Raw genomic sequence first — 56,996 nt, forward strand, 5'->3', positions numbered from 1 at the left:
TCGACCGAACCAGCTACAAAGCCACCATCAGCATCGACATCCTGACCACCCGCACCCCTTGACACTCGACAGCGAGCGCTAACTACACGGCATTGGGTCTAGATGCTCGCCCACGCTTCCCCCTGGTACGTCCACGCCCTCCAACGCACCACGGCCAGCCCAGCCGAGCCGCTGACCGTGCCCGCACGGATGGAGTGGACCACACGTCCGGGCAGCGGGCCCGGTGCCGAGATCCTCGGCCCGGACCTGCGCCGCAAGCGCGTGGCGGAACTCGGCTGCGGCCCGGGCCACAACGCTGCCTACCTCGCCACGCGATACGGCGCCCAGGTCACCGGCGTCGACCTTGTCGGCCTCCAGGTCCGCCGAGCCCGCTCGCACTACGGCCGACTGACCAACCTGACCTTCGTCGCCGGCCACGCCCTGCATTACCTGCAAGCCTCCGACGAACACTTCGACGCCTTCTACTCCGTCTTCGGAGCCATCGGACTCGTCGCCCCGGAGCTCCTACTCCCGGCCATCGCCCACCATCTCAAACCCGGGTGCACCCTCGCCTTCTCCGTCCCTCACCCTCAACGCGGCGACCTACGCCCCGCTGCCGACGACCGGCCCCGCCGCGACTACGTCACCCTGCCCGACCGCACCCGACTCCCCATCGCCCGCTGGGACTTCGACGCCGCCCGCTGGGAGAAACACCTCGACCGCGCCGGCCTCTGGCTCACCTCGGCCCAGGAGTTCCACGACGTCCGCCATGGCCGCTGGCCCACCACCCTGCTGATCACCGCGCGCAAGCTCTGACCCCCACCCCTGCTCCCCTGGGAGAAACCCATGCGCCTGCCCTACCTGCTCCTCGACGTCGACGGCGTCCTAATCCCCTTCCCGGACACGGTGGGGGCTGGCCCGGCCACCCACGCCCGCCACGACGTCGTGCCCACTGGCCGCGCCGCCGACGACCCGGTCGCCATCTGGCTCAACCCTGCGCACGGCCACTTGCTCATGCAGGTGATGCAGACCGGTCTGGTGACCCCCGTCTGGTGCACCAGCTGGCGTCAGGACGCCAGCACGATCATCGGCCCACTCCTCAGCCTCCTGCCCATGCCGTACGTCGACCTGCCACGTCCGCAGATCACGACCAGCCACCCCAACGGCTACCTCTGGAAACGCGACCACGTCGACGTCTGGCTCGGCGACGCGCCCGTCATCTGGATCGACGACGACTTCACCAACCTCGACCACGAATGGGCTGCAGAACGCACCGGCCGCGGCCAGGCGACCGCGCTTGTCCAGCCTGATCCCCACGTTGGGCTGCTGGCCGAGCACCTGGTCGAGGTCCTGGCGTGGGCCGCGCTGCTGCCGGTCGCGCAGGCTGATGTCCCAGGAGTTCCACTTGAAGCCGAAGCCGCGTAGTGGAGACAAGCCCCAGGGCGCGCTGATGCCCTCGCCACCGCAAACGGCGAGGGCATCAGCCTGACTTGGCAGTACCAGCTGGGCGCATCGGGCGCTTGGCTTCTACCGCCGCTGTCGGTGCTGCTGTTCAGCAGGTGTCGTCGCCGCTGCGGGCTGGGGGGTATGAATCTGCGGGGTGGGGACCGCGCCTGAAATGGTCGAGCGTCGGCGAGCTGCCTCGGCACGGCGGTTGGGGGCCGGGTTTCGGCCAGTGTGCTGGATGCGGGTGATCAGGACGCGGGCGGGCTGACGGGCGGTGTTCAGTTCGCGTTGCGCGGCGGCCTCCTTGAGGAGCTGGTGGGGTTGGTGGCCGCGTGCTTCGGCGTCGGCGAGGACGGTGGCCAGGGCGGGCCAGCTGGGGTCGGCGAGGATGCGCGCGGCGTGGTTGGGGACGGCGGCGCGCACGTCGCGGGTCAGGGTGAGGCGGGCCTGTTCCTTGGGCTGTCGGTGTTCCAGTTCGGCGAGCACGGGGCTCATGGCGCGGTCGGCGGCGGTCTGGAGGTGGTGGAGGGCCTGACGGGCGGCATCGGCCTGGTGGGCGTGCTGCTTGGCCTCGTGCCAGCGCCTGGAGAGGATCGCGGACCAGACGAGGGCTGCGATCAGGACGGCGAGGGCGCTGCCGTCCGGTCCGGTGGCGGTGTTGATGATGTCGCGGGCTGCGATGCGTACGGCGTCGGCGGCCCGGTCTTGTGTGCGGATCTGGGATCGCTGGGCGCGGGCGAACGCCTTTGCTGCGGCGTCGAGTTCGGCACGCAGGTTGACCGGCGCCTGCTGGGCGGTGGCTTCGATGAGTTCGCCGAGGGCGGCGACGTGGGCCTGGGAGCGTTCGTCGCCGCTGTCGGCGCCGGTGGTGTCGGTGAGTTGGGTGTGGAAGGTGTCGAGGGCGTCGGTGGCCTGCTGCCAGGGGGTGGTGGGCTTGTTGCGGCGGGCTGTGGGGTGCTCTTCGGGTACGACGGCTTCCAGGCGGGCCCGCAGTTTGGGCAGGGTGAGGTCCGGGGCGATCCTTTTGCCTGGGTGGAAGATCTGTTCCCCCTTCTCGTTGAGGTCGCCGGGGCGTCCGGCGACGTAGCCGAGGAGATCTCCAGAGGGCCCGCGCCTGGGCTTGATCGCGACGCCGTCGGCTTCGAGGTAAGCGAGGAGTTCTTCGGCCGTGCGAGCGTGAGGAATGGCTGCGCGGATGCGATCTTCGAGCCACTGCGGGCTGGTCTGCTCCCAACCGAGGCGCTGCGCCTTGTGCATCTCGGCTTGGGTGGGGCGGCGGGTGCCGGTGCGGTCACCCTTCTTCAACTTCCTGAGCCCGTAGTCCTTTTCGATCTCGCGGCAGGCGTCACCGACGCGGATGCCACTGTCGTGGAGTTTGGGGCGCCGGCCGTCCTCGCGGACGGTGGTGGCCAGGACGTGGATGTGGTCGTCAGCGTGGCGTACGGCGATCCAGCGGCAGGCCAGGTCGTCGCCTGGCGGAGCGATGCCGGCGGCCTCGACGATGCGCTGGGCTATCTCGCCCCATTCGGCGTCGGAGAGGCAGCGGTCTTCGGGTGCGGCGCGCACGGGGCAGTGCCACACGTGGTCGGTGACCTTGCGTCCGAACTCGCTGTTGCGCAGCCGTACGGGCTCGTCGAGGTAGCGGGCGAGTTCGGTGAGGGTGGCGCTCTCGTCGCGGCCCGGGTCAGGCATGCCGAGCATCGCGAAGCCCGCGACGATGTGCGGGTCAAGGTGCTCGTCCTGGCGGCCGGGGCCGTAGAGGTAGGCGAGCAGGCCACGGGTGTTGGACCCGGCCGGTTTGATGGCGGCGATCACGCGGACACCTCCTCTGCTTCCGGCTCGGCCAGCTCAGCGGGCTGGCGCAGGGCCTCGGCGATCAGCTCCAGGAGCTGCTGGAGCTCGGTCAGGTGCTGGCGGATGTCGGTTGGCGTGTAGTCGCTGTTGAGGGCGCGGGCGATCTGGTTGACGTTGACGCCGATGCGGTTGAGCTGGCGCAGCACCTGCGCGCGGAAGTGGTGGGTGCGGCGGCGGTCCGCGGACAGCGGCAGGTTCGCGGTGAAGCGGCCGGTGACGAAGGCGAGGACCACGTCGGCGGCGAAGCCGGAGTCGCCCTTGTAACCGTGCTCGGCGGCGACGTCCCGGAGGCGGGCACGCTCCTCGTCGAGGAACCGTAGAGGGCCGACGCGTGCATCGCGTTTTTCGCCGGTGAAGCGGCGGATCGTGGGCTGCACGCTCTTCACGGTGGGCTCGCCGGCGGCGGGAACGTCTTCACGTACGGGGCGGAGGATCTCGCGCTGGACGGCGTGGAGCGTGTCCGGGTCGGGGCCGCCCTCCGCCCCGACCCCCTGGCCTGGCGCCCCCTGGCGCTGGGCCTCCTCCGCCACCCCCGGGGCGGAGATCCCCGAAGACCGGCCTTCAGTCGGACTCGGGGTACTACTGGCTCCGCCAGGGGCAGCCCACCCGAACGCCTGCCGCAAACGCCCCATCAGCGTAGGGGACTTCGCCAGCGGCAGCGGCTCATCGGGAGTGTGGTCGGAGCGGTGCGGGTCGTGCGTCACGGGCGGTTCTCCGAAAGGGGCGGGAAAGACTGGCGGAGTGCTGGTGGCCAGCGCGCCATCCACAGGTGTGGAGAGGCGGGCGGCGAGTGTGGCGTACTGGGCTCGCCGGGGTGACCGGAAGGGGTTCCGGTCACCCCGTAGGAATTCCGGTCAGCTGCTGTCTGGACCGGTCCCGGCAGCGGCTTCGATTTCAGGCCGGAGGATCTTCATCACCTCGGTCTGCCGCTCACTTCCGATCGTCAAGTCCCTGTCCTTGATGGCCTTCCGGAGCAGGTCCCGGCTGAGCGTGCCGTGCTCAGCAAGGGCGGTCCGGCCGATCTCCACGAGCTCCTCGACCGTGGCTTTCGGTGGACGGCCGCCGCGCGGCCTGCTCTCCGCAACCCCGGGAGGGGGTTCCGGCAGCTGGACGGATACGGCAGCCGGAACCTCAGTGGGCTGGACAGGCTCGGCGGGCTTCGCGGACGCGGTGACTCGTAGTTCCGGCGCCTGGACGGAAGCGGTGTCCGGATGGACTGCGGGTTGGCCCACGAGTTGGTGGATCTGCCGCATCAGGACACCGAAGGCCAGCAGTGCGGCGGTCGGGGGAACCGCGGCGACCACGTAGTCGAGCCGTGGCACGGTGCCAGCACTGCCTGTGCCGTTGACCCCGGCTACGTTGAGCGCGATGGAACCGACCGATCCGGTGGCGGTGAGAACGATGGCCCACCAGTCGGTCACCTGGCGCAGGCCCGCGCGGAGCATGAGCAGCTCGCCCGCGACGATGAAGGCGTCCAGGGTGGCGGGCCAGGCCCACTGGCGGACCGGGGAGCTACGGAGCCCGTGCTGTCCGGCGACCTCGGCGAGGTGGGCGTACGAGAGCCAGAACCCGCCGGCGGTGAGGGCCACGATGACAACGCCTGCTGCAAAGAGCGCGTATCGCTCGGCATCCTCCTTGGTCATCATCGGTTGTCCTTCGTCGGGCCGGTGGTCCCGGGGGGTGGGTGTGGAGGGGTGGGTCAAGCGGGGTGCTCCTGGGGTTGGGCGGGGTGATCCGTCTTGGCCGTCTTGGCCGTTGCAAGCGCAGGTCAGGGCCGGTACGGCAGGGCCTCGATCTGCCGTACCGGAGGCGTTGACGGTGTCTTCCGCCGTGTGGCGACTCGGCGTGCCCTTGTCGGTCAGGACGGCGCAGTTGCCTCGTGCCGTCCCGACCTACAGGGGCTTGACCTGCGTTGATACGGCGGGGACGCGCGGGACGGCACAAGACGGATCCGGGCAGCGTCCTGACGGCGGCAGCGCGGTCATCATGATCGCGTTTCCGTCTTGGCCCCGGCTTCCGTCCCGGCCGCATGCCGTGTGACCTGCGAGATCACGGCAGGGACGGCAGGGACGGCCACCGGGGGATGCGGGGCTCAGCCCGAGGCGGGGGCGGTGGGCTCGGCGTTCACTGAGTGAACGGTGGGGCAGTAGCGCCGCCATGCGTCGAGGAACTTGTGGCGCATGTAGCCCTTGCGCTGGGTTCCGTCGGCGAGGCGGACGTTGCCGGGCTTGATGTCGTACCGGCGCAGCATCGCCGCCAGTTCGCGGGAGCTCAGCCCGTGGCGCCCCCATTCCGCCCACGGGCTCTCGGCGTTCTGCCGCAGGTGGTGCAGCAGCTCGTCCGTGGAGAGGCTGTCGACCTCGCGCTGGGCGACGAAGACCCTGCGGATGTCGGCGAGGATCCGGGCCTCGCCGGGCTGGTCCTCCTCGGCCTCGATCTCCGCAGCCACCATGCGCGCACACGCCTCGCGGGCACGGCGGGGCCAGGACCCGGCAGCAAGGTCGGCGACGATCACCAGGGGCTCCCAGGTGTCGGCAGCGCGGTCCTCCACCGGCATCGCCGGTTCCAGATCCGCCGCCTCGTCCAGCAGCGGCCTGGCCCAGGCGGCGATACGGTCCCGCAGATCGTGAAGGGCCGGGATGTCGCGGCGGGAGCGGAAGGGCTTGACGCTCTCGCCCTCCGCCCGGCGGCGCATGCGGATGACGACCGACCGGTCCATGATCGTGTCGGGCAGGTCACCGATCCCGGCCAGGGCCGCCATGGCGAAGGTGGCGAACCGGTGCGGGGTGTGGTCGTTGCCAACGACGCGGGTGACGTAGCGGTTGCGCTGGTGACCGGCGTTGAGCAGGCCGCGCATCTCCTCGTTCTTCTCCGCCTGCTTCGGGGTGCCGAAGATGGTATCCGCCTCGTCCACCAGGAGCGTGGGCGGCTCGTCGGTGATGGAGCGGAAGATTGCCGCGGGCGTGGTGTTGATGGTGAGCATCGGCTCGTGGACCGTCTCGGTCAGCACGTCCAGGAGCCGTGACTTGCCGCACCGCTTCGCCGGCCCGACCACCGCCAGGCGCGGGGCGTGCTGCCACGCGGGCTGCAGGTGCGTCGCCGCGACCCACAGCGTGACCGCGTCCAGTGCCTGCTGGGAGGGCAGGATCACGAACTGGGCTATCTGGGCACGCAGTTCGTTCAGCAGCTCGGAGCCGTACGTCGGCTCTGGATCCGGCACCGCTTCCTCAGCGGGCTGATCCACCGGAACCGTATCCGGCGCCCGCTCATCGGCCGCCGGGGCGGCTTCGGGCGCATGGCCGGCCCGGCCGGGCACCGCGACCGTCGGCCATACCGCCTTGCCGGGTGCGGAATAGGGCTCGGGTGTCGTAGGTTGCACAGGGCAGCTCCTTATCCGGTGACGTCGGGCATGCAGGCCCGACTCACGCAGGTCGTTCGTTGGAATGCGGGCAGTGGAGTGTGCTGAGCCTCCGGCGTTGGCCCGCCGGGGGCTTTCTCGCTTCCTTGGCCAGGGCGAGGGAACACGGACAGTACGTCCACCCCCGGCGACAGTCCAGCGTTTCTGTGTCAGCTCAGCGCAGAAGCGTCTGCTATGGGCAGGGCTGGTCATGCGGCCAGGCCGAGCAGGTTCAACAGGTCGGAGGTCACGACGCGGTACGCCTTGCCCAGCCGCAGGACCTTGCAGGGGTACTGACCGCGCTTGGCCAGCTCATAGCCCTTGCTCCGCCCCAGCCCGAGCGCCCGATTGCCGGTGTCCAGGTCAACGGCGGCGGGCAGGGCCAGCAGCTCCGCTCGCGTCATGCCCTTGGCCTGCTCGGCGGTCTCGTTGTCGCGCATCCAGCGCTCCGTTCATGAGTGAGCCCTCGGCGAACGCGGCATCACGTCCGGCTCCAGGCGATCACTAACCATCATCGGGAAGCTAATGTGTCTCCATGACACAACGCCGTTTTGATCCTAGAGATGACGAGGACGACGTCCCGGAGTGGGTGGATCAGGTGATGGCCACGGTGGCCGCCGAGGTCCGCAGACGCAGGAAGGAGCTACGCATGAGCGCCCAGGACCTGGCTGACCGCTGCGAGGAGATCGGTCATCCGATCCCGCGCAACGTGATCGCCAACATGGAGTCCGGCCGCCGCGCCGGCCTGCCCTTGGTCGACGTCCTCGTCCTCGCCGAAGCCCTGCGGACCTACCCGATCCGCCTGCTCTACCCCGTCGGCTACGTCGACCGAGTCCAGCGCCTTCCCCTGCAGCACTCCGATCCGACCTGGGACGCCATGCGCTGGTTCACCGGCGACAGCGAGGACTTCGGCATGGAAGACGACATGCTCCGCTCCTTCCGCGCCCACGTCCGCTATCAGCGCGCCGCCCTGGCCGCCCTGAAGGGCGAGAAGCACGAGCGTTGGAAGGCCGAGACGGCACCCAACCAGACCGAACGCGAGGAAGCCGTACTCGCCCAAGCCGACTACGCCGAAAGGGCGTTGGAAGCCAAGTACCGGCTCCGCAGCGCCCGCGCCTTCATCCGCGAAGACGGCGGCACACCACCGCACCTGCCACCAGAACTCGCCGACGTCGACCCACCCGTCGGCGACACCCCAGAGGAGAACGATCTTTGAAGGGTTCCACCCACCGCCGCTGCTACTGCCGCGACGCCCACACCGGTAAGCCGCTCGGTAAGCAGTGCCCGAAGCTCTCCAGCCGCAAGCACGGCTCGTACTCCATACGCCAGGAGCTCCCGCCCCGCGAAGACGGCACCCGCCGCTCCTTCAGCCGCGCCGGCTACGACTCCCTGAAGGCGGCCCAGGCCGACCTCGACCACATACGCGCCCTGCTCGGCCTCGCCGACACCGACGACCCCGAGGGCATGGCGCTGATCGCCGCCATGCTGGAGGAGGTCGGCGATGAGAAGTCGCCACTGCCGGATGTCGAGGAGACCCGGCGGCGCCTGAAGTCCGGTCAGGACCTGATCGGCCGTCTGACCGTCGGCGAGTGGCTCGATCGGTGGCTCGACGGCAAGCGCATCCGCAAGTCGGGGCTCACCCGCTACGAGACCGATATCCGGTTCCATTTGAAGCCTCGGATCGGCCACCACCGTCTCGACCGCCTGCGTGTGAGCCATCTCAGCGACATGTTCACGGCCATAGCCGACGGTAATGCCGAGATCCTGGAGCAGAACGCCCAGCGCCGGGCCGCGGTGGAGGAGTTGGCCACCGTGCCGTGGAAGGGCGCGGGCAACCGCGCCCGCCGCAAGGTGATGAAGACGGCGATCGATGCCATGCCTCCGTTCCGGCGTGTGACCGGTCCGGCTACCCGGCTGCGCATCAAGGCGACGCTGCGGTCTGCGTTGAACGACGCGATCGGCCAGCAGATCCTCACCTTCAACCCGGCGGCGCACGTCGAGCTCGATCCTGTGCGCAAGCCGAAGGCTCTGGTGTGGACGGACGCGCGGGTCGCCAGGTGGGAGCAGACGGGCGAGAAGCCCTCGCCCGTCATGGTCTGGACGCCCGAACAGACAGGCGCGTTCCTCGACTTCCTCGCGGAGGACCGGCTGTACGCGATGTGGCACCTGATCGCTTTCCGCGGCCTGCGGAGGGGCGAGGCATGCGCGCAGCCCTGGTCGGAGACCAACCTCGATGACCACTCCCTGACCGTCTCCGCCCAGCTCGTCCAGGACGGGTGGGAGGTCGAGACCTCCGAGCCCAAGACGGACAGCGGCTTCCGCGTGGTCGCGCTCGACGACGACACCGTCAACGTCCTGAAGCGGCACCGCGAACAGCAGGACGCGGACCGCGAGGAGTGGGGACCGGCCTGGGTCGAGACCGGCATGGTCTTCACGCAGGAAGACGGCTCCTGGCTCCATCCCGGGAAGGTGACCGACCTCTTCGAGCGCCTCGTCGCCGCCTCCGGCCTCCCGCCGATCCGGCTGCACGACCTCCGGCACGGAGCGGCCACGCTCATGCTCGCCGCCGGCATCGACGTGAAGATCGTGTCGGACACTCTCGGGCACAGCGACACCCGCATCACGCGGGACATTTACCAGAGCGTCCTGCCGCAGGTCGGCAAGAACGCGGCCGAGGCCACCGCCAGGCTGGTCCCGCTTCAGCGCAAGACCGAGGCGGAAGAGGCCCGTAAGGCCGTCCAGAAGGCGGCGGCCAAGGCGAAAGCCGAGGCCAGGGCCAAGAAGAAGGGCAAGCGGAAGAAGCCGAAGAAGTAGGGCACCTGACCGCTCCGCTCACGCATCGCTCACGCAAGCCATCTCGCGGCACCCCGGCCGTGTGACGCGTCATGCCCCGAGCAACACAAAAGCCCAGGTCACGGGCTATGTGACCTGGGCTTTTTCAGAGCCGCCTTCGGGATTCGAACCCGAGACCTACGCATTACGAGTGCGTTGCTCTGGCCATCTGAGCTAAGGCGGCGCGCTGTCCGCACTATGGTGCGATCAGCAACGTCGGTAAGTCTACACAGTTTCGGGGGGTGCTCCGCACCGGCCTCGGGGGCAGGGTGCGCGGCGTCGGCGGCGGGGCTATGAGCAGCGTTTTCCCTTCGTCGGAGGGGTTCCGCGGAGCAGGTAGGCGTCGATCGCCGAGTCGATGCAGTCGCTGCCCCGGCCGTAGGCCGTGTGGCCGTCGCCCTCGTAGGTGAGGAGGCGGGCCGAGGCGAGCTGGACGGCGAGGGAGCGGGCCCAGCGGTACGGGGTCGCCGGGTCGCGGGTGGTGCCGACGACGACGATCGGGGCGGCGCCCCTCGCCTCGATGCGGTGCGGTTCACCCGTGGCCCTGACCGGCCAGTACGCGCAGTTCAGGGAGGCCCAGGCGAGGCCCTCGCCGAAGACCGGGGACGCCTTCTCGAAGGACGGCAGCGCCTTCTCCACCTGGTCGGGGGTGGTGAAGGCCGCAGGGAGGTCGAGGCAGTTCACGGCCGCGTTGGCGGCCATCAGGTTGGCGTAGCGGCCCTCGGCGTCCCGCTCGTAGTAGCTGTCGGAGAGGACGAGCAGGCCGGAGCCGTCGTTCTCCTTCATCGCCGAGTTCAGCGCCTCGCGCAACTGCTCCCACGTGCTCTCGTCGTACATCGCCGCGATCACCCCGGTGGTGGCGAGGGCCTCGCCGAGCTTGCGGCCGTCGGGGTCGCCGGCCGGGATCGGACGCCGGTCGAGTTTCGCGAAGAAGGCCTTGAGGTTCTCGCCGACCTTGGCGGGGGCGGCGCCCTTGCGGCCGAGCGGGCAGTCGGGCTGCCGTACGCAGTCCTTCGCGAAGGACTGGAACGCCGTCTCGAAGCCGGCCGTCTGGTCCAGGTTCAGTCGGCGGGCGGGCAGCGACGGGTCCATCGCCCCGTCCAGGACGAGGCGGCCCACCCGGTCCGGGAACAGCCCCGCGTACGTCGCCCCGAGGAACGTCCCGTAGGACGCGCCGACGTACGTCAGCTTCCCCTCGCCCAGGAGCGCCCGCAGGATGTCCATGTCACGGGCCGCCTCCACGGTGGACACGTGCCGCAGCAGCCGCGCCGAACGCGCCCCGCAGCCCTCCGCGAACTCCTGGTACGCGTCGACGAGTTCGCCAGTCTCCCGCTGGTCGTCGGGCGTGGTGTCCGTCTGCGTGTACGCGTCCATCGCGCGCCCGTCGAGGCACTCCACGGCCTCGCTGGAGGCCACGCCGCGCGGGTCGACGGCGACCATGTCGTAGCGGGCGCGGACCGCGGCGGGGTAGCCGATGCCTGCGTACTGCTGGAGGTAGGCGACCGCCGAGCCGCCCGGGCCGCCCGGGTTGACCAGCAGGGAGCCGAGCCGCTTGCCCGGGCCTGTCGCCTTCCTGCGCTCGACCGCGAGCCGGACATCGCCCGCGTCCGGCTCTGCGTAGTCGAGCGGCGCCTTCATCGTGGCGCACTCGAAGCCGGGGACACCGCAGTCGCGCCAGTTCAGCTTCTGCCCGTAGTACGGCGCGAGCGCCGACGGCGTGGCCTGCGGCAGCGCGGCGAGCGCCGCCATCGCCGTCGAACCGGTGGAAGTCGACGACGCCTCGGCGGAGCAGCCGGAGACGGCGGACACGAGCAGCGCGGCGAGCGACAGGAAGGCGACGCCGGTACGCGACCTGCGGGACCTGTGGGACCTGCGGAGAGAGCGCCTGATGTGCATCAAGCGAGCGTAACTCTGCGCAACGACATAAACGCCGTCCGTACGTGAAGTGCCACGGACGAGCGACCCCGTCAACCCACGGGCGTCGCTGTCACCCCGCTCTCAGCGCCATCGTCATCGCCTCGACGGCCAGCAGCGGCGCCACATTGCGGTCGAGGGCCTGTCTGCACGCGGCGATGGCCTCGATGCGGCGGAGGGTGGCCTCGGGGCTGCCGCCGCGGGCGAGCCGCTCCAGGGCGTCCTCGGCGTCCGCGTTGGCGATCGCGATGCGGGAGCCGAGCTGGAGGGCGAGGACGTCACGGTAGAAGGCGGTCAGGTCGGTCAGCGCGACGTCGAGACTGTCGCGCTGCGTCCGCGTCCGCCGGCGCTTCTGCTTGTCCTCCAGGTCCTTCATCACGCCCGCCGTGCCGCGCGGCATCCGGCCGCCCTGGACCGCGCCCAGCGCCGCCTTCAGCTCATCGGTCTCCTTGCCGTCCCGTTCCTCCGCGAGCTGTCTGGCGTCCTCGGTGGCCGCGTCGACCAGTTCCTGGGCCGCCCTGAGGCAGCCGCCGACGTCGTCGACGCGCAGGGGCAGCTTCAGCACCGCCGCGCGGCGCTCGCGCGCGGCGGGGTCGGTGGCCAGACGCCGGGCCCGGTCGACGTGCCCCTGCGTGGCCCGGGCGGCGGCCGCGGCGACGGCCGGCTCGATGCCCTCGCGCCGTACGAGCATGTCGGCGACGGCGTCCACGGAGGGCGTGCGCAGGTTCAGGTGCCGGCAGCGGGAGCGGATGGTCGGCAGCACGTCCTCCAGGGAGGGCGCGCAGATCAGCCAGACCGTCCGCGGGGCGGGCTCCTCGACCGCCTTCAGGACGGCGTTGGCCGACTTCTCGTTCAGCCGCTCGGCGTCCTCCACGAGGATGATCTGCCAACGGCCCGTGGCGGGCGAGGTGTAGGACTTGCGGACCGTGTCGCGCATGTCCTCGGCGAGGATCTGCGAACCGACGGCGGCGACGGTGCTGACGTCGGCGTGAGTGCCGACGAGCGCCGTATGGCATCCGTCGCAGAAGCCGCAGCCCGGGACGCCGCCGAGCGCCCGGTCCGGGCTCACGCACTGCAACGCGGCGGCGAAGGCCCGCGCCGCCTGGCTGCGGCCTGCGCCGGGCGGGCCGGTGAACAGCCAGGCGTGCGTCATCTTCGACGTCTCCGGCGGCGGGGCGGCGGCGTGGGCCGCGGTGACGAGCGCGTCGGCGTCCCGAGCGGCAGCGGCCAGCTGCTCACTCACCTTCTCCTGCCCGACGAGGTCGTCCCACACGGTCATGCGTCACGCCGCCCTTTCGTCACGTTTCGCGCTGCCGGTTCCATTGTGCGGGCAGCCACTGACAATCGGGCCACTGCCGGTCGGCCCACAGGGCCCTCAGCGGCGCCTGCCCCGCCCGTGGCCCTCGTCGTTCCCGTCCTCGTCCCCGCGCGGGCCCAGGAGTTCGTCCGCCAGCGACGGCAGATCGTCCAGCGGGGTCTCCTCGGCCCAGTCCGGCCGCGGCCGCTGCCGGGGTGCGCCCGCGTCGTCGACCTGCGGCAGCTCGCGCGTACGGTCCTCGCCGTCCTGCTCGTCGCGGAAGTAACCCGGCGGCACCCGGTCCGAAGGGTTCTCGTCCCGGACCGGAGGCAGCACGGCCGTCTCCTCCTCGGGGCTCTGTGCGCGCACCGGCGGCAGTACCGCCGTCTCGTCCGCTGCGCCCGCCGGCATCGGAGGCTGGGGCAGCTCCGCCGTCACCTCGGCGTCGGCCGAAGGCTGCTCGGGCTTCTTGTCCATGCGGATCGGCGGCAGCACAGCCGTCTCGTCCACCGGCCCGACCGGCGCTTTCGGCGGAGTCACGACCGGCGTCGGCACGGTGGTCGCCTCCGGGGGCGCGGCCACGGGCGCGGAAGCCGCCGTGGGGCGCGCCGGCCTCGGGCCGACCTGCGCCGCGGCAGCGGCCTGCTCCGCCGCGCGCCGGGCCTGCTCGGCCCGCACCAGCGCCTCCTCGGCCTTCTGCTGCTTCTCCAGCCGCCGGGCCTCGGCCTCGGCGCGCAGCCGGGCCTCCTCCTCGGCCTGCCTGCGACGCCGCTCCTCCTCCGCCTTGCGGCGGACCTCCTCCTCGGCGCGGGCCTTCTCCTCCGCGAGGAGCCGGACCCGCTCCTCCTCGGCACGCCTGCGTGCCTCCTCGGCGCGCAGCCGCGCCTCCTCGGCCTGCCGTTCGGCCTCGCGCCGCTGCGCCTCCTCCAGCTCGCGCCGCTTGCGCTCCTCCTCCTCGGCGCGCAGCTTGGCGAGCTGCTCCTGGCGCTCGCGCTCCAGGCGCTCCTCCTCGGCCTTGCGCGCGGCCTCTTCCTCGGCCTTGCGGCGGGCCTCCTCCTCGGCCTTCCTGCGCGCCTCCTCCTGGGCCTTGATCTCGGCCTCGGACAGGGGCAGCAGCTGGTCGAGCCGGTGCCGGACGACGGCCGTGACGGCCTCGGGCTCCTGGGCCGCGTCGACCACCAGGTAGCGGCCCGGGTCGGCGGCGGCGAGGGTGAGGAAACCGGAGCGCACGCGCGCGTGGAACTCCGCGGGCTCCGACTCCAGCCGGTCCGGCGCCTCCGTGAAGCGCTCGCGGGCGGCCTCCGGGGAGACGTCCAGCAGGACCGTCAGATGCGGCACCAGGCCGTTCGTCGCCCAGCGCGAGATCCGCGCGATCTCGGTCGGGGACAGGTCGCGGCCCGCGCCCTGGTAGGCCACGGACGAGTCGACGTACCGGTCGGTGATCACCACCGCGCCGCGCTCCAGGGCGGGCCGTACGACCGTGTCGACGTGCTCCGCGCGGTCCGCCGCGTACAGCAGCGCCTCCGCGCGGTGCGAGAGCCCGGCGCTGGACACGTCCAGCAGGATCGACCGCAGCCGCTTGCCCACGGGCGTGGCCCCCGGCTCGCGCGTGAGGACGACCTCGTGGCCCTTCGCCCTGATCCACTCGGCGAGCGCCTCGGCCTGGGTGGACTTGCCTGCGCCGTCGCCGCCCTCCAGGGCGATGAAGAAGCCGGTCGCGGCCCGAGTCGTCACCGGGTCGTCGCCGCCCAGCAGTGCGTCCTTCAGGTCCTGCCGCAGGGGTACGCCTGCGCGGTCGTCGACCTTGGCCAGCACCAAGGCGGCCACCGGCAGCAGCAACGCTCCGACCAGCATCAGGGTGAACGCGGCTCCGCCGTGCGCGAAGACGAACTTGCCGTTCTCCAGCCGGTGCGGCCCGATGAGCGCCGCGACCAGCGGGGCGAGCACCGCGCCCAGCGCCACCAGGACCCGCACGACCGCGTGCAGATGCTCCGTGGTGCGCGTCCGGCGGTGGTCCTCGGTCTCCTGGTCGAGCAGCGCGTGCCCGGTGTTGGCGGCGACGCCCGCGCCGACGCCGGCCAGGGCCACGATCAGGAGCACGCTGGTGACGTCCGGGACCAGCCCGGCGGCCAGCAGCGCCACGCCGGTGAAGGCGATGGCCAGCGCGAGCAGCCGGCGCCGTGACAGCGACACCAGCACCTTCGGCGCCGTACGGACGCCGACGACGACCCCGCCGGTCAGGCCGAGCACGAGCAGCCCGTACAGCACCGGGCCGCCGCCCAGGTCCTTGGCGTGCAGCACGGCCACGGCGACGGAGGCGGAGATCGCCCCGGCGACGGCGGCGCAGGCGAGGACCAGGAGGGGGATCGCGCCCGTGCGGCCCGCCTCGACGCCGGTGGCGGTCCTGGGGCGGCGCAGTCCTTCGAGCGGCGACCGCGCGCGCGGGGCGCGCACGCCGGGCAGTTCCAGGAACGTCACGATGGACAGCGATCCGGCGAAGAGCCCGCCGGCGACATAGGAGGCGAGGGCCGCCTGGTGCTGGCCGAACCAGTCGATCCCGGCGCCCAGAAGATTGTTGAACAGTGCCGCGACGACCAGTGTGGCCGCGCCCAGCGGGATCGTCACGAAGCCGGTGCGCAGCGACAGCCGGCGCAGGGCGTCCATGTGGTCCGGCAGGGGCCGCACGGTCGCGCCCTCCAGGGGCGGGGCGGGCAGCAGGGTCGGGGCCGCGCTCTCCCGGGCGACCGTCCAGAACCGTTCCGCGACTCCGGTCACGAACACCGTGACGAGCAGCAGAGCCAGCGCGTCGTCCGGCGTCCAGTCGATCCACAGGGGCGCGACGATCAGCAGCGCGGCGCGCAGCCCGTCCGCGCCGACCATGGTCCAGCGGCGGTCGAGCGGGCCGTCCGGCGAGGTCAGCGACGTCAACGGGCCCAGGAGGACGGCGCCGAAGAGCAGGGTGGCCAGAATGCGTACCCCGAACACGATCGCCACTGCGAACGCCACGCCTCGGTAACCGCCTCCGAAGGAGCCCTCGGCGATGGCCGCCTGGAGGACGAGGAGGACGAACACCAGGAGTGCGAGGGCGTCTCCCACACCGCTCACCAGCTGCGCGCTCCAGAGCCGTTTGAGCTGCGGCTCGCGCAACAGGGCGCGCACGGCGCGCTCGCGGGAGTCCGCCACCAGGGCGTCGTCCGGGGCCGGGTGGTGGGCCGTTGGCTGCTCGGCTCGCGTCATGCTTTCAGCCTATCGGCCGCGACTGACAGCCTGTGGCCGCCGTCCGCACGTACGACCGCCCCGACACCAAAGTGATGCCGGGGCGTTCGTTCAGCGAACCCGCCGTGAAGGAATGAAGGAATCGTGGCCGGGTTCAGTCGTCCGACGGGGCAGCCGCGGCTTTCTTGGCGACCGTCTTCTTCGCCGTCGTCGTCTTGGCGGCGGTCTTCTTGGCGGCCGTCTTCTTCGCCGGGGCGGCCTTCTTCGCCGCCGGCGCCTTCTTCGCGGGCGCCTTCTTGGCCGTCTTCTTGGCCGGCGCCTTGGCGCGCTTCTCGGCGAGCAGTTCGAAGCCGCGCTCCGGGGTGATCTCCTCGACGCTGTCGCCGGAGCGCAGGGTCGCGTTGGTCTCCCCGTCGGTGACGTACGGCCCGAAGCGGCCGTCCTTGACGACGACGGGCTTGCCGCTGACCGGGTCCGCGCCCAGTTCCTTCAGCGGCGGCTTGGCGGCGGCCCGGCCACGCTGCTTGGGCTGGGAGTAGATCTCCAGCGCCTCCGCGAGCGTGATCGTGAAGAGCTGGTCCTCGGTCTGCAGCGACCGCGAGTCCGTGCCCTTCTTCAGGTACGGGCCGTAGCGGCCGTTCTGCGCGGTGATCTCCACGCCCTCCGCGTCGGCGCCGACGACGCGCGGCAGGGACATCAGCTTGAGGGCGTCCGCCAGCGTCACCGTGTCGAGCGACATCGACTTGAACAGCGAGGCCGTACGCGGCTTGACGGCGTTCTTGCCGGTCTTCGGGGTGCCCTCGGGGAGCACCTCGGTGACGTACGGGCCGTAGCGGCCGTCGCGGGCGATGATCTGGTGGCCGGAGTCCGGGTCGGCGCCCAGCTCGAAGTCGCCGCTCGGCTTGGCGAGCAGCTCCTCGGCGAGCTCGACGGACAGCTCGTCGGGCGCGAGGTCCTCGGGGATGTCCGCGCGCTGGTGGCCCTCGGAGTCCTTCTCGCCGCGCTCGATGTAGGGGCCGTAGCGGCCGACCCGCAGCACGATGCCGCTGCCCACGGGGAACGACGACACCTCGCGGGCGTCGATCGCGCCCAGGTCGGTCACCAGCTCCTTGAGGCCGCCGAGGTGGTCCCCGTCGCCGTTGCCTGCGTCCGCGGCGGAGCCGCTGTCAGGGGTGGTCTCGCCGAAGTAGAACCGCTTGAGCCACGGCACGGACTGCGCCTCACCCCGGGCGATGCGGTCGAGGTCGTCCTCCATCTTGGCGGTGAAGTCGTAGTCGACGAGCCGCCCGAAGTGCTTCTCCAGGAGGTTGACCACGGCGAAGGACAGGAAGGACGGGACGAGCGCCGTGCCCTTCTTGAAGACGTAGCCGCGGTCGAGGATCGTGCCGATGATCGACGCGTACGTCGACGGGCGGCCGATCTCGCGCTCTTCGAGCTCCTTGACCAGGCTGGCCTCGGTGTAGCGGGCCGGGGGCTTGGTGGCGTGCCCGTCGACCGTGATCTCCTCGGCGGACAGCGCGTCGCCCTCGCCGACCTGGGGCAGGCGGCGCTCGCGGTCGTCCAGCTCGGCGTTCGGGTCGTCGGCGCCCTCGACGTAGGCCTTGAGGAAGCCGTGGAAGGTGATCGTCTTGCCGGAGGCGCTGAACTCGGCGTCCCGGCCGTCGGCGGCAGCGCCGGCGATCTTCACCGTGACGCTGTTGCCGACCGCGTCCTTCATCTGGGAGGCGACCGTCCGCTTCCAGATCAGCTCGTAGAGCTTGAACTGGTCGCCGGTCAGGCCCGTCTCGGCGGGCGTGCGGAAACGATCACCCGAGGGGCGGATCGCCTCGTGCGCCTCCTGCGCGTTCTTGACCTTGCCGGCGTACGTACGCGGCTGGGCCGGCAGGTAGTCGGCGCCGTACAGCTGCGTGACCTGGGCGCGGGCGGCGGTGATCGCCGTCTCGCTCAGCGTCGTGGAGTCCGTACGCATGTAGGTGATGAAGCCGTTCTCGTACAGCTTCTGCGCCACCTGCATGGTGGCCTTCGCGCCGAAGCCGAGCTTGCGGCTGGCCTCCTGCTGGAGCGTCGTCGTACGGAACGGGGCGTACGGCGAGCGGCGGTAGGGCTTGGACTCGACGGACCGGACGGCGAACCGGGTGTTCTGCAGGGCGGTGGCCAGGGCACGGACGTTCGCCTCGTCGAGGTGGAGGATGTTCGCGCTCTTGAGTTGTCCCACGGAGTCGAAGTCGCGGCCCTGCGCGACCCGCCTGCCGTCGACGGCCGTGAGGCGGGCGACCAGCGACGACGGGTCCGACGAGTCACCGGCGCGGCCGGTCGCGAAGGTCCCCGTCAGGTCCCAGTACTCAGCAGAACGGAAGGCGATGCGCTCGCGTTCCCGCTCCACGACAAGTCGTGTCGCGACGGACTGGACACGGCCGGCCGACAGGCGCGGCATGACCTTCTTCCACAGGACCGGCGAGACCTCGTAGCCGTAGAGACGGTCGAGGATGCGGCGGGTCTCCTGGGCGTCGACGAGCTTCTGGTTGAGCTGGCGCGGGTTGGCGACGGCGGCCTGGATCGCGGCCTTGGTGATCTCGTGGAAGACCATCCGCTTGACCGGGACCTTGGGCTTCAGCACCTCCTGGAGGTGCCATGCGATGGCCTCGCCCTCGCGGTCCTCATCGGTGGCGAGGAAGAGCTCGTCGGAGTCCCGCAGCAGGTCCTTGAGCTTCTTGACCTGCGCCTTCTTGTCGGCGTTGACGACATAGATCGGCTGGAAGTCGTGTTCGACGTCCACTCCGAGGCGGCGGACCTCACCCGTGTACTGGTCCGGCACCTCCGCGGCACCGTTGGGAAGGTCGCGGATGTGCCCGACGCTGGCCTCGACGATGTAGCCGGGGCCGAGGTAACCCTTGATCGTCTTCGCCTTGGCAGGCGACTCGACGATCACGAGTCGGCGGCCGCCCTTCGCGGTCTCGCTGGTCGGGGACAACTTCGCTCTTCTCTCCGGTCGACTCTGGGGCCTCCCCAGGCCTTGCTCCCGGGGTCGGGTCATGGTGACGCTGCGGAGTGTGACGGTACATCCCGCCCCCGTGTCAAACGGGAAAAGCCCGCAACGGCCACTCGAACGGTAACCCGACTACCGCCATTCCTGCCGCCCGGAGTACCGACCGGGCCTTTCCGTGCGACCGGAAGACGTCCTCCCCTTTACCGGGGCGACCACGCTCACGCGACTCGAACGGGGGCAGGGCGACCTGGTCGAACAGGGCCCCGGAGGTGGCCTTGAAGGCGGATTCAGAGACGGGTGAAGCACCACGCCCCGGCGGCCAGGGCGACGACGGCGCCCAGCGTCGCGAAGGTCGCCGATGCGACGGGGCTCACACCTTGCGCCACGGGTTCACGGTGTCGCACCCGGACCCCGGTCCACACCAGCAGCGCGGCCCCGAACAGGGCGAACACCACTCCCGCGAAGATCGCCGGCCCAGTCTCCATGATCGTCCCCGCCCCTTTTCTCCCCGCGCGGCCTTGGCCCCGGGAGACTGTCACGCGTGGGCGGCGCCCCGGCGAACCCGAGGTTAACGCCGGGGCTACGGGCGGGGGCGGGAGGCGCGGCGAGCCGCCGACGGGGCGCTGAACGGGGCGCGGGCCGGGGCGTCTGGCGGGCGGGACCGGCGCGGCGGGGCGCGGCGGGGCTGGACGAGGGTGACCCGCCTCTCCCGGAACCCGGCACGATGCTTTCCGGTCACCCTCCCCGTTCTCACCGGCTCACTCCGTCGGCTCGAGGAACCCCTGCTCCACCAACAGACGGATCTGCGCCGGAGTGCGGTCCCGCAACAGCACCGGGTCCTCGCCGACCAGTTGGGCGATGGCGTCGAGAATCCGGCCGGCGCTCAGCGAGCCGTCGCACACGCCCGCGAAGCCCGCGCCGACCGTGTCCACCTTGGTGGCCCGCCGCATGCCGCGGTGCTGGCGCAGCACGACGTGCTCCGGGTCGTCGGCGCCGGGCAGCCCGACCTGCTCCTGGACGACCTCCGTGACCAGCCGGAAGTGGCCGGCGAGCAGGGCCGCGTCGTCGTGTGCGCGCAGGTAGTCGAGCCGCTCGAAGTGCCCCAGGATCGTGTCGCCGAGCGGTTGTTCGACCGAGTGCGGCCACTCCTCGACGGTGATCACGGGCTCCGCGGCCGCCGTCCTGCGCAACGTGATCCAGCCGAAGCCGACGGCCTTCACCTTGCGCGCCTCGAACTCGTCCAGCCATGCGTCGTAGTGCGCCTGGTACTCGGTCTGGTCGCCCCGGTGGTCACCGGCGTCCCTCAGCCAGAGTTCGGCGTACTGCGTGACGTCCTGCACCTCGCGCTGCACGATCCACGCGTCGCACCCGCGCGGGACCCACGACCGGAGCCGGTCCTGCCAGTCCTCCCCCTCCACGTGCTGCCAGTTGGCGAGGAACTGCGCGAACCCGCCCTCGCTCAGTCGCTCCCCCGCCCCCTGAACGAGCGAGCGGCACAGATCGTCCCCGCCCATCCCGCCGTCCCGGTAGGTCAGCCGGGCGCCCGGCGAGATCACGAACGGCGGGTTCGACACGATGAGGTCGTATTTCTCGTCGCCCTTGACCGGTTCGAACAGCGAGCCCTCGCGCAGTTCGGCGGCCGGGGCTCCGGACAGCGCGAGCGTGAGCGCGGTGATGTGCAGCGCGCGCGGGTTGAGGTCGGTCGCCGTCACGCGCGTGGCGTGCTGGGCGGCGTGCAGCGCCTGGATGCCGGAACCGGTGCCGAGGTCGAGGGAGGCGGAGACGGGCCTGCGGACGGTGATGCCGGCGAGGGTCGTCGACGCGCCCCCGACGCCGAGGACGACGCCTTCGTCCTTGCTGCCGACGCCGCCCGCGCCGCCGACCGCGCACCCCAGGTCGGACACGATGAACCAGTCCTCGCCGTCCGGCCCGCCGTACGGCCGTACGTCCACGGCCGCCGCCACCTCGTCCGGACCGGCGGGGAGCAGCCAGCCGCTCTCCACGCACGCGCGTACGGGCAGAAACTCCTCCACGCGTGCGTGCGGCACCGGCTGCTGGAGCAGGAAGAGGCGGACGAGCGTCTCCAGCGGCGTGTCCCCGCGGGTCGCGCGCAGCGCGGGCACGGTCTCGCTGCGGGCCAGCGCCGCGTAGGCGGGGGCGCCGAGCAGCTCCAGGAGACCGTCCGCGGTGAAGGAGGCCGCCAGCAGGGCCTCGCGCAGCCGGGCGGCGACGTCGGGGCGGTCGGCGAAGGGCAGGGGGGAGCGGGTGGCGTTACTCACGCCCCCATTGTCTCCCGTCACCTCTCGGGTGTCTGCGGCACCGCATGGGTCGCCCGCCCCAAAGGCTCCGCCAGGCTCCTCCGGAGCGTCCCGGGCCGCGGGCCGCGGCCTCAGCTCGTCGTGGCGCGGGCCGAGGCGGAGGCTGCCACCTTCTTGCAGCTGTCCTGGCCGGCCATGGCGTCCTTGACGTCGCCCTGCTCGAGGTTCTTCAGCGCGGTGTTGCCGCTCTTGCTGAGCGTGCCGAGCGCGGTGGCGATGTCCTGGAGGCCGTCGGCGAACTTCGCCTGGTCCTTCGTGTCCAGCGCGTCGACCTGCTTCTTCAGGCCGGCGTAGGAGGTCGAGAGGGTGGTGAGCGCGGCGACGGCGTCCTTCTGCTTCTTCTCGCCGTCGTCGATCCCGGGCGGGGCCCCGGCGGTCTGGACGGTCTGGGCGAGTGCCTTGTAGGCGTCGGACATGTCCTGGAAGGCCTGCGAGTCGGTCTTCTGGACGTTAGCCGGGGCGTTGTTGTCGGTGGCGGCCTGCTTGATCGCGTCGTTGGCCGCGTCGACCTTCGCGTCCTGGGCGGGCAGCGCGTCGCAGACCTGCTTGGCCCAGGCGTCGAGCTCCTTGTTGCCGTCGTCGCTGCTGCATCCGGACAGCGCCAGTACCAGTACCGCACCGCCGGACAGTACGGCCGCGAGCTTCTTGTTCACCGGTTTGGTCCCTTCCATGGCTCTCGGCCCCGGAACATACACGCCAACCGGGCGACAACCCCAGAATGAATGTCCGCTATAGGGACTATTGAAGCCATTTGCACCAAGAGAGAGAAGGCTCACGGCTCGGGCACACACGCGACACAGCGGGCGGTCGACGCGTCAGCACGCGCCGTCCGCCCGCCCTTTGAGCTGCACACCGCCGAGCAGGTCTACGAAACCACCGCCGGATCCGCCGACTTGGCCGAGGTGTCGGCGTTGTCTTCGTCACCAACGGCGATACCGCGCCGCTTGGAGATGTAGACCGCGACGACGATCACGGCGAGCGAGAGGACCGCGATCAGGATCCGCACGCCGATGCTCTCATCCTCGCCGTAGCTGAACTTGATCACGGCCGGCGCGATGAGCAGCGCCACCAGGTTCATGACCTTGAGCAGCGGGTTGATCGCGGGACCGGCGGTGTCCTTGAACGGGTCACCGACCGTGTCGCCGATCACCGTGGCCGCGTGCGCCTCGCTGCCCTTGCCGCCGTGATGGCCGTCCTCGACGAGCTTCTTGGCGTTGTCCCACGCGCCGCCGGAGTTGGCGAGGAACACCGCCATCAGCGTGCCCGAGCCGATCGCGCCCGCCAGGAACGCGCCGAGCGCGCCCACGCCGAGGGTGAACCCGACGAAGATCGGCGCCAGCACGGCCAGCAACCCGGGGGTCGCGAGTTCGCGCAGGGCGTCCCTGGTGCAGATGTCGACGACCTTGCCGTACTCCGGCTCCTCGCTGTAATCCATGATCCCGGGGTGCTCGCGGAACTGCCGCCGCACCTCGAACACCACGGCGCCCGCCGACCGCGACACCGCGTTGATCGCCAGCCCCGAGAAGAGGAAGACGACCGCCGCGCCCGCGATCAGGCCGACGAGGTTGTTGGGCTGCGAGATGTCCATCATCAGACTCATCGGCGCACCCGCCCCGGAGAGCTTCTCGCCGACGTCCTGCGCGCCCGTGGTGATCGCGTCCCGGTACGACCCGAAGAGCGCCGACGCCGCCAGGACGGCGGTGGCGATGGCGATGCCCTTGGTGATGGCCTTGGTCGTGTTGCCGACGGCGTCGAGGTTGGTGAGCACCTGCGCGCCCGCGCCCTGGACGTCGCCGGACATCTCGGCGATGCCCTGCGCGTTGTCGGAGACCGGCCCGAAGGTGTCCATCGCGACGATCACCCCGACCGTGGTGAGCAGACCGGTGCCGGCCAGCGCCACCGCGAACAGCGCCAGCATGATCGACGTACCGCCGAGCAGGAACGCCCCGTACACGCCCAGACCGATCAACAGCGCGGTGTAGACGGCCGATTCGAGCCCGACGGAGATCCCGGCGAGGACGACGGTGGCGGGGCCCGTCAGCGACGACTTGCCGATGTCACGCACCGGCCGACGGGTGGTCTCGGTGAAGTAGCCCGTCAACTGCTGGATGACCGCGGCCAGGACGATGCCGATCGCCACCGCGACGAGGGCGAGAACGCGCGGGTCGCCGTTCTTGCCCTGGATCGCCGCGTCGGTGACGCCGTCGAGGTCGGCGTACTTGCCGGGGAGATAGAGGAAGACGGCCACCGCGACCAGCACGAGCGAGATCACCGCGGAGATGAAGAAGCCCCGGTTGATCGCGGACATGCCACTGCGGTCGGTGCGGCGCGGGGCGACCGCGAAGATCCCGACCATGGCCGTGAGCACGCCGATCGCGGGGACGAGCAGCGGGAAGGCGAGCCCGGCGTCGCCGAAGGCAGCCTTGCCGAGGATCAGCGCGGCGACCAGGGTCACGGCGTACGACTCGAACAGGTCGGCCGCCATGCCCGCGCAGTCGCCGACGTTGTCGCCCACGTTGTCGGCGATGGTCGCGGCATTGCGCGGATCGTCCTCCGGAATGCCCTGCTCGACCTTGCCGACCAGGTCGGCGCCGACGTCGGCGGCCTTGGTGAAGATGCCGCCGCCGACCCTCATGAACATGGCGATGAGGGCCGCGCCGAGCCCGAAGCCCTCCAGCACCTTCGGCGCGTCGGCCGCGTAGACCAGCACCACACACGCGGCGCCGAGCAGACCGAGCCCTACCGTGAACATGCCGACGACGCCGCCGGTACGGAATGCGATCTTCATTGCTTTGTGCGAGACGGCGGTGAGATCCTTTTCCGGTTCGCCTTCCGCCGGAGTCGCTTCCCGGGCCGCCGCGGCGACGCGCACATTGCTGCGCACGGCGAGCCACATGCCGATATAGCCGGTGCCCGCCGAGAACGCCGCACCGATCAAGAAGAACACCGACCGTCCGGCGCGCTGGTTCCAGTCGTCCGCGGGCAGCAGCATGAGCAGGAAGAACACGACCACGGCGAAAACGGCGAGTGTGCGCAGTTGCCGGGCCAGATAGGCGTTGGCGCCTTCCTGGATGGCCGCTGCGATCTTCTTCATGCTGTCGGTGCCCTCGCCCGCCGCGAGCACCTGGCGCAGCAGTACGCCCGCGACCACGAGCGCGGCCAGCGCCACGACCGCGATGACCACCACGAGCAGGCGGTTGCCGTCGGTCAGCACTGCGGCTGCGAAGGTTGTGGAGTGGTCCAACCGATGAGGGGTAGAAAGCCCCGCCATTCGTCCTCCTTGACGCTTGGGCTGAGCTCAAGATGTGGACGGATTGTAGGTACCGGAACCTGATCAAAACAGTGCGCGGCAAACGGAATTCGCCTTCGCATGCGAAACCCGCATGATCCTTGTCGATCCCGCACGGTAATGACTTCAAGGCATTGCCGTTCGTGAATTGGTTCACGATATTCGCGGCAAGATTCACTTCGCCGGGATTCCAAGATCCCGGGATTCCAAGATTCATTTCACGGAACCACTGTAAGCGCGGTCACCGAGGTCCGCACATGCCGAAGGGCCCTACGAGGTAGGGCCCTTCGGGTGAGTGAATCGCGAGGCTCGGGTCGAGCCGGGTGGGGTCAGGACAGCGCCGCGGTCGCCGATGCGCTCGGCCACGTCATGCGGATCAGTCCGCCGTGCTCGCCGGCGGTGACCTCCACGTCGTCGACGAGGCCGCTGATGACCGCGAGGCCCATCTCGTCCTCCTCGGCCTCCGCGTCGGCCTCGGCGCCGGAGCCGGGCACCCGGTCGCCGGGCGCCGAGCGTGGCGCCTCGTCGCCGACCTCGATGGAGAACTGTTTCTCCTCCTCGATCAGCAACACCTTCACCGGCGCGGTGATACCGCCCGTCTGGTGCAGTCCGACGGCGCGGGTGCAGGCCTCGCCCACGGCGAGCCTGACCTCGTCGAGGACGGCCTCGTCCACCCCGGCCCTGCGCGCAACCGCTGCCGCCACCAGTCGGGCGGTCCTGACGTGCTCGGGCAGCGCGCTGAAGCGGAGTTCAACGGTGGCCATACGTCCCCCTCGGAACTACGGGCGTGCTGTCGGGGGGCCGGGCCGCCGAGCCCGGTCCCCCTACTTCGTTCAACCAGCCGTGCCGGGCCGCGCGGGCCCGGGACGGGGTGGTCAGTCGGTGGCAGCGACCGCTTCGTCGACCGAGGTGTGGATCGGAAACACCTTGGTCAGACCAGTGATGCGGAAGATCTTCAAAATACGCTCCTGGTTGCAGACCAGGCGGAGCGAGCCCTCATGGGCACGCACCCGCTTCAGGCCGCCGACCAGCACGCCGAGCCCGGTGGAGTCGAGGAAGTCCACGCCCTCCATGTCAACGACGAGGTGGAAATTCCCGTCGTTCACCAGCTCGACCAGCTGCTCGCGCAACTTGGGCGCGGTATATACGTCGATTTCGCCACCGACCTCGACGACCGTACGATCGCCGACGGTACGGGTCGACAGAGACAGGTCCACGGATCCTCCAGCACCTTGCTATCGAGCGGTCGCCCCTCGGGACACCTGGGCAGGAGCCCCCGGGACTGTACGCCAGCCGCGATGGCATTCAATCACTTACCGGCAGGCGTGCACGACGCCTTGGCCCCATTGTCCGTCACGCCGGTGACACACTCGGTGCCGATGGCCAAGAATCACCGATCCGATCGCCCCTTGCCCGAGGCCGCGCCCCGGCTGTCTCCGGGCGCGCTCCTGGACCGGCTCGCCCCGGGACCGAGCCGGGCATCGCGCATCACTCATACGGAGCACTTGCCCCCGCGTGAGGGTCGCCATGCCGTCTGGCCGGACCGGATTCGTCCCGAGGTCATCGCGGCCGTGCAGGCCCGCGGCATCGAACACCCCTGGGCCCACCAGGCCCGGGTCGCCGAGCACGCGCTGGACGGCGACTCGGTGGTCGTCGCCACGGGCACCGCGTCCGGCAAGTCGCTGGCGTACCTGGTACCCGTCCTCACGGCCCTCCTGGACGGCTCAGAGGCTCCCAACGGCCGCGGGGCGACCACCCTCTACCTGGCCCCCACCAAGGCCCTGGCGGCCGATCAGTGCCGCTCCGTGAAGGAACTTTCACAACCTCTGGGCAACTCCGTGCGGCCGGCGGTGTACGACGGCGACACCCCGTTCGAGGAACGGGAGTGGATCCGCCAGTACGCCAACTACGTCCTGACCAACCCGGACATGCTGCACCGGGGCATCCTGCCGTCCCACGCCCGGTGGTCCTCCTTCCTGAAGTCCCTGAAGTACGTCGTCATCGACGAGTGCCACACCTATCGCGGCGTGTTCGGCTCCCACGTCGCCCAGGTGCTGCGCCGCCTGCGCAGGCTGTGCGCCCGCTACGGCGCCTCCCCCGTCTTCCTGCTGGCCTCCGCGACGGCCGCGGAGCCCTCGGTGGCCGCGGGCCGCCTCACCGGCCTCCCGGTGGTCGAGGTCGCCGACGACGCCTCACCCCGCGGTGAACTGGTGTTCGCCCTCTGGGAGCCCCCGCTCACCGAGATGGTGGGCGAGAAGGGCGCACCCGTCCGGCGTACCGCCACCGCCGAGACCGCCGACCTGCTGACCGACCTCGCCGTCCAGGGCGTACGCACCGTCGCCTTCGTCCGCTCCCGGCGCGGCGCCGAGCTGATCTCGGTGATCGCCCAGGAACGCCTCGCCGAGGTCGACCGCTCGCTCGCCCGGCGTGTCGCGGCCTACCGCGGCGGCTATCTCCCCGAGGAACGCCGCGCCCTGGAGCAAGCCCTGCACTCCGGCGAACTCCTCGGCCTCGCCGCGACCACCGCCCTGGAGCTCGGCATCGACGTCTCCGGCCTCGACGCCGTCCTGATCGCCGGCTACCCGGGCACGCGCGCGTCCCTGTGGCAGCAGGCCGGCCGGGCGGGCCGGGCCGGACAGGGCGCGCTGGCGGTGCTGATCGCCCGGGACGACCCGCTGGACACCTTCCTGGTCCACCACCCCGAGGCACTCTTCGACCGCCCCGTGGAGTCGACGGTCCTCGACCCCGACAACCCCTACGTGCTCGCCCCGCACCTGTGCGCTGCCGCCGCCGAACTCCCGCTGACCGACGAGGACCTGACCCTGTTCGGCCCCGAGACCGAGAGCCTGCTGCCGCAACTGGAAGCCGCGAAGCTGCTGCGGCGCCGGACCAAGGCCTGGCACTGGACCCGCCGGGAACGGGCCGCCGACCTCACGGACATCCGCGGCGGGGCCGGCCGGCCGGTCCAGGTCGTCGAGGCCGGGACGGGCCGACTGCTCGGCACGGTCGACGCGGGCGCCTCCCACACCACCGTCCACGAGGGCGCCGTCCACCTCCACCAGGGCCGCACGTATCTTGTGCGCTCCCTGGACCTGGAGGACTCCGTCGCCCTCGTCGAGCAGGCCGACCCGCCGTACTCGACGGTCGCCCGCGACACGACGTCGATCTCCGTCCTGGAGACGGACGTCGAAATCCCGTGGGGCCAGGGCCGGTTGTGCTACGGATCCGTCGAAGTCACCAACCAGGTCGTCTCCTTCCTGCGTCGACGTGTCATCACCGGTGAAGTCCTGGGCGAGTCGAAGCTCGACCTCCCTCCTCGTACGCTGCGCACGCGTGCCGTGTGGTGGACGGTCACCGAGGACCAGCTGGACGCCGCCCGGATCAACCCCGAGATCCTCGGCGGGGCCCTGCACGCCGCCGAACACGCCTCGATCGGCATGCTGCCCCTCTTCGCGACCTGCGACCGCTGGGACATCGGCGGCGTGTCGGTCCCGCTGCACCCCGACACGCTGCTCCCGACGGTCTTCGTCTACGACGGCCATCCCGGCGGCGCGGGCTTCGCGGAGCGCGCCTTCCACACGGCCCGCTCCTGGCTCACCGCCACCCGGCAGGCCATCGCCTCCTGCGAGTGCGACGCCGGCTGCCCGTCCTGCATCCAGTCCCCCAAGTGCGGCAACGGCAACGACCCGCTGCACAAGAGGGGCGCGGTACGCCTGCTCACGGAACTCCTCCGGGAGGCCCCTGAGGGGAAGCCTGAGGAGAAGCCTGAGGAACAAGGGGTTCCCGAGGAGGAAATGCCTGAGGGTCAGAGGGAAGGGGCGGGGGAGACCCCGGAGACGGAGGAGACCCCAGAGGCGGGGGAGACCCCGGAGGCGGGTGGGGCACCGCGTTCGCCGGCCCCGCCCGCGCCCTGACCTCGGCTGCGAACAGCCCCCTCCCCGAAGCCGCCGTCACATCCGAGATCTCGCCCACGACGGCGCACCGCACCAGACGCGCGCCCTGCGCCCGAGCCACCCGGTCCGCCCGCGCGCAGGCCCCCTCGCGGCCGTCGGACCAGCGGTCGGCCGCTGCGAGCGCCGCGAGATCGGCGCCGCCCGCGGCACGGTGCCGGACCGCCACGGCCTGCCCGAGGGCGAGCACGACCCCGAACACCACACACAGCACGGCGATCGCACCGAGGCTCCAGACGCTCGCGGAGCCGCGATCGGCTTCCCCGCGACGCACGCGCCCTGCGACCCCGAAGAGACGCGCCCTCATGGCCCTGCCTCCCCGCCCGCCGTCACCACGGCCTCCTCCGCCGCGGCAACGGCTTCCTCCCGGACCTCGAAGGGCAGCCCGCGCAGCACGGGCGGCTTCGCGACGACGACCACACGGACCTGATCTCCCTCCCGGCTGACCGTCACCTCCGCCCCGCGCGGGGCCGTCGCACGGGTCACCTGGAGGACCGCGTCGGCCGGATCCTGCCGGGCGGCCGCCCGGGCGCCGGTCCTGGCCGCGTCCACGCACTGGATCTGCGCCGCCATGACGAGCAGCCCCCAGACCAGTGCCATCGCGAACGCCACCAGCACCGGCAGCACGACGGCCGACTCCGCCGTCACGAACCCCCGATCCCCGCCGCACACCGACCGGCGCGCGCACTGAGACTCACGCCCGCGTTCACGCCCCCGCACTGAGCGCCCGATTCACGAGTGCCTGAAGTTGAGCGCCGACCACGTCGCTCGTCACCACCTGGTGGAGGAGTACGGCGAAGCCGACCGCCGCCACAATCCCCATCGCGTACTCGGACGTCACCATCCCCGCGTCCCTCCGCGCCGCACGCGCCCTGCACATCACCGCGCGCAGCCGCGCCCCTACCGATTTGCACATTTCAACCCCCGTGTGATTCAGACCTGTTGGCCCTGTTTTGACTGTTCTGGTCCTACGAGCTCTGCGAGCACTTCGAGCTCTGCGAGCACTTCTGGTTCTGTTGGCACTTCTGGTTCTGTTGGTTCTGTTGGTTCTGTTGGTACTTCTGATCTTCTGGTCTTCTGATTGCTGGTTCTGCCGGTCACTCACCGTTCGCGCTCCTGCTCCCGCCCCCGCTCCCAGGGCGGGCGCGCTCATCGCTTCCTCATCGCCCACCCCCTCCCAGCACCCCGCCCGCGAGCCCGATGACGATCGGCAGCACGCCGACCGCGATGAAAGCGGGCAGGAAGCACAGCCCCACCGGCGCGGTGACCATGACGGCCGCCCGCCGAGCCCGAGCGGTCGCGGCACGCGTCCACTGGGCACGGGTGTCGGCGGCGAGCCGGGCGACCGGTCCGGCCGCCGGCAGCCCCGAGACGTCGGCCCGCTCCAACAACCGGGCCAGGGCAGCCGCACCCGGCATCGACGCCAACCTCCGCCACGCGGTTTCCGGTTCGCCACCCAGGCGCACCTCGGCGGCACCACGCGCCAGCCCTTCTCCGACGGGACCCCCGAGCGCCTCGCCCACGGCCTGCGCCGCGATCACCGGTCCGGCGCCGGCCGCGATGCACGCGGCCAGCAGGTCGGCGGCCAGTGGGAGTTGCCGTGCGGCGAGCCTGGCGTCGGCCTCGCTCAGCGCACCCGCACCCGCACCCGCACGCTGCCGACGTCGCCACCGCCCCAGTCCCACCGCCCCGACCAGCCCCAGTACGAGACCGGTGACGCCACCGACCACCACCCATCCGGCGCCCGCCACCAACACCTCGGGAAGCCACCGCCGTACGGCATCCCGCGCACCGGAGCGCCGGACGTCCGGCTCCGTCCTCGTGGTCAGCAGTTCGGCCAGACGCCGTCGTGCCCTGCGTTTGCGTCGCGCGGTCTCCAGCGACCGCATCAGCCACCAGAGGATCACCAGGATCCCCACGGTCGCCCCCAGCCTGTGGACAACTTCCTCACTCATGCCGCCTCCGTCCATGTCACCCACCCCTCCGCGCCGCCGCCACGCCGTCCACGTCATCCGCCCTGTCGCCGTTCGCTGTCGGTGTCACCCCCTTCACGTCGTCTCCGCGTCGCGCACGATCCGCAGGGCCCACCACATCCCCACGCCCTCCAGCACGCCGCCGACGAGCAGACAGCCCAGCCCCGCTCCGGTGTGCAGCAGGACGTGCAGCGGGTCGGCGCCGAGCCCCGCGCCCAGCAGGAGGCCGAGGCACGGCAGGCCGGCGAGCATCACCACCGTGGCGCGAGGGCCCGCCAACTGGGCTCGCAGATCGGCCCGTTGGTCCCGTTCCGCACGCAACGCCTCTTCGAGGCGGTCGAGTCCGGCCGCGAGACCCGCGCCCTGGTCCACGGCGACCCGCCAACACGCCGCGAGTCCCAGCAGACCGTCGGCCCCCGGCTGCCGTGCGGCGATCGCGAGAGCCTTGGGCACGTCCCCGCCGAACCGCGCCGCCGCCAACACCGCGGGCTGTGCCTCGCCGAGCCCTCCGGAGTCCCGCGCGGCCCGCTGCAACGCCTCCCCGGGCTGCCGACCGGAGAGCACCTCCCCGGCGAGGGCCGCGCAGAGCGCGATCACCGCGTCCCCCCTGCGCTCCCCCGTCCGCCTGGCGTCGGCGGCCCGCCGCGCCTTGCGCAGCAGGGGCACCCCGGCCGCCCCCGCGACGACCGGCAGCACCGAGCCGCCCAGCAGCGCCAGGACCAGCCCGGCGACCGGCACCCACCACTCGGGCTTCCACCGTGCCCGGAGCTTCCGTGCCTCCTCGGCCAGCTGCCACAACGGCGGGGGCCCGCAGTCGACGACCCCGCCCCCGGCGAGCAGCAACTGCGCCCGCCTGGCGCCTGAGTACGGTCCGCCCAGCAGCCAGGCCGCCGCCCCGGCACAGGCCACGGCCGCAGCCATCGGCACCTCAGCCATGACACCCACCCACCCTTTCGTCCCCGCTGTCCCCTTCGGTTCCTTCGGTTCCTTCGGTTCCTTCGGACCCATCGCCGCGCAGCAGCTCCCGCAGCCGCTCCCATCCCCGTTCGTGGGCGAACGCGTCCGCCCGCCAGCGCAGCGCCGGCACGGTCCGCACCAGCCCGGTCGGGTCCCGCTCCAGCACGTGGACCTCGGCGATCCGCCGCCGCCCGGCCGGGTCGCGTACGAGGTGCAGGACGACCGACAGGGCTGCCGCCAACTGGCTGTGCAGCGCGGCCCGGTCGAGGCCGGCCGCCGTGCCGAGCGCCTCCAGCCGGGCAGGGACGTCGGATGCGGCGTTGGCGTGGACCGTGCCGCAGCCGCCCTCGTGGCCCGTGTTGAGGGCGGCCAGCAGGTCGACGACCTCCCGCCCTCGCACCTCGCCCACGACGAGTCGGTCCGGCCGCATCCGCAGGGCCTGTCGCACCAGGTCCTCGAGCGTCACGAGCCCCGCACCCTCCTGGTTGGCGGGTCTGGTCTCCAGCCGCACCACGTGCGGGTGATCCGGTCGCAGCTCCGCCGAGTCCTCCGCGAGCACGACCCGTTCCCCCGGCCCGACCAGGCCCAGCAGTGCGCTCAGCAGAGTCGTCTTGCCCGTGCCGGTACCGCCGCTGACCAGGAAGGACAGTCGCGCCTCCAGCAGGGCCCGCAGCACCCGGTCGCCGCCCGGCGGAACCGTGCCCGCGGCCACCAGTTCGTCGAGCGTGAACGCGCGGGGCCGTACGACGCGCAGCGACAGGCAGGTGCAGCCGACGGCGACCGGGGGCAGCACCGCGTGCAGTCGCGTTCCGTCGGGCAGCCGGGCATCGACCCAGGGCCGGGCGTCGTCCAGGCGTCGTCCGGCCACCGCGGCCAGGCGCTGGGCGAGCCGCCGTACCGCCGCCGGGTCCGGAAAGGAGACGTCGGTCAGCTCCAGGCCGCCGCCCCGGTCGACCCAGACCCGGTCCGGCGCCGACACCAGCACGTCGGTCACCCACGGGTCGGTGAGCAGGGGCTCCAGGGGGCCGCTGCCGATCAGCTCGGACCGGAGGTGCTCGGCAGCGCCGAGGACCTCCGCGTCCCCGAGGACCCGCCCCTGTTCGCGCAGGGCCTGCGCCACGCGCGCGGGCGTCGGTTCGGCCCCGCTGTCGGCGAGCCACTGTCGTACGCCGTCGAGCAACGCCCCGCTCCCTCGCGCCCGTTCGAGCCCGGGCGGCGTGCTCATGAGCCACCCGCCTCGGTCAACGCGCGCTCCCAGAACCCCTTGCAGAAGCGGGCGAGGGGCCCGCGCGCGGTCGCGCCCGGCGGTGCCTTGCCGCCGTCCGGGCGCAGCAGCCCCGACTCGACGGGCACCTCGCCGGCCAGTGGCAGCCCGAGCAGCCTGGCCACCTCGCTGTCGTCGAGGCCGGGCGCGTAGGGGCCGCGTACCGCCACGCGCAGGTCGCGCAGCACCATGCCGACGGCGGAGGCCACGCGGCCGCCCGCCGCGACGGCACGCAGTTCGGCGGGGACCACGAGGAGCCCGAGGTCGAGTTGGGCGAGGATCTCGGCGACTCCGTCGTCGATGCGGCGCGGAAGGTCGACGACGACCGTGCCGCCTCGGCGCCGGGCCGCCGCGAGCACCGCGCGTACGGCCTGGGGCGCGATGGCGACGCAGTCGCCCCGGTCCCAGCTCAGCACCCGCAGCGCGTGCAGTCTGGGCAGCGACTCCTCCAGGGCGCCGCCGCCGACCCGGCCGCGCGAGGCGGCGAACGCGGGCCAGCGCAGGCCCTCCGTGCTCTCGCCGCCGAGGAGGACGTCGAGGCCGCCGCCCAGTGGATCGGCGTCCACGAGGAGGGTGCGCAGTCCTTCGCGCGCGGAGGTGACGGCGAGGGCGCACGCGAGCGTGGACGCTCCGGCACCGCCCCGGCCGCCGATCACGCCGACGGTGAGTGCGGGCCGTCCGACGCCTTCCGCGACGTCGGCGATGCGGTCGACCAGCCACTGTTCGCCGTCCGGCAGCATCAGGACATGGTCGGCGCCGATCTCCACGGCTCGCTGCCACACCCCGGAGTCGTCCTGGTCTCGTCCGACGAGGACCACTCCGCGGCGGCGGGCGGCCCCGCGCACCCGGCGTGCCGCGTCGTCACCGACCAGGACGAGTGGCGCGGACTCCCAGCTGCCCCGGCGCTCCGGGACCGAGTGATGCACCTCCGGGGTGGCCCCGGCGGCGGCGCACAGGCGCAGCAGGTCGTCGAGGAGTGCCGCGTCCTCCGTGACGATCAGTGGTTTTCCCGGCCGCCCTCGGGTGGTGGGCGGCGGGTCGTGCGTGACTGCTCCGGTCATGATGTCCATCCCCCTTCGCCGCGGGTCGCACAGTCTCTGCGGCCTCGCGATTCCCAAACGTGTGAAGAACCGGCATCCGGCTCCCATATGAACGGCCGACGGAAACCGGCCGTGGACGCCCGGCAAACGGAACCGGTCATGTGAAGTCGGCCCGAGCGGACGCGTTGGAATCACGGTGCGGCGAACCCGGAAATCGTGTGGATCTTGGTGGAAAACTGTGGACGAGTGGGTGGTTGTGAATATCGCCGTCACCCATACCGGTGACCGCCGCACCACCCGTGTGCGACTTCCGCAGAGCAGTCCGACGGCTACACGTCGACTACGGACGGTGACAGGGGGCGGACATGCGAAAGAGGCGGCCGCAGCCGCCTCGATGCGGCGTCACTGCCGCGTACAGAACAGAAAAACCCACCCGGACATGCGACGACCCCCGCCGGGGGGGAGAGCGGGGGTCGTCTCCACGGCCGACTCGGGGGGGGGAGGAGCCGGACCGCGTTAGCACGGTCGCGAACGATCCGTGACTTCCATGGTGTACCCGAGAGCCCCCTCAGGCAAACCCACGCGCCCACCTTACGCCGAATGGGCTGCCCCTATGCTCTTGGTTGTGGAAAACCACTCCTTGCCCCGCACAGCGGCCTTCTTTGACCTGGACAAGACGGTCATTGCGAAGTCGAGCACGCTCACCTTCAGCAAGTCCTTCTACCAAGGCGGGCTGATCAACCGCAGGGCGGCCTTGCGGACCGCGTATGCCCAGTTCGTCTTCCTCGTCGGCGGTATGGACCACGACCAGATGGAGCGGACCCGCGAGTACCTGTCCGCCCTCGTGCGCGGCTGGAACGTCCAACAGGTGAAGGAGATCGTGGCGGAGACCCTGCACGACCTGATCGACCCGCTGATCTACGACGAGGCGGCCTCCCTGATCGAGGAGCACCACACCGCCGGCCGGGACGTCGTCATCGTGTCCACGTCGGGCGCCGAGGTCGTCGAGCCGATCGGTGAGCTGCTCGGCGCGGACCGCGTGGTCGCCACGCGCATGGTCGTGGGCGAGGACGGCTGCTTCACCGGCGAGGTGGAGTACTACGCCTACGGCCCGACGAAGGCGGAGGCGATCAAGGAACTGGCCGAGTCCGAGGGGTACGACCTCTCGCGCTGCTACGCCTACAGCGACTCCGCGACCGACCTGCCGATGCTCCAGGCGGTGGGGCATCCGCACGCGGTGAACCCGGACCGGGCGCTGCGCCGCGAGGCCGTCGCGCGCGGGTGGCCGATTCTCGACTTCCACCGCCCGGTGCGTCTGAAGCAGCGGATTCCCACGTTCTCCGTACCGCCCCGCCCGGCGCTCGTCGCGGCCGCGGCCATAGGAGCGGCGGCGGCCACCGCGGGCCTCGTCTGGTACGCGAGTCGCCGCCGCGCGGCGACCGCCTGAGCGACCACCGCCCTTTTCAAACCCATTTGGGACCAAAAGCAAAGAACTGATGCCAGGACTTCCGCTTGCTGCTGACCTGGAGTACAAAGGACTTAACGGCCCGCGAGACCAAGGACATCCGAGAGGATCACCTTAATAACGCATTTGGCCCCACGGACCGCGCATGAACACTGGGCACCCACGCGACGTCGACCCGTCGATTACGGGCCAGCCGCACCAGGTGACGGGCGAAGTTCCCGGCCTGATGGGCAATATATCGAGGACGCTTGGTAACCGGGTGAACATGCCAGCGGCGGTACGAGAACTCGTACCGCCGCAACCCTTTGCAGGGCCCCCGCGCGGGGGCCTTTTTCATGTCCGGGCCCTCACTGAGCCCGCCAGGGGCGTTGCAAAGTCCTGTGCTCTTGTGGTCGCGCTGGTCAGGCGATGCCCAACAGGTCGAGCGGGCGAGTGAAGGGCTCGTAGGAGGCGTGCCGGATGCCGGCCGCGATGTTGCGGTGTCCGGCGCCGCGGAGCGCGTTGATCGCCAGGTTGCGCAGGGTCGACATGTTCTCGGGACCGTGACCGGTGTGGATCTTCGAGGCATCCTCGGCGAAGGCGGTGTCACGGACGAAGTGGAGCCGGTTCTCGATGGTCCACTGCGACCTGGCCAGTCGGCCCAGGCGCTGGGGCGATGCCTGATGCGAGGTCAGGTCCGTGATCGCGTAGACGGTCCGGCGGCTGACGGTACCGGTCGTGAGTGCGGTGGCGCAGGATGCGTACAGCCTGGTCAGCGTAGGGGAAGTCCAGGCCGAGATCGGTCACGGTGAGGGCCCTGGTCACCCTGATCTCCCGGCGGCCGTGGCCGATCTCACGGTCGTGGCGGCGTGCGGTGACGTCCTTCCACGGCAGCGACCGTAGCCGGCGGTGGAGTTCGGGCTGGTTGGCCTTGACCACCAGCAGGTAATGGGCCTTCTTCTCCTCGACCAGGAAGCGCGCGTGGGCGCGCTGGGTGTGCAGGGCGTCGGCGGTGACGGTAACCCCGGTCAGGTCGAAGGGCGCCAGTAGCACGGCGAAGCAGGTGATTTCGTTGGTCTTGTCGGGGACCCGTAGCTGGGTGACGGTACGGCCGTCGCCGGTCATCGCGGCCAGCAGGTGGGCGGCGGGCGGTTGTTGTGCCGGGAGCCGCGGGCGGCCTTGCCGTCGACGGCCACCGAGTCCGATCCCGCTGGATCGGCGCCGGTCAGGTCGGCCAGGCCGCCGGGGCAGACCAGGCCGATAACCCGCCGGATCGTGGCGGCACTCGGAGCCACGCGCACCCTCAACACCCTCACTACCCGAGCGCCCAGGCGGGACAGAGTGTGCTGCGGAGCGTTCGCGGACCACTGGCCGATGGCCGCATACGAGCGCGCGCCGGCGACCACCGCCGAGGCGGCAACCAGCAGCACCGCCACGAACGGGTGACGCACCCCTCGACGCCGACGCGGATCCGGCAGCACCCGCAACCGCTCCACCGGCGACAATCCCGCCACGCCTTCCACAGCGGGCGACTTGATCAGGCAGACGGTGGCAGACTGGCGACACATCGAAGCTCCTGTGGTGCGAGGCGACTTGGGAAGGTCACCCCGTTCAACCGGAGCTTCGATGCGTTCGTGACGGCCCGGCCCGTACTCCTCGCACCGCCGCGACCTGCGGACTCACACGATCACTGAGACTTTGCCATGCACCTGCCAGCGCAAGGCCGACGAGCTCGACCGCGGCCTGGACGCCGAGCTCACCGCCATGGACCCGTTGTGGTGCCTGGACCCCGACTAGAACCGCTCCTACCGCCGGATGCTCGGCTACCTCGCCGCCGCCGGCGGCACCGTCACCGGCCCGGTCAACCGCACCGGCCTGGGCGACGACCAGTCCTTCCGGCCCGGCGCGTGGCTGCGCAAGCAGGCGAAGGCCCGCACCGAAGGGAAGCTGACCGAGCAGCAGACCGCGCTCCTGGACGCACTTCACGCTGCCGAGGCCGCCGCCGGCTGACAGCGCCGGTCCGGGGCGGGATCTGCCGTCACGGCGAGGTGGGGCGCACTGTGGCGTCAGGACGTGATGTCCACCAGGACCTTGCCGACTGTGCCGCTCTCCACTGCGCGGTGCGCGTCGGCGGTGCGGTGGAGCGGAAAGCGGGTCAGCGGCAGGCCGTGTTCCTCGCCGACCGGCAGGGCGCCGTCGCGGACCGCGGCGGCGATGTCCTCGGCGGCCGCGGCGCGCGCCTGCGGACCGGCCGTGTAGAGCACCAGGAACTGGAGGCGCGTGTTGAGCACCATGTTGTGCCGCACGTCCAGTTCGACCGGCTTGCCGCCGTCGTTGGCGTAGGTCGCGATCGTGCCGCGCGCCCGCAGCACGGCCAGGTCCAGTGCGATGTTCGCGCCGAGCGCCACTTCGGCGACGATGTCGACGCCGTCCGGGGCGATCCTGCGGATCTCGGCGGCCGGATCCCCCTCTCGATAGTTGACCACGTGGTGGGCGCCGGCGGCGGTGGCCAGTCCGGCCTTCTCCGGGCCGCTGACCGTGCTGATCACGGTCGCTCCGGCCCAGCGGGCGAGCTGGATCACGGCGTGCCCGACCGCCCCGGCCCCGCCTGCGGCGAGCACGACCGCGCCGTCCAGCGCCCCCGGCCGCAGGCGGCGCGGGCCGTCCTCGGCGACGGTGAGCGCGCGGTGCGCGGTCAGCGCGGGGACGCCGAGTGCGGCGCCGACGTCGAAGCCGGCCTCGTCGGGCAGCGGCACGGCCCGCTCGGCCGGCACGACAGTGAACTCGGCGGCGGTGCCGGTGGGCCGCCCGGCGGCAGCCATGAACAGCCAGACCCGCTGGCCGACCCGGCTCCGCTCGACCCCCGCACCGACGGCGTCGATCACGCCGGCGCCGTCCAGGTGCGGGGTGACCTCGGAGAACTGCTTGGTATGGGCGGGGCCGGAGCGGGCCTGCCAGTCGGTCGGGTTGATCCCGGACACCGCTACCCGGACGCGGACCTCGCCGGGGCCGGGCACGGGCAGGTCGCGGTCGACGAGCCGAAGAACGTCGGGGCCGCCGTTGTCGCGGTAGACGATGGCTTTCATGATTCCGTCCTGATCGGGGCTGGTCAGCCGATGGGGACTTCGGCGGAGCGGGACTCAATGGCGTCGAGGGTGGCCAGGGTGGCGGCGTCGAGAGTGATCCCGCCGGCGGCCGTGTTGGCCTCGAGGTGAGCGGGGTTGGCGGTGCCGGGGATGAGCAGCACGTTGGGAGCGCGGTGCAGTAGCCAGGCGAGGCCGATCTGGGAGGGTGTGACGCCCAGGGATTCGGCCACGGCGTGCACCGTCGGCTCGTCGGTCGCCTTGGGCAGGCCCGGGAAGGACCCGCCGAGTGGGAAGAACGGCACCCAGGCGATGCTCTCGGCCGCGCACAGCCGCAGCAGGTCCTCGTCGTCGCGCGAGACGAGGCTGTACGCGTTCTGCACGCAGGCGATGCCCGCCGGCAGGGCGCGGCGAAGGCCGTCGAGGGTGACGCAGCTCAGACCGATCGCGCCGATCTTGCCCTCGTCGCGCAGGGCGGTCATCACTTCGAGCTGGTCGTCGAGGTCGACCACCTGGTCGCCGTCGGGGCGCAGGCCGGGGCCGGAGTCGAGCCGGCGGAGGTTGACCACCGGGAGCCGGTCGACGCCCAGGCTGCGCAGGTTGTCCTCGACGCTGGCGCGCAGCTGTTCGGGGCGCTGCGCGAGACGCAGTGGCAGAGGCCCGCCCGGGTCGGGGTCGGCCCCTACCTTTGTGACGACAAGGACGCCGTCCTCGGGGCGCAGCGCCTCGCGGATGGCCTGGTTCGCGAACCCGAAGCCGTAGAACTGGGCGGTGTCCACGTGGTCGACGCCCAGCTCGACCGCGCGGCGCAGCAGGGCGACGGCCTCGCCGCGGCTGTGGTGCAGGCGTTCGAGTTGCAGGGCGCCGTAGCCGACCCGGAAAACGGTGTGGCCTGCGAACGGAGCGGTCAGGGTGGTCATGGCGCGGTCTCCTCGGCCGGTGACTGCAGGGCGGTATACAGCAGTTGCGCCAGGTAGAGGCTCTGCACGCGGTGGGCGATCGGGGTGGCGCGCTCCTGGGCCTCGGCCGACTCGAGGTGTTCGACCTTGACCAGCCAGGCGGTGACGCTGTCGTGCACCATCACGCGCATCCGGTCGATCGTGTCGACGACGATGGCGTGGATGGCCGGGTTGTTGGTCGCCTCGCCCCAGGTCTGCACGCCGACCCGGGCTTTGACCGGGTCGATGCCGGCGATCAGGCGGGCGAGCAGTTCGTCGGGGTCGGGCGGGGTGTCGCTCCCGGCGTACTCGCCGAGGGCCTCCGCGCGCTTGGCGAGCACCGCGTGGGCGGAGGCCTGAACCAGCTCGGCCTTGTTGCGGTAGTGGGCGTAGATCGAGCCCGTCGACAGGCCGGACTCGGCCGTGATGTCGGCGATCGAGGTCCGCTCCAGGCCGTTGCGGCTGAAGCAGCGTACGGCGGCCTCGGTGATCTGGGCGCGCCGGAGTTCCTTGCGTGCGTCGGTGAGTCGAGGCACCACAACTCCTACAAAAAGAATCTCTGTTCTGCTTGCGAGGCCCTCACTATACAGAACCACGGTTCTTTTTGCCGTGCAGGCGGACGTTGGCGGGGATCACGTTTCGGAAAAGACCTGCGGCCCGGCCCGGGCGTGCAGGAGGCGTGAGATCAGTCAGAACAGCGCTGCACGAACCGGACGAGGAACGCCTCGTCCGGTTGGGAAGGTCACCCCGTTCAACCGGAGCTTCGATGCGTTCGCGACGGCCCGGCCCGTACCACTGGCACCGCCGCGACCTGCGAACTCACGCGATCACCGGGACTTTGAAATGCCCCTGCTGAGCCCGCTCCCCCCACAGCGCCCGCGTGCGTGGGCGTTACGCCGCCCCGCGCTGCAACGCCTCGCACACCGCCGTCGACTCGCGGGCACCCAGTTCGACGGCCTTGCCGCAATGGGCGATCCAGGCCGCCATGCCGTCCGGGGTACCGGACGCGTACCTCTCGAGGGCCGCCAGATAGGCCGCGCGGCCCAGCTCGGCGTGCCCCGTCTCGGCCGGGCAGACCGACTTGGGGTCGAGGCCGCTGCCGATGAGGACGATGCGCTGGGCGGCCCGCGCGACCAGCCCGTTGTGGGAGGTGAAGGGGCGCAGGGCCAGAAGCTCGCCGTGGACGACGGCGGCCGTCACCAGAGCGGGCGCGGACCCGCCGGCGATGATCAGCTGGGACAGACCCTCCAGGCGGCCGGCCAGTTCGTCGGCACCCGGCAGCGGCAGCTCGACCAGGGGTTCGTCGACCGCCTCGCCGGACTGCCGCGGACGTCCGACCTCATCGCCGTCGCTCGCCGCGGCCACCAGGTGCAGGCGCGCCAGCACCCGCAGCGGCGACTGGCGCCAGATGGACAGCAACTGGCCCGCCTCGGCGGTCAGCCGCAGAGCGGCGCCCACGATCCGCGCCTCGTCGTCGACACCGAAGTCGCTGCGCCGACGCACCTCTTCCAGCGCCCAGTCCGCCCCGGACAGCGCCGCGGAGCCGCGGGCGCCGCGCAGGGCCGCCTCGGCGGTGATCTCGGTGCTGCGGCGACGCATGACCCGGTGCCCGTAGACCCGGTCCACGGCCTTGCGCACGGACTCCACGGACTCGGCCACACCGGGCAACGAGCCCAGGGCCGCAAGCGGATCGGCGGACGCGCCTGTCGTACTCATGAGTACGACCCTACGCAACCGATGCCCGCGCCCCACGAAGGAGTGGTCTTCTTCACGGACATCTGTCATATACAGACATGTCGACACTGCGCTTGCTGAACATGAAAATTGCTTTCGTCGGGAAGGGTGGCAGCGGCAAGACCACCCTGTCCTCCCTGTTCGTCCGCCACCTCGCCGCCGACGGCGCGCCCGTGATCGCGGTCGACGCGGACATCAACCAGCATCTGGGACCCGCACTCGGCCTCGACGAGGCGCAGGCCGCCGAACTGCCCGCGATGGGCGACCGGCTGCCGCTGATCAAGAACTACCTGCGGGGTTCCAACCCCCGCATCGCCTCCACCGAGACGATGATCAAGACGACGCCGCCCGGTGAGGGCTCCCGGCTGCTGCGGGTGCGCGGGACCAACCCGGTGTACGAAGCCTGCGCCCGGCCGGTGGAACTCGACGGCGGCGCCGTCCGTTTGATGGTCACGGGCCCCTTCACGGACGCCGACCTGGGGGTCTCCTGCTACCACTCCAAGACGGGAGCGGTGGAGCTCTGCCTGAACCACCTGGTGGACGGGCCGGACGAGTACGTCGTGGTCGACATGACGGCCGGCTCGGACTCCTTCGCCTCCGGCATGTTCACCCGTTTCGACATCACGTTCCTCGTCGCCGAGCCGACCCGGAAGGGGGTCTCCGTCTATCGCCAGTACAAGGAGTACGCCCATGACTTCGGCGTCGAGCTGAAGGTCGTCGGCAACAAGGTGCAGGGCCAGGACGACGTCGACTTCCTCCGCGCCGAGGTCGGGGACGACCTGCTGGTGACGGTCGGGCACTCGGACTGGGTGCGCGCCATGGAGAAGGGCCGACCGCCCCGGTTCGAGCTCCTGGAGGACACCGACCGCCACGCCCTGCGTCTGCTGCGGACGACCGTCGACTCGGCGTACGACAGGCGCGACTGGGGGCGCTACACCCAGCAGATGGTGCACTTCCATCTGCTGAACGCCAAGGCCTGGGGCGACGAGCGCACCGGGGCCGACCTGGCCGCGCAGGTCGACCCCCACTTCGTCCTCGCGGAGAGCATCCTCGAAGAAGGCGCCCTCGGGGAGAGCGTCACAGCCTCCGTTACCGCCTGACCGCCGGCGCGCCGGGCACACCCTTCGGGGCCGGGGCGGGGCCGCCGGAGAGGAAAGACGCCCAGCCCTGCTTGGGGGCCCCGCCGACCTCCAGGGTGCGCAGCTTGGCCAGGGTCTTCGGGTCCTGGGCGTCCAGCCAGTCCGCCAACTGCCGGAAGGACACGCAGCGCACGTCGGGCTTGTTGCAGACGGTCTCGACGACCTCCTCGACGGCGCGCATGTAGATGCCGCCGTTCCAGGACTCGAAGTGGTTGCCGATGATCAGCGGTGCGCGGTTGCCGTCATAGGCCCGGCCGAAGCCCTTGAGCAGACCGTCCCGCATCTGGTCGCCCCAGAACTCGAACTTGGCGGGGTCGCCCTGGGTCTTGGTGCCGGACTGGTTGACCATGAAGTTGTAGTCCATGGTCAGCTGCTCATAACTGTGGCCGGGGAAGGGCACGAGCTGCATCGACAGGTCCCACAGGCCCTGCTTCTTGCCGGGCCAGACCTGGTTGTTGACGCCGCTGGTGTCGTAGCGGAAACCCAGATCTCGGGCGGCCTTCATGAAGTTGGCCTGCCCCTCGAGGCAGGGGGTCCGGGCGCCGATGAGTTCCTTGTCGTAGTCGAAGGGCAGCGGGGGCGCCTTCTTCAGTCCGGTGTTGGTCTTCCAGGTCTTCACGAACTGCTTGGCCTGGTCGATCTCGTCCTTCCACTCCTCGACCGACCACTCGCCGACGCCGCCGTTCTTCCCGCAGAAGTGGCCGTTGAAGTGGGTGCCGATCTCGTTGCCCTCCAGCCATGCCAGGCGCAGCTGCTTCGCGGTCTCGGCGATGCCCTGCTCGTCGTTGAAGCCGATGTCGGAGCGGCCCGGCGAGTGCTGCGGCGGCTTGTACAGGTCGGCCTTCTCCTTCGGCAGCATGTACACGCCGCTGAGGAAGTACGTCATCTTCGCGTGGTTGGCCTTGGACACCTTGCGGAAGTGGGAGAACAGCTTCTGGCTGTCCTCGCCGGCGCCGTCCCACGAGAAGATCACGAACTGCGGTGGCTTCCGGCCCGGCTTCAGGCGCTCGGGCCGGGGCAGGTGGGGCTGTGCGCCGGTGTACGCGGTGGAGCCGTCTCCAATCAGGCGGACCACGCTCTTGGGCGCCGGGGCCGGCTTCGCCTTCCGCGGGCCTGAAATTCCCGCCTGGGAACCGTCGGCTCCTGTCGCGCAACCGGCCAGCGATGCAGCGACAGCCGCGGCGGCCACTGCGCCGACGGCGATCCTCTGGGTGGCGACCATGTTCCGCCCACCTTCTTCCTTCTCTCGGCCAACGCCGACGAGGGCGTTCTCTGGTGACGCGCCGGGACGAGCCGACGGCGCCGTCAAGGTCGCATGGGACCGAGAAGGAATTAATACGACAAGCCGACAAAAAGACCACTTCACCCTTGAGAATGATTAACTGCCCCATTTGCCACATAAATCCATGCTTGACCTTTACTCTGCATTACGATCTGTTTACCGAGTGTTGATTTCATCCCGCCGCTGCACGCCGTGACCCACGGCCGCGACCGCCCCCGCCCCCGCCGGGGGACCCCTGTTCCGCGACCGCGCTGCCCCGGAGGAGACGGGAAAATGGCCGCCTGCGTCCCCACCCGCACCGCCCGCTCGACGCGCACCGAGCGTGTCCACCGACCCCACAGCCCCCCACCGGCCCCGAACCGCCGCTTCCACATCGCGGGCGCCGACGTGTCCGCCTCGATCGCGGTCTTCCTGATCGCCCTGCCCCTGTCCCTCGGCATCGCCCTCGCCACCGGCGCGCCCCTGCGAGCCGGCCTCGTCGCCGCCGCCGTGGGCGGGATCGTCGCCGGCTGGCTCGGCGGCTCGCCGCTCCAGGTCAGCGGCCCCGCAGCGGGCCTGACCGTCGTCACCGCCGACCTCATCCACCGCTACGGCTGGCGGGCGACCTGCGCCATCACCGTCCTCGCCGGACTCGCCCAACTGGGCCTCGGCTGCCTGCGCGTGGCGCGCAACGCCCTCGCCGTCAGCCCGGCCATCGTGCACGGCATGCTGGCCGGCATCGGCGTCACCATCGCCGTCGCCCAACTGCATGTCGTCCTCGGCGGCAACCCGCAGAGTTCCGTCCTCGACAACCTCCGGGCCCTGCCCGCCCAATTGGCCGGCCTGCGGCCCGCGGCCGTGGCCGTGAGCGCGCTGACCCTGACCCTGCTGCTGCTCTGGCCGCGCATTCCCGGCCGGGTGGGGCGCCTGCTGCACAAGGTGCCCGCCGCGCTCGTCGCCGTCACAGGCGCCACCGCGATCGCCGCGCTGGCCGGCCTCACCGTGCCCAAGGTCGACCTGCCGTCCTGGAGCAGTCACGCGCTGGCCGGGCTGCCCGAGGGCCCGGTGCTCGGGCTCGTCGCCGCGGTCCTCACCACCACGCTGGTGTGCAGCGTGCAGTCGCTGCTGGGCGCCGTCGCCGTGGACAAGCTGATCTCCTCGCGCCCTGCCCTGCTCGGCTCACGCTCCACCCGTGTCGGCCGCTCCGACCTGGACCGCGAGCTGCTGGGTCAGGGCGCGGCCAACATCGTCTCCGGCGCACTCGGCGGACTGCCCGTGGCAGGCGTGGCGGTGCGCAGTTCGGCGAATGTCCAAGCCGGTGCCGTGAGCCGGAACTCCACGATGCTGCACGGCGTTCTGGTAGTAGTCGCCGCGCTGCTGATGGTCCCGATCCTGGATCTCATCCCGCTCGCCTCACTCGCCGCCCTGGTGATGGCCGTCGGCATCCAGATGGTGTCGCTGCACCACATTCGCACGGTGACGCGCCACCGAGAGGTGCTGGTGTACGCCGTCACCACCCTCGGCGTGGTGTTCCTCGGCGTCCTGGAGGGCGTGGTGCTCGGCATCGCCGTGGCCGTCACCGTCGCCCTGCACCGCCTCGCCCGCACCCGCATCACGCACTACGAAACGGAAGGAGTCCATCACGTCCATGTACGAGGCCAGTTGACGTTCCTCGCCGTGCCGCGGCTCAGCCGCATCCTGCATCACGTGCCCCAAGGCACCCATGTCGTGGTCGAGTTGGACGGCTCCTTCATGGACCACGCGGCATACGAGTCCCTCCAGGACTGGCAGCGCACACACCGCGCCCAGGGCGGCTCCGTCGAACTGACCGGCCGCCGCTCCGGAACAGGGCTCGACGACAGAGCCGGCGCCCACGCCGAGGGGGGCGAGTCGACCACCCCCCGAGGCCTCGACGCCACGCGCACCGCAGAGGCCCCGATCGCCGACTGCCGCTGCCGTCCCTGGACGCCCTGGCGCAACCACCAGTGCGAGGTGCCACGGGAAACGACAGCGACCCGTAGGACGACCGGCACGACGGATCCGACCGACACGGCAGACACGGCAGACACGGCAGACACGGCCCACGCTGCGCACACCACCCGCACCGCCGGCACGGCCCGCACAACCCGCACCGCACTGCCGGGAGAGCCGACCCGGAGAAAGGAGAGCACAGGAGCCACGGGGACCACTGAGACCGCTGAGACGGCGGAACTCACCGAGCCTGCGCGGTCCATGGAGCCGAGCGGACATCAACTGATGCGTGGCATCAGCGCGTTCCAGCGCAACACCGCGCCGCTGGTCCGGGGTGAGCTGGCCCGGCTGGCCCGGGAGGGACAGCGGCCCACCCAGCTCTTCCTCACCTGCGCCGACTCACGGCTGGTCACCTCGATGATCACCTCCAGTGGTCCCGGCGACCTGTTCGTGGTGCGCAATGTGGGCAACCTGGTGCCGCCGCCCGGCGAGGAGAGCGGGGACGACTCGGTGGCGGCTGCGATCGAGTACGCGGTCGATGTGCTGGAGGTGCGCTCCATCACGGTGTGCGGGCACTCCGGGTGCGGGGCCATGCAGGCGCTGCTCAACTCCGACCCCGGTGACGACCGGACGCCGCTGAAGCGCTGGCTGCGGCACGGGGTGGCGAGTCTGGAGCGGATGGGCGACGACAGCCGTTCCTTGGCCCGGCTGGCCGGGCGGGCGCCCGCCGATCCGGTCGAGCAGCTCTGCCTGACCAACGTGGTCCAGCAGTTGGAGCATCTGCGGGCCCATGAGCCGGTGGCCCGAGCCCTGCGGGCCGGCGTACTGGAGCTGCACGGGCTGTACTTCCACGTGGGCGAGGCCCAGGCCTATCTCCTCACCGAGGCGGACAGCGGCGAGGACGTCGGTGAAGGCGACGGCGGGGTGTTCGACCACGTGGGAACGGCGGACGTGTCCGCGTGAGTCCGGCGCCGGTGTGCGGCCCGTCCCGGCGGGTTCGCACACCGGCACCGGCACCGGCACCGGCACCCGCATCCCTCTGCCTGCGCGGAGATGTGAAAGGCGTTACACCGGCTGAACTCCGTTCGCCCCGTGTCCGTGGGTACGGATGACCCTCGGGCTCCCAGGCCCGCCCAGCGCCGAATCGCGAACCCCGACAGGTCTAAACCAATTTTCTGTCGGGCCTTGTCATCGGCCCCTTGGGTCTGATGAGCTGTGGCCTGGGACACAACGGACACACCGACGGACACCACCGAACACATCGCCGAACACATGCCGGACACACCACCGGACACGGACACCCTTCGAGAGGGAGATGTCGTGAGCAACGAGAGCCTGGCCAACCTGCTCAAGGAAGAGCGCAGGTTCGCGCCGCCCGCCGACCTGGCGGCCGACGCCAACGTCACGGCGGAGGCGTACGAACAGGCCAAGGCTGACAGGCTCGGCTTCTGGGCGGAGCAGGCCCGCCGACTGGCCTGGGCCAAGGAGCCGACCGAGACGCTGGACTGGTCGAACCCGCCCTTCGCGAAGTGGTTCAAGGACGGCGAACTCAACGTCGCCTACAACTGCGTGGACCGGCATGTGGAGGCCGGGCACGGCGACCGGGTCGCCATCCACTTCGAGGGCGAGCCCGGGGACAGCCGCGCCATCACCTACGCCGAGCTCAAGGACGAGGTGTCGAAGGCTGCCAACGCGCTGCAGGAGCTGGGGGTTCGCAAGGGCGACCGGGTCGCCGTCTACATGCCGATGATCCCCGAGACGGCGGTCGCGATGCTGGCGTGCGCCCGGATCGGCGCCGCGCACTCCGTCGTCTTCGGCGGCTTCTCGGCCGACGCGCTGGCCACCCGGATCCAGGACGCCGACGCGCGGGTCGTCATCACGTCCGACGGCGGCTACCGGCGCGGCAAGCCGTCCGCGCTGAAGCCGGCCGTCGACGACGCGATCGCCAAGGCCGGCAACGTCGAGCATGTGCTCGTCGTGCGGCGCACCGGCCAGGAGGTCGCCTGGGACGACAGCCGTGACGTGTGGTGGCACGAGATCGTCGAGCGGCAGTCCGCCGAGCACGCGCCCGAGGCGTTCGAGGCCGAGCACCCGCTGTTCATCCTCTACACCTCCGGCACCACGGGTAAGCCGAAGGGCATCCTGCACACCTCCGGCGGTTACCTCACGCAGGCCGCGTACACCCACCACGCGGTCTTCGACCTCAAGCCGGAGACCGACGTCTACTGGTGCACGGCCGACGTCGGCTGGGTCACCGGCCACTCGTACATCGTCTACGGGCCGCTGGCCAACGGCGCGACCCAGGTCATGTACGAGGGCACGCCCGACACCCCGCACCAGGGCCGCTTCTGGGAGATCGTCCAGAAGTACGGCGTGACGATCCTGTACACGGCGCCGACCGCGATCCGTACGTTCATGAAGTGGGGCGACGACATCCCCGCGAAGTTCGACCTGTCCTCCCTCCGTGTGCTGGGCTCGGTCGGCGAGCCGATCAACCCCGAGGCGTGGATCTGGTACCGCAAGCACATCGGCGGCGACCGGACCCCGATCGTCGACACCTGGTGGCAGACCGAGACCGGCGCGATGATGATCTCGCCGCTGCCCGGCGTGACCCAGACCAAGCCCGGTTCCGCGCAGACCCCGCTGCCCGGCATCTCCGCGACCGTCGTCGACGACGAGGCGAACGAGGTGCCGAACGGAGGCGGTGGCTACCTGGTCCTGACCGAGCCGTGGCCGTCGATGCTGCGCACCATCTGGGGCGACGACCAGCGGTTCCTCGACACGTACTGGTCGCGCTTCGAGGGCAGGTACTTCGCCGGCGACGGCGCGAAGAAGGACGACGACGGCGACATCTGGCTGCTGGGCCGCGTCGACGACGTCATGCTCGTGTCGGGCCACAACATCTCCACCACGGAGGTCGAATCGGCCCTCGTCTCCCACCCGTCCGTCGCCGAGGCAGCCGTCGTGGGTGCCGCCGACGAGACGACCGGGCAGGCCATCGTGGCCTTCGTCATCCTGCGCGGCACGGCGAACGCCGAGGACGAGAACCTCGTCAACGACCTGCGCAACCACGTCGGCGCGACGCTCGGCCCGATCGCCAAGCCCAAGCGGATCCTGCCGGTGGCCGAGCTGCCGAAGACCCGCTCCGGCAAGATCATGCGCCGCCTGCTGCGGGACGTCGCGGAGAACCGTCAGCTCGGAGACGTCACCACCCTGACCGACTCCACCGTCATGACCCTCATCCAGGCGAAGCTCCCGGCCGCGCCCAGCGAGGACTGAGCGGGACGGACCGAGCGGGACGGACCGCGGACGACCGTTCAAGGGCACCCGGCGCGCCTCGCACCACGCGCGCCGGGTGCCCTTTGGCACCTAACGTAGGGATCACCGGATCCTCCCCACGCACCTCCACACGCACCTTCCACGCACCGTTCAACGCGCCCTCCCCACTCACCTTAGGTAAACTAAACAAAGGTGCGCCGGGAAGTCTGGTCGGCATGTGCTTCGTCCTGCCCACCGACCGGAGGTCCACCCCGTGGCCGCGCCCCGCACCGCCCACTCCCCCCGCTCCCCCGGCCCCCGCAAGGTCTTCGGGCGGCTGTCCCTCCCCGAGCGGAACTTCGTCGCGGAGGCGCTGCGCACCGAGACCGTCGGCGGTGTGCTGCTGCTCTTCGCCGCCGCGGCCGCGCTGATCTGGGCGAACGTCCCCGCACTGCACGACAGCTACGAGAGCGTCAGCGACTTCCACCTCGGCCCCGACGCCCTCGGACTGCACCTGTCCCTCGCGCACTGGGCGGCGGACGGCCTACTCGCGGTCTTCTTCTTCGTCGCCGGCATCGAACTCAAGCGCGAACTGGTCGCCGGCGACCTCAAGGACCCCAGGGCCGCCGCGCTCCCCGTCGTGGCCGCGCTGTGCGGCATGGCCGTACCGGCACTCGTCTACACGCTCACCAACCTCACCGGCAGCGGCTCGCTGGGCGGTTGGGCCGTGCCCACGGCCACCGACATCGCGTTCGCGCTGGCCGTGCTCGCCGTCATCGGCACGTCACTGCCGGGCGCGCTGCGCGCCTTCCTGCTCACACTCGCCGTCGTCGACGACCTGTTCGCGATCCTGATCATCGCGGTGTTCTTCACGAGCACCATCGACTTCGCCGCGCTGGGCGGCGCGGCCCTCGGGCTCGTCGTCTTCTGGCTGCTGCTGCGCAGGGGCGTCCGCGGCTGGTACGTGTACGTGCCGCTCGCGCTCGTCATCTGGGCGCTGATGTACAACAGCGGCGTGCACGCCACGATCGCCGGGGTCGCGATGGGCCTGATGCTCCGCTGCACGACGCGCGACGGCGAGGAGCAGTCGCCCGGGGAGCGCGTCGAGCACCTCGTGCGCCCCTTGTCCGCGGGGCTCGCGGTCCCGCTGTTCGCCCTGTTCAGCGCCGGTGTGACGATCTCGGGCGGCACGCTCGGGGAGGTGTTCGGCCGGCCGGAGACCCTGGGCGTCGTCCTCGGTCTCGTCGTCGGCAAGACGATCGGCATCTTCGGCGGCACCTGGCTGGCCGTCCGCTTCACCCGGGCCTCGCTCAGTGACGATCTCGCCTGGGCGGACGTCTTCGCCGTCGCGTCCCTCGCCGGCATCGGCTTCACCGTGTCGCTGCTGATCGGCGAACTCGCCTTCGAGGGCGACGCGGCGCTGACCGACGAGGTCAAGGCGGCCGTCCTGCTGGGCTCGCTCATCGCGGCGACCCTGGCGACGGTCCTGCTCAAGCTGCGCAACGCCCGGTACCGCCGAATGTGGGACGCCGAGGAACGCGACGACGACCTCGACGGCATCCCGGACGTCTATGAGCAGGACGACCCGGCATACCACCTGCGCATGGCGGACATCTACGACGACAAGGCCGCCGAGCACCGCCGCCGGGCCGCGGAGATCGCCCGGCGAGACAGTGAGCATGCGGCCGACGCGCGCCACGGACGTGCCGAAGTGGCGGACGGGGCGGGCGAGGAGGCCGACCGTCCGGCATGATCTGACGGGACGGTACAAAAGAACCCAAGCAGCACCGCAGCCAGAAGCACGTAGTAGCAAGAAGCAGCAGCAACAAGAGGGAGAACGCGATGAGCGCACCCGACGGCAGCCCGGTCGGCGCCGAACGCAGCATCGGCCAGCTGTTCGCCTCGGCGACGACCGAATTGTCGGCGCTGGTGCACGACGAGATCGCGCTGGCGAAGGCTCAGCTGAAGCAGGACGTCAAGCGCGGCGCACTGAGCGGCGGGGCGTTCACGGTGGCCGGCGCGGTCCTGGTGTTCTCCCTGCCGATGCTCAACTTCGCGCTGGCGTACGGCATCCGGACCTGGAGCGACTGGAACCTCGCGATCTGCTTCCTGCTCTCCTTCACGGCGAACGTGCTCATCGCGCTCGTCCTCGCGCTGATCGGCGTGGTCTTCGCGAAGAAGGCGCAGCGGAGCAAGGGCCCGCAGAAGGTCGCCGCGTCCGTGAAGGAGACGGCGGGCGTCCTGCAGAAGGCCAAGCCGCACCCGCGGCCCGAGCTCCCACAGGACCGGGTCCCGGAGGCCATCGAGGCTGTGGCACGCTCGTCGTCATGACGGACCCCGCGATTCCTCCGGCCCAGCCCGCTTCCGTCCAGCCCGCTTCGGTCGTACGGCCTGACGCCGTCTGCGGCGTCAAGGTCACCCACCGCGAGGTCGCCGCGAACGGCGCGCGTTTCCACATCGCGGAGCTGGGGGACGGCCCGCTGGTCATGCTCGTCCACGGCTTCCCGCAGTTCTGGTGGACCTGGCGGCACCAACTGGTGGCCCTGGCCGACGCGGGCTTCCGGGCCGTCGCGATGGACCTGCGGGGCGTGGGCGGCAGCGACCGTACGCCGCGCGGCTACGACCCGGCCAACCTCGCCCTCGACATCACCGGCGTGATCCGCTCCCTCGGCGAGCCGGACGCCGCGCTGGTCGGCCATGACCTGGGCGGCTATCTGGCGTGGACGGCGGCCGTGATGCGCCCCAAGCTGGTCCGCAGGCTCGCCGTCTCCTCGATGCCGCATCCCCGACGCTGGCGCTCGGCGATGCTCGCCGACGTCCGGCAGACGACCGCGAGCTCCCACATCTGGGGGTTCCAGCGGCCGTGGATCCCCGAGCGGCAGCTCACCGCCGACGACGGCGAGCTGGTGGGCCGGCTGATCCGGGAGTGGTCCGGCCCGCGGCCGCCGGAGGACGAGGCCGTGGAGACCTACCGGCGGGCGATGTGCATCCCCTCCACCGCGCACTGCGCCGTCGAGCCGTACCGGTGGCTGGTGCGGTCGTTGGCCCGTCCGGACGGCGTCCAGTTCTACCGGCGGATGAAGCGACCCGTGCGGGTGCCGACGCTGCATCTGCACGGCTCCCTCGATCCGGTGATGCGCACCCGCAGCGCGGCCGGCTCCGGCGAGTACGTCGAAGCCCCTTACCGCTGGCGTCTGTTCGACGGACTCGGCCACTTCCCGCACGAGGAGGATCCGGTCGTTTTCTCCACCGAACTGGTCAATTGGCTGAAGGATCCCGAACCCGATCGGTGACCGTTCCATCGCGCCCGGTATCCGGTCCTGAACACCTGTACTACGAACAGCCAAATGCCCGCCGCATAGGCCAATTGGCGGCCCCGAGGGCGGTTATCGACCTTGGGGCAGGGGCAGACGTCGGGGTATGGGCTGGACGCACGACTACAGTGACGCAGCACGCAACCGCCGCTCGGCCAACGGCCTGAGCCCCCACCGACGAGGTGGCGACCCGCAACTGGCGGGCTCCGACCTCCGGGTGGGCATTCCGCGCATCCTGCGCCGCCGAGCCCGCTGGGTCTCGGTCCGACTGCGTCACCCTCGAGGCTGACGACCCGCCGAGCTGGCCGACCGCTCCGGTCCCGGCTGCTCGCGGCTACAGGGCGCAGCTGTCGCTGTCCACCTGCTGGCCCGCGGTCCGCCCGGCGGCGATGTCCTGCTGGATCTCGTCCGCGGTGAGGGCGTAGCCGGTGTTGGAGTCGTCGAGGGACTTCGCGAAGACCACGCCGTACACCTTGCCGTCGGCGGTGAGCAGCGGGCCTCCGGAGTTTCCCTGACGGACGGTCGCGTACAGCGAGTACACATCACGGCGCACGGTGCCGCGGTGGTAGATGTCCGGGCCGTTGGCCGTGATGCGGCCGCGCACGCGTGCGGCACGGACGTCGTACGACCCGTTCTCCGGGAAGCCGGCCACGATCGCGTCGTCGCCGCTCGCCGCGTCGTCGGTGGTGAACTGCAGCACGGGCGCGTCGAGGTCCGGCACGTCCAGGACGGCGATGTCGCGCCGCCAGTCGTACAGGACGACCGTGGCGTCGTACTTGCGGCCTTCGCCGCCTATCTGGACGGTGGGCTCGTCGACGCCGCCCACGACGTGCGCGTTGGTCATCACACGGCGCTCGCCGAAGACGAAGCCGGTGCCCTCCAGGACCTTGCCGCAACTCTCCGCGGTCCCCATGACCTTGACGATGGAGCGCTGCGCGCGCGTGGCCACCGCGCTGTTCGCCAGAGCCGGGTCGGGCGGCTGGACGTCGGTGATCGGCTCGTTGGCGAACGGGCTGAAGACCTGCGGGAAGCCGTTCTGCGCGAGGACGGAGGAGAAATCCGCGAACCAGGTGTCGGCCTGGTCGGGCAGCGCCTCGGACACCCCGTGCAGCACCTTGGAGCTACGGACCTCCTTGCCCAGCGTGGGCAGGGTGGTGCCGGCCAGGGCGGACCCGATCAGCCACGCGACCAGCAGCATCGCGACGACGTTGACCAGCGCGCCGCCCGTCGCGTCCAGCGCGCGGGCCGGGGACCAGGTGATGTACCGGCGCAGCTTGTTGCCCAGGTGGGTGGTGAGGGCCTGCCCGACCGAGGCGCAGACGATCACGACGATCACCGCGACGACGGCGGCCGTGGTGCTCACCTCGGAGTTGTCGGTCAGCGCGTCCCAGATCACGGGCAGCAGATAGACGGCGACGAGGCCGCCGCCCAGGAAGCCGATCACCGACAGGATGCCGACGACGAAGCCCTGGCGGTAGCCCACGACCGCGAACCAGACGGCCGCGACCAGCAACAGGATGTCCAGCACATTCACGAGCGACACCCTGTCATGACCGCCAGTCGAGCGGGACCTGCTTCTCACGGTCCCAGGGGTGCTCCCAGCCCGCGAAGTGCAGCAGGCGGTCGATCACTCCGGCCGTGAAACCCCACACAAGGGCCGATTCGACCAGAAACGCCGGTCCGCGATGGCCGCTGGGGTGCACGGTCGTGGCCCGGTTGCCGGGGTCGGTGAGATCCGCCACGGGGACCGTGAAGACACGGGCCGTCTCACCGGGGTCGACCACGCCGACCGGGCTCGGCTCGCGCCACCAGCCCAGGACCGGGGTGACGACGAAGCCGCTGACCGGGATGTACAGCTTGGGCAGCACACCGAAGAGCTGGACGCCCGACGGATCGAGCCCGGTCTCCTCCTCGGCCTCGCGCAGGGCGGCCCGCAGCGGCCCGTCACCGTGCGGATCGCCGTCCGCCGGGTCGAGGGCGCCGCCCGGGAAGGAGGGCTGGCCGGCGTGCGAGCGCAGTGAGCTCGCACGCTCCATGAGCAGCAGCTCGGGGCCGCGCTCGCCCTCGCCGAACAGGATCAGGACGGCGGACTGGCGCCCCGCGCCGTTCTCCGGCGGCAGGAAGCGGCTGAGCTGGAGCGGCTCGACGGTGTCCGCGGCGTGCACCACCGGATCCAGCCAGCCGGGCAGGCCCTCTTTGCTGAGCGTCACCGGACCGCCCTGGGTATCGCTCGCGCGTGTCATCGCCGCACCACCCCCCGTTCTGCCGATTCCAACGCCCGAACACCACCTGATCGTTCCGCGAACCGCCCGACGGCCGCCCACGCCGTCGTCAGCCCTTCCGTCATCCGGCCCTCAGCGGAGGGGCCGGTTTGCCACCGGCGTCCAGGTAGGACCGGGGCGGGTTCAGGCGCTGGCCGGGGAAGCCGCCCTTCTCGTACTTGAGCAGCTTCTTCGCCTTCTCCGGGTCCGTCTCGCCCTCGCCGTACGCCGGGCAGAGCGGGGCGATGGGGCAGGCGCCGCAGGCCGGTTTGCGCGCGTGACAGATGCGGCGGCCGTGGAAGATCACATGGTGCGAGAGCATCGTCCACTCGCTCTTGGGGAAGAGTGCGCCGACGGCGGTCTCGATCTTGTCGGGCTCGGTGGCCGCCGTCCACTTCCAGCGCCGCACGAGCCGCTGGAAGTGCGTGTCCACCGTGATTCCAGGCCGGCCGAACGCGTTCCCCAACACCACGAAGGCGGTCTTGCGGCCGACGCCGGGCAGCTTCACCAGGTCCTCCAGCCGGCCGGGCACCTCGCCGCCGAACTCCTCCACCAGGGCCTTGGAGAGCCCTATCACCGACTTGGTCTTGGCGCGGAAGAAGCCGGTGGGGCGGAGGATCTCCTCGACCTGCTCCGGGTCGGCGGCGGCCAGGTCCTCGGGGGTGGGGTACTTGGCGAAGAGGCCGGGGGTCGTCTGGTTGACCCGGAGGTCGGTGGTCTGGGCGGACAGGACCGTGGCGACGACCAGCTGGAAGGGGTTCTCGAAGTCCAGCTCGGGGTGCGCGTAGGGGTAGATCTCGGCGAGTTCGCGGTTGATCCGGCGAGCACGGCGGACCAGAGCGGTGTGCGACTCGGGCTTCTTCCCGGCGACCGCTTTCGCGGCCATCGTCTTCGCAGCCGCCGTCTTCGCAGCGCCCGGCTTCGCAGCGGCCTTCTTGGCGGCGGCCTTCTTGGCGGCGGCCTTCTTGGCGGCGGCCTTCTCGCTGTCGGCCGCGTCTGCCGCTTTCTTCGCAGGCATCTCGTTCGTCACCTTTGCCGTTTTCCTACCGCCGCCGGGGCCCTGTTCGCCCACAGCGGAACCACGACGTACAACCACCCGCCAGCCCCCTCGGCCTGTGCTCTCACCGGCGATTTGGACACCCGGCCAGCCTAAAGCCCGGCACCGACATCCGCCCCGGACCCTGAAGATCGGCCCCCAATTGGACCCCTGCCGCTTACCTCGGGACATGTGTGCGGCATCCTTGTGACAGATCACACTGTTTGGACCGTCCGGCAAGATGGGGAACACGGTCCCCTGGTAAGCAGGGGAGCAAGATCCCTTGAGCAGGTCGAATAGGAGAGAACTCGTGGACGACGTCCTGCGGCGCAACCCGCTCTTCGCGGCACTCGACGACGAGCAGGCCGCAGAACTGCGCGCCTCCATGAGCGAGGTGACCCTGGCCCGTGGCGACTCCCTGTTCCACGAGGGCGACCCGGGCGACCGGCTCTACGTCGTCACCGAGGGCAAGGTCAAGCTCCACCGCACCTCCCCGGACGGCCGGGAGAACATGCTGGCCGTGGTGGGCCCCAGCGAGCTCATCGGCGAGCTGTCGCTCTTCGACCCGGGCCCGCGTACCGCGACGGCCACCGCCCTCACCGAGGTCAAGCTCCTCGGCCTCGGCCACGGCGACCTCCAGCCCTGGCTGAACGCCCGCCCCGAGGTCGCCACCGCCCTGCTGCGCGCCGTCGCCCGCCGCCTGCGCAAGACCAACGACGCCATGTCCGACCTCGTCTTCTCGGACGTCCCCGGCCGCGTGGCCCGCGCCCTGCTGGACCTCTCGCGCCGCTTCGGCGTGCAGTCCGAAGAGGGCATCCACGTCGTCCACGACCTGACGCAGGAGGAGCTGGCCCAGCTCGTCGGCGCGTCCCGCGAGACCGTGAACAAGGCGCTGGCGGACTTCGCCCAGCGCGGGTGGCTCCGCCTGGAGGCACGCGCGGTCATCCTGCTGGACGTGGAGCGGCTGGCGAAGCGGTCCCGCTGACGCTCGGTCTCGGCCGTACGGTGCGTAGCGGACCGTCCTGGGGGCTGCGCCCCCAGACCGCACCGGACAGGCGGGAGCGGGCACAGGTGACCCATGGCTGAAACGGTTCCCCTCCGTGGCCTCGACGCCCAGGGACACATCGCTCGCGAGGGCTCCCTCGCGCGCGTGCCGCACGCCTACCGTCCCGTCGTCGCAGCCGCCCGGGACCGGCTGGCGGACGTCTTCGGGACGCGGCTGCACAGCGCCTACCTCTACGGGTCGATTCCGCGCGGCACCGCGCGCGTGGGCCGCAGCGACCTCGACCTGCTCGCCGTGCTGCGCGAAGAGCCGACCGATACCGACCGGGCCGACGCCCGTGCGCTCGACGAGGCCCTCGACCAGGAGTTCCCTCAGATCGACGGCGGCGGAACGCTGCTCGTCGGCCACGCGTGCGTGCTGAGCGAGCTGGAGCGGCACGACCTGGGATGGTTCGTGGCTTGCCTGTGCACACCGCTGCTCGGCGAGGACCTCGCCGAGCACCTCCCCCGATACCGTCCCGACTCGCTCCTCGCGCGCGAGACCAACGGCGACCTTGACCTCTTCCTGCCGCGCTGGCGCGGCCGCGTCGCCTCGGCGGAGGACTCCGAGGAGGCGCTGCGGCCGCTCGTCCGGTTCATGTCCCGGCACCTCGTACGCACCGCGTTCACGCTCGTCATGCCCCGCTGGAACGGCTGGACGAGCGACCTGCACGAGATGGCGGAGGCCTTCGGCGGGTACTACCCGCAGCGGGCGGAGCAGCTACGGGCGGCGGCTGTCCTCGGGTACGCGCCCAAGGGCGACCGTGCCGTCCTCACGTCCTACGTGGACGACCTCGGCCCCTG

Annotated in this window: 48 protein-coding genes, 1 tRNA gene and 1 pseudogene (1 of these 50 running past the window's edge); 16 read left to right on the forward strand and 34 right to left on the reverse strand. The window is 71.2% G+C overall.

Annotated features, from left to right (window positions below):
* Nucleotides 1-102 precede the first annotated feature (102 nt).
* Both AB0J04_RS05305 and AB0J04_RS05310 read left to right on the forward strand, forming a co-directional pair.
* Nucleotides 103-795 (forward strand): class I SAM-dependent methyltransferase, encoded by a 693-nt coding sequence (locus AB0J04_RS05305; protein ID WP_363167027.1) that lies wholly within the window; start codon nucleotides 103-105, stop codon nucleotides 793-795.
* Nucleotides 796-825: 30 nt separating this feature from the next.
* On the forward strand, nucleotides 826-1,404 hold the full coding sequence (locus tag AB0J04_RS05310) for an HAD domain-containing protein (RefSeq protein ID WP_363167028.1): 579 nt from the start codon (nucleotides 826-828) through the stop codon (nucleotides 1,402-1,404).
* A 102-nt stretch (nucleotides 1,405-1,506) separates the two neighbouring features.
* Here AB0J04_RS05310 and AB0J04_RS05315 read toward each other — a convergent pair whose 3' ends face one another.
* The 5 genes from AB0J04_RS05315 to AB0J04_RS05335 all read right to left on the reverse strand — a co-directional run bounded on the left by AB0J04_RS05315 (nucleotide 1,507) and on the right by AB0J04_RS05335 (nucleotide 7,116).
* Complete coding sequence (locus AB0J04_RS05315) at nucleotides 1,507-3,240, reverse strand: mobilization protein (RefSeq protein ID WP_363167029.1); 1,734 nt, start codon at nucleotides 3,238-3,240, stop codon at nucleotides 1,507-1,509.
* A complete protein-coding gene (locus AB0J04_RS05320) occupies nucleotides 3,237-3,809 on the reverse strand; it encodes a MobC family plasmid mobilization relaxosome protein (protein WP_363167030.1) in 573 nt (190 codons plus the stop codon). Before AB0J04_RS05320 ends, AB0J04_RS05315 begins: the two co-directional genes overlap by 4 nt.
* A 324-nt stretch (nucleotides 3,810-4,133) precedes the next feature.
* Nucleotides 4,134-4,925, reverse strand: a complete 792-nt coding sequence (locus AB0J04_RS05325) for a DUF2637 domain-containing protein (RefSeq protein ID WP_363167031.1) — start codon at nucleotides 4,923-4,925, stop codon at nucleotides 4,134-4,136.
* A gap of 446 nt (nucleotides 4,926-5,371) precedes the next feature.
* On the reverse strand, nucleotides 5,372-6,658 hold the full coding sequence (locus tag AB0J04_RS05330) for a DUF3631 domain-containing protein (protein ID WP_363167032.1): 1,287 nt from the start codon (nucleotides 6,656-6,658) through the stop codon (nucleotides 5,372-5,374).
* Between the two features lie 227 nt (nucleotides 6,659-6,885).
* Nucleotides 6,886-7,116, reverse strand: a complete 231-nt coding sequence (locus AB0J04_RS05335; protein ID WP_363167033.1) for a hypothetical protein — start codon at nucleotides 7,114-7,116, stop codon at nucleotides 6,886-6,888.
* A 95-nt stretch (nucleotides 7,117-7,211) separates the two neighbouring features.
* Between AB0J04_RS05335 and AB0J04_RS05340 the strand changes: the two genes are divergently transcribed.
* Together AB0J04_RS05340 and AB0J04_RS05345 are read left to right on the forward strand one after the other, a co-directional pair.
* Entirely contained in the window at nucleotides 7,212-7,892 is a 681-nt protein-coding gene (locus AB0J04_RS05340) for a helix-turn-helix transcriptional regulator (RefSeq protein WP_363167034.1), read from the forward strand.
* Nucleotides 7,889-9,490, forward strand: a complete 1,602-nt coding sequence (locus AB0J04_RS05345) for a tyrosine-type recombinase/integrase (RefSeq protein WP_363167035.1) — start codon at nucleotides 7,889-7,891, stop codon at nucleotides 9,488-9,490. The genes AB0J04_RS05340 and AB0J04_RS05345 overlap by 4 nt, the downstream gene beginning before the upstream one ends.
* A 128-nt stretch (nucleotides 9,491-9,618) precedes the next feature.
* On the opposite strand, the gene AB0J04_RS05350 is transcribed toward AB0J04_RS05345, so the two are convergent.
* From AB0J04_RS05350 to bldG, 11 genes are all read right to left on the reverse strand, one after another.
* Nucleotides 9,619-9,692, reverse strand: a tRNA-Thr gene (locus AB0J04_RS05350).
* 107 nt (nucleotides 9,693-9,799) lie between these two features.
* Nucleotides 9,800-11,404: an alpha/beta hydrolase gene (locus AB0J04_RS05355; RefSeq protein ID WP_363167036.1), complete on the reverse strand. Its 1,605-nt coding sequence runs from the start codon at nucleotides 11,402-11,404 to the stop codon at nucleotides 9,800-9,802.
* 91 nt (nucleotides 11,405-11,495) lie between these two features.
* Complete coding sequence (locus AB0J04_RS05360; RefSeq protein WP_363167037.1) at nucleotides 11,496-12,701, reverse strand: DNA polymerase III subunit delta'; 1,206 nt, start codon at nucleotides 12,699-12,701, stop codon at nucleotides 11,496-11,498.
* Nucleotides 12,702-12,797: 96 nt separating this feature from the next.
* On the reverse strand, nucleotides 12,798-15,956 hold the full coding sequence (tmk, locus tag AB0J04_RS05365; protein ID WP_363167038.1) for a dTMP kinase: 3,159 nt from the start codon (nucleotides 15,954-15,956) through the stop codon (nucleotides 12,798-12,800).
* A gap of 133 nt (nucleotides 15,957-16,089) precedes the next feature.
* A complete protein-coding gene (topA, locus tag AB0J04_RS05370) occupies nucleotides 16,090-18,906 on the reverse strand; it encodes a type I DNA topoisomerase (RefSeq protein WP_363167039.1) in 2,817 nt (938 codons plus the stop codon).
* Nucleotides 18,907-19,208: 302 nt separating this feature from the next.
* Entirely contained in the window at nucleotides 19,209-19,406 is a 198-nt protein-coding gene (locus AB0J04_RS05375) for a hypothetical protein (protein ID WP_363167040.1), read from the reverse strand.
* 273 nt (nucleotides 19,407-19,679) lie between these two features.
* Nucleotides 19,680-21,200 (reverse strand): class I SAM-dependent methyltransferase, encoded by a 1,521-nt coding sequence (locus AB0J04_RS05380; RefSeq protein ID WP_363167041.1) that lies wholly within the window; start codon nucleotides 21,198-21,200, stop codon nucleotides 19,680-19,682.
* Between the two features lie 110 nt (nucleotides 21,201-21,310).
* Entirely contained in the window at nucleotides 21,311-21,910 is a 600-nt protein-coding gene (locus AB0J04_RS05385) for a small secreted protein (protein ID WP_363167042.1), read from the reverse strand.
* A gap of 194 nt (nucleotides 21,911-22,104) precedes the next feature.
* Nucleotides 22,105-24,510, reverse strand: a complete 2,406-nt coding sequence (locus AB0J04_RS05390) for a sodium-translocating pyrophosphatase (RefSeq protein ID WP_363167043.1) — start codon at nucleotides 24,508-24,510, stop codon at nucleotides 22,105-22,107.
* 347 nt (nucleotides 24,511-24,857) lie between these two features.
* Nucleotides 24,858-25,292 (reverse strand): ATP-binding protein, encoded by a 435-nt coding sequence (locus tag AB0J04_RS05395; protein WP_363167044.1) that lies wholly within the window; start codon nucleotides 25,290-25,292, stop codon nucleotides 24,858-24,860.
* Between the two features lie 111 nt (nucleotides 25,293-25,403).
* On the reverse strand, nucleotides 25,404-25,745 hold the full coding sequence (bldG, locus tag AB0J04_RS05400; protein ID WP_009189842.1) for an anti-sigma factor antagonist BldG: 342 nt from the start codon (nucleotides 25,743-25,745) through the stop codon (nucleotides 25,404-25,406).
* A gap of 81 nt (nucleotides 25,746-25,826) precedes the next feature.
* Between bldG and AB0J04_RS05405 the strand changes: the two genes are divergently transcribed.
* Nucleotides 25,827-28,442, forward strand: coding sequence for a DEAD/DEAH box helicase (locus AB0J04_RS05405; protein ID WP_363167045.1), 2,616 nt, complete (start codon nucleotides 25,827-25,829; stop codon nucleotides 28,440-28,442).
* On the opposite strand, the pseudogene AB0J04_RS05410 reads toward AB0J04_RS05405, so the two are convergent.
* From AB0J04_RS05410 to ssd, 7 genes and pseudogenes are all read right to left on the reverse strand, one after another.
* Nucleotides 28,420-28,785 (reverse strand): annotated as a pseudogene (locus tag AB0J04_RS05410) (Rv3654c family TadE-like protein); the annotation flags it as partial. The gene AB0J04_RS05405 and the pseudogene AB0J04_RS05410 overlap by 23 nt on opposite strands.
* Nucleotides 28,782-29,126, reverse strand: coding sequence for a TadE family type IV pilus minor pilin (locus tag AB0J04_RS05415; protein WP_363167046.1), 345 nt, complete (start codon nucleotides 29,124-29,126; stop codon nucleotides 28,782-28,784). The gene AB0J04_RS05415 and the pseudogene AB0J04_RS05410, both read right to left, overlap by 4 nt.
* 58 nt (nucleotides 29,127-29,184) lie before the next feature.
* The gene (locus tag AB0J04_RS05420; RefSeq protein ID WP_363167047.1) at nucleotides 29,185-29,394 is read right to left on the reverse strand and encodes a DUF4244 domain-containing protein; all 210 of its coding nucleotides are present in this window, start codon (nucleotides 29,392-29,394) and stop codon (nucleotides 29,185-29,187) included.
* A 244-nt stretch (nucleotides 29,395-29,638) separates the two neighbouring features.
* Nucleotides 29,639-30,433 (reverse strand): type II secretion system F family protein, encoded by a 795-nt coding sequence (locus tag AB0J04_RS05425; protein WP_363167048.1) that lies wholly within the window; start codon nucleotides 30,431-30,433, stop codon nucleotides 29,639-29,641.
* A 93-nt stretch (nucleotides 30,434-30,526) separates the two neighbouring features.
* Nucleotides 30,527-31,387 carry a type II secretion system F family protein gene (locus tag AB0J04_RS05430; protein ID WP_363167049.1) on the reverse strand — a complete coding sequence of 287 codons (861 nt, stop codon included), beginning with the start codon at nucleotides 31,385-31,387 and terminating at the stop codon, nucleotides 30,527-30,529.
* On the reverse strand, nucleotides 31,380-32,633 hold the full coding sequence (locus AB0J04_RS05435; RefSeq protein ID WP_363167050.1) for a TadA family conjugal transfer-associated ATPase: 1,254 nt from the start codon (nucleotides 32,631-32,633) through the stop codon (nucleotides 31,380-31,382). The genes AB0J04_RS05430 and AB0J04_RS05435 overlap by 8 nt, the downstream gene beginning before the upstream one ends.
* A complete protein-coding gene (gene ssd, locus AB0J04_RS05440; RefSeq protein WP_363167051.1) occupies nucleotides 32,630-33,733 on the reverse strand; it encodes a septum site-determining protein Ssd in 1,104 nt (367 codons plus the stop codon). The genes AB0J04_RS05435 and ssd overlap by 4 nt, the downstream gene beginning before the upstream one ends.
* 592 nt (nucleotides 33,734-34,325) lie before the next feature.
* Between ssd and AB0J04_RS05445 the strand changes: the two genes are divergently transcribed.
* A complete protein-coding gene (locus tag AB0J04_RS05445; RefSeq protein ID WP_363167052.1) occupies nucleotides 34,326-35,159 on the forward strand; it encodes an HAD family hydrolase in 834 nt (277 codons plus the stop codon).
* A 419-nt stretch (nucleotides 35,160-35,578) separates the two neighbouring features.
* On the opposite strand, the gene AB0J04_RS05450 is transcribed toward AB0J04_RS05445, so the two are convergent.
* The 3 genes from AB0J04_RS05450 to AB0J04_RS05460 are packed head-to-tail and all read right to left on the reverse strand — an operon-like array spanning nucleotide 35,579 to nucleotide 36,724.
* Nucleotides 35,579-35,707: a hypothetical protein gene (locus AB0J04_RS05450; RefSeq protein ID WP_363167053.1), complete on the reverse strand. Its 129-nt coding sequence runs from the start codon at nucleotides 35,705-35,707 to the stop codon at nucleotides 35,579-35,581.
* A 55-nt stretch (nucleotides 35,708-35,762) separates the two neighbouring features.
* Nucleotides 35,763-36,281 carry a transposase gene (locus AB0J04_RS05455; RefSeq protein ID WP_363167054.1) on the reverse strand — a complete coding sequence of 173 codons (519 nt, stop codon included), beginning with the start codon at nucleotides 36,279-36,281 and terminating at the stop codon, nucleotides 35,763-35,765.
* Nucleotides 36,278-36,724 (reverse strand): transposase family protein, encoded by a 447-nt coding sequence (locus AB0J04_RS05460; protein WP_363167055.1) that lies wholly within the window; start codon nucleotides 36,722-36,724, stop codon nucleotides 36,278-36,280. The genes AB0J04_RS05455 and AB0J04_RS05460 overlap by 4 nt, the downstream gene beginning before the upstream one ends.
* A 247-nt stretch (nucleotides 36,725-36,971) precedes the next feature.
* On the opposite strand from AB0J04_RS05460, the gene AB0J04_RS05465 reads away from it, so the two are divergent.
* Entirely contained in the window at nucleotides 36,972-37,166 is a 195-nt protein-coding gene (locus tag AB0J04_RS05465; RefSeq protein ID WP_363167056.1) for a hypothetical protein, read from the forward strand.
* Nucleotides 37,167-37,222: 56 nt separating this feature from the next.
* Here the strand turns inward: AB0J04_RS05465 and AB0J04_RS05470 are convergent, their stop codons facing one another.
* The 4 genes from AB0J04_RS05470 to AB0J04_RS05485 all read right to left on the reverse strand — a co-directional run bounded on the left by AB0J04_RS05470 (nucleotide 37,223) and on the right by AB0J04_RS05485 (nucleotide 40,893).
* Entirely contained in the window at nucleotides 37,223-38,242 is a 1,020-nt protein-coding gene (locus tag AB0J04_RS05470) for an NADPH:quinone reductase (RefSeq protein ID WP_363167057.1), read from the reverse strand.
* Between the two features lie 23 nt (nucleotides 38,243-38,265).
* Complete coding sequence (locus AB0J04_RS05475; RefSeq protein ID WP_363167058.1) at nucleotides 38,266-39,159, reverse strand: aldo/keto reductase; 894 nt, start codon at nucleotides 39,157-39,159, stop codon at nucleotides 38,266-38,268.
* A complete protein-coding gene (locus AB0J04_RS05480; protein WP_363167059.1) occupies nucleotides 39,156-39,713 on the reverse strand; it encodes a TetR family transcriptional regulator in 558 nt (185 codons plus the stop codon). Before AB0J04_RS05480 ends, AB0J04_RS05475 begins: the two co-directional genes overlap by 4 nt.
* A 355-nt stretch (nucleotides 39,714-40,068) precedes the next feature.
* Nucleotides 40,069-40,893 carry an oxidoreductase gene (locus tag AB0J04_RS05485; RefSeq protein ID WP_363167060.1) on the reverse strand — a complete coding sequence of 275 codons (825 nt, stop codon included), beginning with the start codon at nucleotides 40,891-40,893 and terminating at the stop codon, nucleotides 40,069-40,071.
* A 77-nt stretch (nucleotides 40,894-40,970) separates the two neighbouring features.
* Between AB0J04_RS05485 and AB0J04_RS05490 the strand changes: the two genes are divergently transcribed.
* Complete coding sequence (locus AB0J04_RS05490; protein WP_363167061.1) at nucleotides 40,971-42,011, forward strand: ATP-binding protein; 1,041 nt, start codon at nucleotides 40,971-40,973, stop codon at nucleotides 42,009-42,011.
* Here AB0J04_RS05490 and AB0J04_RS05495 read toward each other — a convergent pair.
* A complete protein-coding gene (locus AB0J04_RS05495; RefSeq protein ID WP_363167062.1) occupies nucleotides 42,001-43,272 on the reverse strand; it encodes a hypothetical protein in 1,272 nt (423 codons plus the stop codon). The two genes, AB0J04_RS05490 and AB0J04_RS05495, sit on opposite strands and share 11 nt — an antisense overlap.
* 333 nt (nucleotides 43,273-43,605) lie before the next feature.
* Here AB0J04_RS05495 and AB0J04_RS05500 point away from each other — a divergent pair, with 333 nt between their 5' ends.
* From AB0J04_RS05500 to AB0J04_RS05525, 6 genes are all read left to right on the forward strand, one after another.
* Entirely contained in the window at nucleotides 43,606-46,245 is a 2,640-nt protein-coding gene (locus AB0J04_RS05500; RefSeq protein ID WP_363167063.1) for a bifunctional SulP family inorganic anion transporter/carbonic anhydrase, read from the forward strand.
* A gap of 357 nt (nucleotides 46,246-46,602) precedes the next feature.
* On the forward strand, nucleotides 46,603-48,561 hold the full coding sequence (acs, locus tag AB0J04_RS05505) for an acetate--CoA ligase (protein WP_363167064.1): 1,959 nt from the start codon (nucleotides 46,603-46,605) through the stop codon (nucleotides 48,559-48,561).
* Between the two features lie 253 nt (nucleotides 48,562-48,814).
* Nucleotides 48,815-50,293, forward strand: coding sequence for a Na+/H+ antiporter NhaA (nhaA, locus tag AB0J04_RS05510; protein WP_363167065.1), 1,479 nt, complete (start codon nucleotides 48,815-48,817; stop codon nucleotides 50,291-50,293).
* Nucleotides 50,294-50,382: 89 nt separating this feature from the next.
* Nucleotides 50,383-50,871: a phage holin family protein gene (locus tag AB0J04_RS05515; protein ID WP_363167066.1), complete on the forward strand. Its 489-nt coding sequence runs from the start codon at nucleotides 50,383-50,385 to the stop codon at nucleotides 50,869-50,871.
* Nucleotides 50,868-51,833, forward strand: a complete 966-nt coding sequence (locus AB0J04_RS05520) for an alpha/beta hydrolase (RefSeq protein WP_363167067.1) — start codon at nucleotides 50,868-50,870, stop codon at nucleotides 51,831-51,833. Before AB0J04_RS05515 ends, AB0J04_RS05520 begins: the two co-directional genes overlap by 4 nt.
* Nucleotides 51,834-51,960: 127 nt before the next feature.
* A complete protein-coding gene (locus AB0J04_RS05525; protein ID WP_363167068.1) occupies nucleotides 51,961-52,143 on the forward strand; it encodes a hypothetical protein in 183 nt (60 codons plus the stop codon).
* Nucleotides 52,144-52,188: 45 nt separating this feature from the next.
* Here the strand turns inward: AB0J04_RS05525 and AB0J04_RS05530 are convergent, their stop codons facing one another.
* The 3 genes from AB0J04_RS05530 to nth form a co-directional block, all read right to left on the reverse strand.
* Nucleotides 52,189-53,388 (reverse strand): MarP family serine protease, encoded by a 1,200-nt coding sequence (locus tag AB0J04_RS05530; RefSeq protein WP_363167069.1) that lies wholly within the window; start codon nucleotides 53,386-53,388, stop codon nucleotides 52,189-52,191.
* A 13-nt stretch (nucleotides 53,389-53,401) separates the two neighbouring features.
* Nucleotides 53,402-54,097, reverse strand: coding sequence for a CoA pyrophosphatase (locus tag AB0J04_RS05535; protein ID WP_363167070.1), 696 nt, complete (start codon nucleotides 54,095-54,097; stop codon nucleotides 53,402-53,404).
* Nucleotides 54,098-54,197: 100 nt separating this feature from the next.
* The gene (gene nth / locus AB0J04_RS05540; RefSeq protein WP_363167071.1) at nucleotides 54,198-55,133 is read right to left on the reverse strand and encodes an endonuclease III; all 936 of its coding nucleotides are present in this window, start codon (nucleotides 55,131-55,133) and stop codon (nucleotides 54,198-54,200) included.
* Between the two features lie 328 nt (nucleotides 55,134-55,461).
* Here nth and AB0J04_RS05545 point away from each other — a divergent pair, with 328 nt between their 5' ends.
* Complete coding sequence (locus AB0J04_RS05545) at nucleotides 55,462-56,136, forward strand: Crp/Fnr family transcriptional regulator (protein ID WP_020129286.1); 675 nt, start codon at nucleotides 55,462-55,464, stop codon at nucleotides 56,134-56,136.
* 93 nt (nucleotides 56,137-56,229) lie between these two features.
* A protein-coding gene (locus AB0J04_RS05550; protein WP_363167072.1) for a nucleotidyltransferase domain-containing protein crosses the window boundary here: on the forward strand, nucleotides 56,230-56,996 show its 5' portion. The gene runs 61 nt beyond the window's last position; the window shows 767 of its 828 coding nt (coding positions 1-767); its start codon is at nucleotides 56,230-56,232; the stop codon falls past the right edge of the window.

This window comes from Streptomyces sp. NPDC050263, assembly GCF_040655955.1.
Taxonomy (GTDB): Bacteria; Actinomycetota; Actinomycetes; order Streptomycetales; family Streptomycetaceae; genus Streptomyces.

Excerpts from the sequence above, each read along its gene's own strand:
- AB0J04_RS05305 (WP_363167027.1), top strand. The coding sequence starts at position 103 with ATGCTCGCCCACGCTTCCCCCTGGTACGTCCACGCCCTCCAACGCACC.
- AB0J04_RS05310 (WP_363167028.1), top strand. The coding sequence starts at position 826 with ATGCGCCTGCCCTACCTGCTCCTCGACGTCGACGGCGTCCTAATCCCC.
- AB0J04_RS05325 (WP_363167031.1), bottom strand. The coding sequence starts at position 4,925 with ATGATGACCAAGGAGGATGCCGAGCGATACGCGCTCTTTGCAGCAGGC.
- AB0J04_RS05335 (WP_363167033.1), bottom strand. The coding sequence starts at position 7,116 with ATGCGCGACAACGAGACCGCCGAGCAGGCCAAGGGCATGACGCGAGCG.
- AB0J04_RS05340 (WP_363167034.1), top strand. The coding sequence starts at position 7,212 with ATGACACAACGCCGTTTTGATCCTAGAGATGACGAGGACGACGTCCCG.
- AB0J04_RS05355 (WP_363167036.1), bottom strand. The coding sequence starts at position 11,404 with ATGCACATCAGGCGCTCTCTCCGCAGGTCCCACAGGTCCCGCAGGTCG.
- AB0J04_RS05360 (WP_363167037.1), bottom strand. The coding sequence starts at position 12,701 with ATGACCGTGTGGGACGACCTCGTCGGGCAGGAGAAGGTGAGTGAGCAG.
- tmk (WP_363167038.1), bottom strand. The coding sequence starts at position 15,956 with ATGACGCGAGCCGAGCAGCCAACGGCCCACCACCCGGCCCCGGACGAC.
- AB0J04_RS05375 (WP_363167040.1), bottom strand. The coding sequence starts at position 19,406 with ATGGAGACTGGGCCGGCGATCTTCGCGGGAGTGGTGTTCGCCCTGTTC.
- AB0J04_RS05385 (WP_363167042.1), bottom strand. The coding sequence starts at position 21,910 with ATGGAAGGGACCAAACCGGTGAACAAGAAGCTCGCGGCCGTACTGTCC.
- AB0J04_RS05390 (WP_363167043.1), bottom strand. The coding sequence starts at position 24,510 with ATGGCGGGGCTTTCTACCCCTCATCGGTTGGACCACTCCACAACCTTC.
- AB0J04_RS05395 (WP_363167044.1), bottom strand. The coding sequence starts at position 25,292 with ATGGCCACCGTTGAACTCCGCTTCAGCGCGCTGCCCGAGCACGTCAGG.
- AB0J04_RS05405 (WP_363167045.1), top strand. The coding sequence starts at position 25,827 with ATGGCATTCAATCACTTACCGGCAGGCGTGCACGACGCCTTGGCCCCA.
- AB0J04_RS05420 (WP_363167047.1), bottom strand. The coding sequence starts at position 29,394 with ATGTGCAAATCGGTAGGGGCGCGGCTGCGCGCGGTGATGTGCAGGGCG.
- AB0J04_RS05425 (WP_363167048.1), bottom strand. The coding sequence starts at position 30,433 with ATGAGTGAGGAAGTTGTCCACAGGCTGGGGGCGACCGTGGGGATCCTG.
- AB0J04_RS05430 (WP_363167049.1), bottom strand. The coding sequence starts at position 31,387 with ATGGCTGAGGTGCCGATGGCTGCGGCCGTGGCCTGTGCCGGGGCGGCG.
- AB0J04_RS05435 (WP_363167050.1), bottom strand. The coding sequence starts at position 32,633 with ATGAGCACGCCGCCCGGGCTCGAACGGGCGCGAGGGAGCGGGGCGTTG.
- ssd (WP_363167051.1), bottom strand. The coding sequence starts at position 33,733 with ATGACCGGAGCAGTCACGCACGACCCGCCGCCCACCACCCGAGGGCGG.
- AB0J04_RS05445 (WP_363167052.1), top strand. The coding sequence starts at position 34,326 with ATGCTCTTGGTTGTGGAAAACCACTCCTTGCCCCGCACAGCGGCCTTC.
- AB0J04_RS05450 (WP_363167053.1), bottom strand. The coding sequence starts at position 35,707 with ATGTCGACCCTGCGCAACCTGGCGATCAACGCGCTCCGCGGCGCCGGA.
- AB0J04_RS05455 (WP_363167054.1), bottom strand. The coding sequence starts at position 36,281 with ATGACCGGCGACGGCCGTACCGTCACCCAGCTACGGGTCCCCGACAAG.
- AB0J04_RS05460 (WP_363167055.1), bottom strand. The coding sequence starts at position 36,724 with ATGTGTCGCCAGTCTGCCACCGTCTGCCTGATCAAGTCGCCCGCTGTG.
- AB0J04_RS05465 (WP_363167056.1), top strand. The coding sequence starts at position 36,972 with ATGCTCGGCTACCTCGCCGCCGCCGGCGGCACCGTCACCGGCCCGGTC.
- AB0J04_RS05470 (WP_363167057.1), bottom strand. The coding sequence starts at position 38,242 with ATGAAAGCCATCGTCTACCGCGACAACGGCGGCCCCGACGTTCTTCGG.
- AB0J04_RS05475 (WP_363167058.1), bottom strand. The coding sequence starts at position 39,159 with ATGACCACCCTGACCGCTCCGTTCGCAGGCCACACCGTTTTCCGGGTC.
- AB0J04_RS05485 (WP_363167060.1), bottom strand. The coding sequence starts at position 40,893 with ATGAGTACGACAGGCGCGTCCGCCGATCCGCTTGCGGCCCTGGGCTCG.
- AB0J04_RS05490 (WP_363167061.1), top strand. The coding sequence starts at position 40,971 with ATGTCGACACTGCGCTTGCTGAACATGAAAATTGCTTTCGTCGGGAAG.
- AB0J04_RS05495 (WP_363167062.1), bottom strand. The coding sequence starts at position 43,272 with ATGGTCGCCACCCAGAGGATCGCCGTCGGCGCAGTGGCCGCCGCGGCT.
- AB0J04_RS05500 (WP_363167063.1), top strand. The coding sequence starts at position 43,606 with ATGGCCGCCTGCGTCCCCACCCGCACCGCCCGCTCGACGCGCACCGAG.
- AB0J04_RS05515 (WP_363167066.1), top strand. The coding sequence starts at position 50,383 with ATGAGCGCACCCGACGGCAGCCCGGTCGGCGCCGAACGCAGCATCGGC.
- AB0J04_RS05520 (WP_363167067.1), top strand. The coding sequence starts at position 50,868 with ATGACGGACCCCGCGATTCCTCCGGCCCAGCCCGCTTCCGTCCAGCCC.
- AB0J04_RS05525 (WP_363167068.1), top strand. The coding sequence starts at position 51,961 with ATGGGCTGGACGCACGACTACAGTGACGCAGCACGCAACCGCCGCTCG.
- AB0J04_RS05535 (WP_363167070.1), bottom strand. The coding sequence starts at position 54,097 with ATGACACGCGCGAGCGATACCCAGGGCGGTCCGGTGACGCTCAGCAAA.
- nth (WP_363167071.1), bottom strand. The coding sequence starts at position 55,133 with ATGCCTGCGAAGAAAGCGGCAGACGCGGCCGACAGCGAGAAGGCCGCC.